49 protein-coding genes, 3 tRNA genes, 6 rRNA genes, 1 pseudogene and 1 riboswitch (2 of these 60 running past the window's edge) are annotated in these 57,671 nt (G+C 41.5%); of the genes and pseudogenes, 20 read left to right on the plus strand and 39 right to left on the minus strand.

All coding sequences use genetic code 11. The features are described from left to right. From L3V77_RS16615 to L3V77_RS16640, 6 genes are all read right to left on the minus strand, one after another. Positions 1 to 1,469 (minus strand): 16S ribosomal RNA (locus L3V77_RS16615) (it extends 84 nt beyond the left edge of the window). Positions 1,470 to 2,017: 548 nt separating this feature from the next. Beyond that, positions 2,018 to 2,133: ribosomal RNA gene (rrf, locus tag L3V77_RS16620) — 5S ribosomal RNA — on the minus strand. Between the two features lie 122 nt (positions 2,134 to 2,255). After that, a 23S ribosomal RNA gene (locus L3V77_RS16625) occupies positions 2,256 to 5,148 on the minus strand. Positions 5,149 to 5,532: 384 nt separating this feature from the next. Further along, a tRNA-Ala gene (locus L3V77_RS16630) sits at positions 5,533 to 5,608 on the minus strand. A gap of 126 nt (positions 5,609 to 5,734) precedes the next feature. Then, a tRNA-Ile gene (locus L3V77_RS16635) sits at positions 5,735 to 5,811 on the minus strand. A 139-nt stretch (positions 5,812 to 5,950) separates the two neighbouring features. After that, positions 5,951 to 7,503 (minus strand): 16S ribosomal RNA (locus tag L3V77_RS16640). The 16S, 23S and 5S rRNA genes sit together here with 2 tRNA genes alongside, the layout of an rRNA operon. Positions 7,504 to 8,173: 670 nt before the next feature. Between L3V77_RS16640 and L3V77_RS16645 the strand changes: the two genes are divergently transcribed. Beyond that, a complete protein-coding gene (locus L3V77_RS16645) occupies positions 8,174 to 8,626 on the plus strand; it encodes an RNA-binding protein (protein ID WP_275135104.1) in 453 nt (150 codons plus the stop codon). Here L3V77_RS16645 and murI read toward each other — a convergent pair. Together murI and L3V77_RS16655 are read right to left on the minus strand one after the other, a co-directional pair. Next, a complete protein-coding gene (murI, locus tag L3V77_RS16650; RefSeq protein ID WP_275135105.1) occupies positions 8,595 to 9,389 on the minus strand; it encodes a glutamate racemase in 795 nt (264 codons plus the stop codon). The two genes, L3V77_RS16645 and murI, sit on opposite strands and share 32 nt — an antisense overlap. Before the next feature lie 183 nt (positions 9,390 to 9,572). Further along, complete coding sequence (locus L3V77_RS16655; protein WP_275135106.1) at positions 9,573 to 11,438, minus strand: TonB-dependent receptor; 1,866 nt, start codon at positions 11,436 to 11,438, stop codon at positions 9,573 to 9,575. 35 nt (positions 11,439 to 11,473) lie between these two features. Continuing rightward, a riboswitch (cobalamin riboswitch) is annotated at positions 11,474 to 11,703 on the minus strand. Between the two features lie 130 nt (positions 11,704 to 11,833). Here L3V77_RS16655 and trmA point away from each other — a divergent pair. After that, on the plus strand, positions 11,834 to 12,943 hold the full coding sequence (gene trmA, locus L3V77_RS16660; protein ID WP_275135107.1) for a tRNA (uridine(54)-C5)-methyltransferase TrmA: 1,110 nt from the start codon (positions 11,834 to 11,836) through the stop codon (positions 12,941 to 12,943). Between the two features lie 49 nt (positions 12,944 to 12,992). Here trmA and L3V77_RS16665 read toward each other — a convergent pair whose 3' ends face one another. Beyond that, positions 12,993 to 13,364 carry a YijD family membrane protein gene (locus tag L3V77_RS16665; RefSeq protein WP_275135108.1) on the minus strand — a complete coding sequence of 124 codons (372 nt, stop codon included), beginning with the start codon at positions 13,362 to 13,364 and terminating at the stop codon, positions 12,993 to 12,995. Positions 13,365 to 13,366: 2 nt separating this feature from the next. Then, positions 13,367 to 13,990 carry an HTH-type transcriptional repressor FabR gene (fabR, locus tag L3V77_RS16670; protein ID WP_195704638.1) on the minus strand — a complete coding sequence of 208 codons (624 nt, stop codon included), beginning with the start codon at positions 13,988 to 13,990 and terminating at the stop codon, positions 13,367 to 13,369. Between the two features lie 223 nt (positions 13,991 to 14,213). On the opposite strand from fabR, the gene sthA reads away from it, so the two are divergent. Then, a complete protein-coding gene (gene sthA / locus L3V77_RS16675) occupies positions 14,214 to 15,614 on the plus strand; it encodes a Si-specific NAD(P)(+) transhydrogenase (protein ID WP_275135109.1) in 1,401 nt (466 codons plus the stop codon). Between the two features lie 64 nt (positions 15,615 to 15,678). On the opposite strand, the gene dinF is transcribed toward sthA, so the two are convergent. From dinF to L3V77_RS16695, 4 genes are all read right to left on the minus strand, one after another. After that, positions 15,679 to 17,031 (minus strand): MATE family efflux transporter DinF, encoded by a 1,353-nt coding sequence (gene dinF / locus L3V77_RS16680; RefSeq protein ID WP_275135110.1) that lies wholly within the window; start codon positions 17,029 to 17,031, stop codon positions 15,679 to 15,681. A gap of 60 nt (positions 17,032 to 17,091) precedes the next feature. Then, positions 17,092 to 17,922, minus strand: coding sequence for a class I SAM-dependent methyltransferase (locus L3V77_RS16685; protein ID WP_275135111.1), 831 nt, complete (start codon positions 17,920 to 17,922; stop codon positions 17,092 to 17,094). A gap of 59 nt (positions 17,923 to 17,981) precedes the next feature. Continuing rightward, positions 17,982 to 18,605 (minus strand): transcriptional repressor LexA, encoded by a 624-nt coding sequence (gene lexA, locus L3V77_RS16690; protein WP_195704642.1) that lies wholly within the window; start codon positions 18,603 to 18,605, stop codon positions 17,982 to 17,984. Between the two features lie 106 nt (positions 18,606 to 18,711). Then, on the minus strand, positions 18,712 to 19,173 hold the full coding sequence (locus L3V77_RS16695; RefSeq protein WP_275135112.1) for an Lrp/AsnC family transcriptional regulator: 462 nt from the start codon (positions 19,171 to 19,173) through the stop codon (positions 18,712 to 18,714). Between the two features lie 313 nt (positions 19,174 to 19,486). Between L3V77_RS16695 and L3V77_RS16700 the strand changes: the two genes are divergently transcribed. Both L3V77_RS16700 and plsB read left to right on the plus strand, forming a co-directional pair. Further along, positions 19,487 to 20,413, plus strand: coding sequence for a hypothetical protein (locus L3V77_RS16700; RefSeq protein WP_275135113.1), 927 nt, complete (start codon positions 19,487 to 19,489; stop codon positions 20,411 to 20,413). Between the two features lie 371 nt (positions 20,414 to 20,784). Beyond that, complete coding sequence (gene plsB, locus L3V77_RS16705; RefSeq protein ID WP_275135114.1) at positions 20,785 to 23,211, plus strand: glycerol-3-phosphate 1-O-acyltransferase PlsB; 2,427 nt, start codon at positions 20,785 to 20,787, stop codon at positions 23,209 to 23,211. A gap of 89 nt (positions 23,212 to 23,300) precedes the next feature. Here the strand turns inward: plsB and ubiA are convergent, their stop codons facing one another. Both ubiA and L3V77_RS16715 read right to left on the minus strand, forming a co-directional pair. Next, the gene (gene ubiA, locus L3V77_RS16710; protein WP_275135115.1) at positions 23,301 to 24,155 is read right to left on the minus strand and encodes a 4-hydroxybenzoate octaprenyltransferase; all 855 of its coding nucleotides are present in this window, start codon (positions 24,153 to 24,155) and stop codon (positions 23,301 to 23,303) included. Then, positions 24,156 to 24,695: a chorismate lyase gene (locus L3V77_RS16715; RefSeq protein WP_275135116.1), complete on the minus strand. Its 540-nt coding sequence runs from the start codon at positions 24,693 to 24,695 to the stop codon at positions 24,156 to 24,158. Between the two features lie 149 nt (positions 24,696 to 24,844). Here L3V77_RS16715 and L3V77_RS16720 point away from each other — a divergent pair, with 149 nt between their 5' ends. Further along, entirely contained in the window at positions 24,845 to 25,261 is a 417-nt protein-coding gene (locus tag L3V77_RS16720) for a flagellar basal body-associated protein FliL (protein ID WP_275135117.1), read from the plus strand. 74 nt (positions 25,262 to 25,335) lie between these two features. On the opposite strand, the gene glpG is transcribed toward L3V77_RS16720, so the two are convergent. The 6 genes from glpG to ftsY form a co-directional block, all read right to left on the minus strand. Then, on the minus strand, positions 25,336 to 26,175 hold the full coding sequence (gene glpG, locus L3V77_RS16725; RefSeq protein ID WP_275135118.1) for a rhomboid family intramembrane serine protease GlpG: 840 nt from the start codon (positions 26,173 to 26,175) through the stop codon (positions 25,336 to 25,338). Next, complete coding sequence (gene glpE, locus L3V77_RS16730; RefSeq protein ID WP_275135119.1) at positions 26,176 to 26,496, minus strand: thiosulfate sulfurtransferase GlpE; 321 nt, start codon at positions 26,494 to 26,496, stop codon at positions 26,176 to 26,178. A 500-nt stretch (positions 26,497 to 26,996) separates the two neighbouring features. Continuing rightward, complete coding sequence (gene rpoH / locus L3V77_RS16735) at positions 26,997 to 27,851, minus strand: RNA polymerase sigma factor RpoH (protein WP_195704651.1); 855 nt, start codon at positions 27,849 to 27,851, stop codon at positions 26,997 to 26,999. 186 nt (positions 27,852 to 28,037) lie between these two features. Then, a complete protein-coding gene (gene ftsX / locus L3V77_RS16740) occupies positions 28,038 to 28,982 on the minus strand; it encodes a permease-like cell division protein FtsX (RefSeq protein ID WP_275135120.1) in 945 nt (314 codons plus the stop codon). Then, positions 28,972 to 29,646, minus strand: coding sequence for a cell division ATP-binding protein FtsE (gene ftsE / locus L3V77_RS16745; RefSeq protein WP_275135121.1), 675 nt, complete (start codon positions 29,644 to 29,646; stop codon positions 28,972 to 28,974). Before ftsE ends, ftsX begins: the two co-directional genes overlap by 11 nt. Positions 29,647 to 29,712: 66 nt before the next feature. Further along, positions 29,713 to 31,032, minus strand: coding sequence for a signal recognition particle-docking protein FtsY (gene ftsY / locus L3V77_RS16750; RefSeq protein ID WP_275135122.1), 1,320 nt, complete (start codon positions 31,030 to 31,032; stop codon positions 29,713 to 29,715). A 162-nt stretch (positions 31,033 to 31,194) separates the two neighbouring features. On the opposite strand from ftsY, the gene rsmD reads away from it, so the two are divergent. Next, the gene (gene rsmD / locus L3V77_RS16755; protein WP_275135123.1) at positions 31,195 to 31,794 is read left to right on the plus strand and encodes a 16S rRNA (guanine(966)-N(2))-methyltransferase RsmD; all 600 of its coding nucleotides are present in this window, start codon (positions 31,195 to 31,197) and stop codon (positions 31,792 to 31,794) included. Beyond that, positions 31,791 to 32,057 carry a DUF1145 domain-containing protein gene (locus L3V77_RS16760; RefSeq protein ID WP_275135124.1) on the plus strand — a complete coding sequence of 89 codons (267 nt, stop codon included), beginning with the start codon at positions 31,791 to 31,793 and terminating at the stop codon, positions 32,055 to 32,057. The genes rsmD and L3V77_RS16760 overlap by 4 nt, the downstream gene beginning before the upstream one ends. Before the next feature lie 39 nt (positions 32,058 to 32,096). On the opposite strand, the gene L3V77_RS16765 is transcribed toward L3V77_RS16760, so the two are convergent. From L3V77_RS16765 to L3V77_RS16805, 9 genes are all read right to left on the minus strand, one after another. Continuing rightward, positions 32,097 to 32,681, minus strand: a complete 585-nt coding sequence (locus L3V77_RS16765) for a YhgN family NAAT transporter (protein WP_275135125.1) — start codon at positions 32,679 to 32,681, stop codon at positions 32,097 to 32,099. 58 nt (positions 32,682 to 32,739) lie between these two features. Then, entirely contained in the window at positions 32,740 to 32,970 is a 231-nt protein-coding gene (locus L3V77_RS16770) for a YecH family metal-binding protein (protein WP_275135126.1), read from the minus strand. A gap of 132 nt (positions 32,971 to 33,102) precedes the next feature. Next, the gene (locus L3V77_RS16775; RefSeq protein ID WP_275135127.1) at positions 33,103 to 33,726 is read right to left on the minus strand and encodes a lysoplasmalogenase; all 624 of its coding nucleotides are present in this window, start codon (positions 33,724 to 33,726) and stop codon (positions 33,103 to 33,105) included. Positions 33,727 to 33,876: 150 nt separating this feature from the next. After that, complete coding sequence (locus tag L3V77_RS16780) at positions 33,877 to 34,242, minus strand: DUF4145 domain-containing protein (RefSeq protein ID WP_275135128.1); 366 nt, start codon at positions 34,240 to 34,242, stop codon at positions 33,877 to 33,879. A gap of 204 nt (positions 34,243 to 34,446) precedes the next feature. Then, positions 34,447 to 35,460: an acyltransferase family protein gene (locus tag L3V77_RS16785; protein WP_275135129.1), complete on the minus strand. Its 1,014-nt coding sequence runs from the start codon at positions 35,458 to 35,460 to the stop codon at positions 34,447 to 34,449. Between the two features lie 145 nt (positions 35,461 to 35,605). After that, entirely contained in the window at positions 35,606 to 36,829 is a 1,224-nt protein-coding gene (gene arsJ / locus L3V77_RS16790) for an organoarsenical effux MFS transporter ArsJ (RefSeq protein ID WP_275135130.1), read from the minus strand. A gap of 130 nt (positions 36,830 to 36,959) precedes the next feature. After that, on the minus strand, positions 36,960 to 37,454 hold the full coding sequence (locus L3V77_RS16795) for a cyclin-dependent kinase inhibitor 3 family protein (RefSeq protein ID WP_275135131.1): 495 nt from the start codon (positions 37,452 to 37,454) through the stop codon (positions 36,960 to 36,962). Positions 37,455 to 37,466: 12 nt separating this feature from the next. Continuing rightward, entirely contained in the window at positions 37,467 to 38,468 is a 1,002-nt protein-coding gene (locus tag L3V77_RS16800; RefSeq protein ID WP_275135132.1) for an ArsJ-associated glyceraldehyde-3-phosphate dehydrogenase, read from the minus strand. A 36-nt stretch (positions 38,469 to 38,504) separates the two neighbouring features. Beyond that, on the minus strand, positions 38,505 to 38,843 hold the full coding sequence (locus L3V77_RS16805; protein WP_275135133.1) for a metalloregulator ArsR/SmtB family transcription factor: 339 nt from the start codon (positions 38,841 to 38,843) through the stop codon (positions 38,505 to 38,507). Positions 38,844 to 39,065: 222 nt separating this feature from the next. On the opposite strand from L3V77_RS16805, the gene L3V77_RS16810 reads away from it, so the two are divergent. From L3V77_RS16810 to L3V77_RS16825, 4 genes are all read left to right on the plus strand, one after another. Beyond that, entirely contained in the window at positions 39,066 to 40,037 is a 972-nt protein-coding gene (locus tag L3V77_RS16810) for an alpha/beta fold hydrolase (RefSeq protein WP_275135134.1), read from the plus strand. Between the two features lie 110 nt (positions 40,038 to 40,147). Further along, entirely contained in the window at positions 40,148 to 40,966 is an 819-nt protein-coding gene (locus L3V77_RS16815) for a Cof-type HAD-IIB family hydrolase (RefSeq protein WP_275135135.1), read from the plus strand. Between the two features lie 95 nt (positions 40,967 to 41,061). Continuing rightward, complete coding sequence (locus L3V77_RS16820; protein ID WP_275135136.1) at positions 41,062 to 42,090, plus strand: hypothetical protein; 1,029 nt, start codon at positions 41,062 to 41,064, stop codon at positions 42,088 to 42,090. 1 nt (position 42,091) lies between these two features. Then, entirely contained in the window at positions 42,092 to 42,700 is a 609-nt protein-coding gene (locus L3V77_RS16825; RefSeq protein WP_275135137.1) for a DTW domain-containing protein, read from the plus strand. Between the two features lie 73 nt (positions 42,701 to 42,773). Here L3V77_RS16825 and L3V77_RS16830 read toward each other — a convergent pair whose 3' ends face one another. From L3V77_RS16830 to hemC, 4 genes are read right to left on the minus strand one after another with little or no spacing between them, the layout of a single operon-like run. Then, positions 42,774 to 43,955 (minus strand): heme biosynthesis HemY N-terminal domain-containing protein, encoded by a 1,182-nt coding sequence (locus L3V77_RS16830; protein ID WP_275135138.1) that lies wholly within the window; start codon positions 43,953 to 43,955, stop codon positions 42,774 to 42,776. Then, on the minus strand, positions 43,952 to 45,229 hold the full coding sequence (locus tag L3V77_RS16835) for a uroporphyrinogen-III C-methyltransferase (protein ID WP_275135139.1): 1,278 nt from the start codon (positions 45,227 to 45,229) through the stop codon (positions 43,952 to 43,954). The genes L3V77_RS16830 and L3V77_RS16835 overlap by 4 nt, the downstream gene beginning before the upstream one ends. Further along, positions 45,219 to 45,977: a uroporphyrinogen-III synthase gene (locus L3V77_RS16840; RefSeq protein WP_275135140.1), complete on the minus strand. Its 759-nt coding sequence runs from the start codon at positions 45,975 to 45,977 to the stop codon at positions 45,219 to 45,221. Before L3V77_RS16840 ends, L3V77_RS16835 begins: the two co-directional genes overlap by 11 nt. A gap of 2 nt (positions 45,978 to 45,979) precedes the next feature. Then, entirely contained in the window at positions 45,980 to 46,918 is a 939-nt protein-coding gene (gene hemC / locus L3V77_RS16845; RefSeq protein WP_275135141.1) for a hydroxymethylbilane synthase, read from the minus strand. A gap of 355 nt (positions 46,919 to 47,273) precedes the next feature. Between hemC and L3V77_RS16850 the strand changes: the two genes are divergently transcribed. Continuing rightward, a complete protein-coding gene (locus L3V77_RS16850; RefSeq protein WP_275135142.1) occupies positions 47,274 to 49,808 on the plus strand; it encodes a class I adenylate cyclase in 2,535 nt (844 codons plus the stop codon). Between the two features lie 71 nt (positions 49,809 to 49,879). Here the strand turns inward: L3V77_RS16850 and cyaY are convergent, their stop codons facing one another. Next, positions 49,880 to 50,197, minus strand: a complete 318-nt coding sequence (cyaY, locus tag L3V77_RS16855; protein ID WP_275135143.1) for an iron donor protein CyaY — start codon at positions 50,195 to 50,197, stop codon at positions 49,880 to 49,882. Between cyaY and L3V77_RS16860 the strand changes: the two are divergent. From L3V77_RS16860 to L3V77_RS16890, 7 genes and pseudogenes are all read left to right on the plus strand, one after another. After that, positions 50,177 to 50,396: pseudogene (locus L3V77_RS16860) on the plus strand (lipoprotein). The gene cyaY and the pseudogene L3V77_RS16860 overlap by 21 nt on opposite strands. Before the next feature lie 20 nt (positions 50,397 to 50,416). Further along, entirely contained in the window at positions 50,417 to 51,670 is a 1,254-nt protein-coding gene (gene lysA, locus L3V77_RS16865; RefSeq protein ID WP_275135144.1) for a diaminopimelate decarboxylase, read from the plus strand. A 9-nt stretch (positions 51,671 to 51,679) separates the two neighbouring features. Then, positions 51,680 to 52,510: a diaminopimelate epimerase gene (dapF, locus tag L3V77_RS16870; protein ID WP_275135145.1), complete on the plus strand. Its 831-nt coding sequence runs from the start codon at positions 51,680 to 51,682 to the stop codon at positions 52,508 to 52,510. Between the two features lie 25 nt (positions 52,511 to 52,535). Continuing rightward, entirely contained in the window at positions 52,536 to 53,243 is a 708-nt protein-coding gene (locus L3V77_RS16875) for a DUF484 family protein (RefSeq protein ID WP_275135146.1), read from the plus strand. After that, positions 53,218 to 54,144 (plus strand): tyrosine recombinase XerC, encoded by a 927-nt coding sequence (gene xerC / locus L3V77_RS16880; RefSeq protein ID WP_275135147.1) that lies wholly within the window; start codon positions 53,218 to 53,220, stop codon positions 54,142 to 54,144. The genes L3V77_RS16875 and xerC overlap by 26 nt, the downstream gene beginning before the upstream one ends. Then, positions 54,144 to 54,860 (plus strand): 5-amino-6-(5-phospho-D-ribitylamino)uracil phosphatase YigB, encoded by a 717-nt coding sequence (yigB, locus tag L3V77_RS16885; protein ID WP_275136803.1) that lies wholly within the window; start codon positions 54,144 to 54,146, stop codon positions 54,858 to 54,860. Before xerC ends, yigB begins: the two co-directional genes overlap by 1 nt. Positions 54,861 to 55,043: 183 nt before the next feature. Further along, positions 55,044 to 56,018, plus strand: coding sequence for a sensor domain-containing diguanylate cyclase (locus tag L3V77_RS16890; protein WP_275135148.1), 975 nt, complete (start codon positions 55,044 to 55,046; stop codon positions 56,016 to 56,018). A 382-nt stretch (positions 56,019 to 56,400) separates the two neighbouring features. On the opposite strand, the gene L3V77_RS16895 is transcribed toward L3V77_RS16890, so the two are convergent. From L3V77_RS16895 to L3V77_RS16905, 3 genes are all read right to left on the minus strand, one after another. After that, positions 56,401 to 56,491, minus strand: a tRNA-Ser gene (locus L3V77_RS16895). Positions 56,492 to 56,582: 91 nt separating this feature from the next. Continuing rightward, positions 56,583 to 56,698 (minus strand): 5S ribosomal RNA (rrf, locus tag L3V77_RS16900). Between the two features lie 122 nt (positions 56,699 to 56,820). Further along, positions 56,821 to 57,671 (minus strand): 23S ribosomal RNA (locus tag L3V77_RS16905); it runs 2,042 nt beyond the window's last position.

Raw genomic sequence — 57,671 nt, forward strand, 5'->3', positions numbered from 1 at the left:
CCCCCCGAAGGTTAAACTACCTACTTCTTTTGCAGCCCACTCCCATGGTGTGACGGGCGGTGTGTACAAGGCCCGGGAACGTATTCACCGTAGCATTCTGATCTACGATTACTAGCGATTCCGACTTCATGGAGTCGAGTTGCAGACTCCAATCCGGACTACGACGCACTTTTTGGGATTCGCTCACTATTGCTAGCTGGCTGCCCTCTGTATGCGCCATTGTAGCACGTGTGTAGCCCTACTCGTAAGGGCCATGATGACTTGACGTCGTCCCCACCTTCCTCCGGTTTATCACCGGCAGTCTCCCCAAAGTTCCCGACATAACTCGCTGGCAATTAAGGATAAGGGTTGCGCTCGTTGCGGGACTTAACCCAACATTTCACAACACGAGCTGACGACAGCCATGCAGCACCTGTCTCAGAGCTCCCGAAGGCACGCCTGTGTCTCCACTGGCTTCTCTGGATGTCAAGAGTAGGTAAGGTTCTTCGCGTTGCATCGAATTAAACCACATGCTCCACCGCTTGTGCGGGCCCCCGTCAATTCATTTGAGTTTTAATCTTGCGACCGTACTCCCCAGGCGGTCTACTTAACGCGTTAGCTCCGAAAGCCACGGCTCAAGGCCACAACCTTCAAGTAGACATCGTTTACGGCGTGGACTACCAGGGTATCTAATCCTGTTTGCTCCCCACGCTTTCGCATCTGAGTGTCAGTATCTGTCCAGGGGGCCGCCTTCGCCACTGGTATTCCTTCAGATCTCTACGCATTTCACCGCTACACCTGAAATTCTACCCCCCTCTACAGTACTCTAGTTTGCCAGTTTCAAATGACCTTCCGGGGTTGAGCCCCGGGCTTTCACATCTGACTTAACAAACCACCTGCATGCGCTTTACGCCCAGTAATTCCGATTAACGCTCGCACCCTCCGTATTACCGCGGCTGCTGGCACGGAGTTAGCCGGTGCTTCTTCTGTAGCTAACGTCAAACAATAAGCGTATTAAACTTACTGTCTTCCTCACTACTGAAAGTACTTTACAACCCGAAGGCCTTCTTCATACACGCGGCATGGCTGCATCAGGCTTTCGCCCATTGTGCAATATTCCCCACTGCTGCCTCCCGTAGGAGTCTGGACCGTGTCTCAGTTCCAGTGTGGCTGATCATCCTCTCAGACCAGCTAGAGATCGTCGCCTTGGTGAGCCATTACCCCACCAACTAGCTAATCTCACTTAGGCTTATCCAATCGCGGAAGGCCCGAAGGTCCCCTCCTTTCCCCCGTAGGGCGTATGCGGTATTAGCTATCGTTTCCAATAGTTATCCCCCTCAACTGGGCAAATTCCTAAGCATTACTCACCCGTCCGCCGCTCGACGCCTATTAACGCTCCCGAAGGATTGTTAATTTCGTTTCCGCTCGACTTGCATGTGTTAAGCCTGCCGCCAGCGTTCAATCTGAGCCATGATCAAACTCTTCAATTTAAGTTCTTTTTGGCTCAATGAATACTGACTTTAAATTGCCTTTTACTTTAGATAACCAAAGGTTAAATAATAAAATGTTCTTTAAAGTTCTATCACTCCAACAGAGTGATATTTAAATAACTGTGTTCAACGTTAATTCGCTTTCACTTTTAAAAAAATAAAAACAAAGTAAGCATCAAATTAGGTCACTCAGTTCATTGAAACCGTTGTTGATTTCGTGCCCTAAAGCAGAGAATCATCTTCGATTGTCATCAACGAGTGCCCACACAGATTGATATAGGTTTAAATTGTTAAAGAGCGTTCTAACTATCGAATCTTTATCAGTTTCAATCAGTTAGGGATGCGTATTCTACGCGTCCTGACTGTAAAGTCAAGATACAATTTTCAATCTATTCATTAAAAACGGTATATTGACTTCACTCAACTTTGAGCGAAATAAATGCCCGTATGTAATACGGGCAATCATAGTCATCCTACATAAAGTCTTACTTGTGCGCTTTATCTAGTGCTGTTTTATCTTTCCTAAAAAAGATAAAAACGATGTTAAAACCTGGCGATGTCCTACTCTCACATGGGGAGACCCCACACTACCATCGGCGCTGTTGCGTTTCACTTCTGAGTTCGGCATGGGTTCAGGTGGGTCCACAACGCTATGGTCGCCAAGCAAATTTGGTCAAGCTTCCTATCACGATAGAAAACTCTAATAATCTGGATTACTGACTTAAATAAAAGTTTTCACACATTCAATGTTCTTACATTGAGTCCACAAAACCCCTTGGGTGTTGTATGGTTAAGCCTCACGGGCAATTAGTACAGGTTAGCTCAACGCCTCACAACGCTTACACACCCTGCCTATCAACGTTCTAGTCTCGAACAACCCTTTAGGACACGTAAAGTGCCAGGGAAGACTCATCTCAAGGCTCGCTTCGCGCTTAGATGCTTTCAGCGCTTATCGATTCCGAACTTAGCTACCGGGCAATGCCATTGGCATGACAACCCGAACACCAGTGGTTCGTCCACTCCGGTCCTCTCGTACTAGGAGCAGCCCCTTTCAATCTTCCAACGCCCACGGCAGATAGGGACCGAACTGTCTCACGACGTTCTAAACCCAGCTCGCGTACCACTTTAAATGGCGAACAGCCATACCCTTGGGACCGACTTCAGCCCCAGGATGTGATGAGCCGACATCGAGGTGCCAAACACCGCCGTCGATATGAACTCTTGGGCGGTATCAGCCTGTTATCCCCGGAGTACCTTTTATCCGTTGAGCGATGGCCCTTCCATTCAGAACCACCGGATCACTATGACCTGCTTTCGCACCTGCTCGAATTGTCATTCTCGCAGTCAAGCGGGCTTATGCCATTGCACTAACCACACGATGTCCAACCGTGTTTAGCCCACCTTCGTGCTCCTCCGTTACTCTTTGGGAGGAGACCGCCCCAGTCAAACTACCCACCAGGCACTGTCCGCAACCCCGATAAGGGGCCGACGTTAGAACATCAAGCATACAAGGGTGGTATTTCAAGGTCGACTCCACTCCATCTAGCGACGAAGTTTCAAAGTCTCCCACCTATCCTACACATGTAGGGTCAATGTTCAGTGCCAAGCTGTAGTAAAGGTTCACGGGGTCTTTCCGTCTAGCCGCGGGTACACTGCATCTTCACAGCGATTTCAATTTCACTGAGTCTCGGGTGGAGACAGCGTGGCCATCATTACGCCATTCGTGCAGGTCGGAACTTACCCGACAAGGAATTTCGCTACCTTAGGACCGTTATAGTTACGGCCGCCGTTTACCGGGGCTTCGATCAAGAGCTTCGTCCGAAGACTAACCCCATCAATTAACCTTCCGGCACCGGGCAGGCGTCACACCGTATACGTCATCTTACGATTTTGCACAGTGCTGTGTTTTTAATAAACAGTTGCAGCCACCTGGTATCTGCGACTCCCGATAGCTCCATCCGCAAGGGATTTCACCGTCAAGAGCGTACCTTCTCCCGAAGTTACGGTACCATTTTGCCTAGTTCCTTCACCCGAGTTCTCTCAAGCGCCTTGGTATTCTCTACCCGACCACCTGTGTCGGTTTGGGGTACGATTTCTTATAATCTGAAGCTTAGAGGCTTTTCCTGGAAGCATGGCATCAATGACTTCATCACCGTAGTGACTCGACATCGGGTCTCAGCCTAACAATTTCCCGGATTTACCTAAGAAATTAGCCTACACCCTTGAACCTGGACTACCATCGCCAGGCTCACCTAGCCTTCTCCGTCCCCCCATCGCAATTATAAGAAGTACGGGAATATTAACCCGTTTCCCATCGACTACGCCTTTCGGCCTCGCCTTAGGGGTCGACTTACCCTGCCCCGATTAACGTTGGACAGGAACCCTTGGTCTTCCGGCGTGGGAGTTTTTCACTCCCATTATCGTTACTCATGTCAGCATTCGCACTTCTGATACCTCCAGCAGACCTTACAGTCCACCTTCAACGGCTTACAGAACGCTCCCCTACCCAACATAATAAATTACATTGCCGCAGCTTCGGTGTATAGCTTAGCCCCGTTACATCTTCCGCGCAGGCCGACTCGACCAGTGAGCTATTACGCTTTCTTTAAATGATGGCTGCTTCTAAGCCAACATCCTGGCTGTCTGAGCCTTCCCACATCGTTTCCCACTTAGCTATACTTTGGGACCTTAGCTGGCGGTCTGGGTTGTTTCCCTCTCCACGACGGACGTTAGCACCCGCCGTGTGTCTCCCGGATAGTACTTACTGGTATTCGGAGTTTGCAAAGGGTTGGTAAGTCGGGATGACCCCCTAGCCTTAACAGTGCTCTACCCCCAGTAGTATTCGTCCGAGGCGCTACCTAAATAGCTTTCGGGGAGAACCAGCTATCTCCAGGTTTGATTGGCCTTTCACCCCTAGCCACAAGTCATCCGCTAATTTTTCAACATTAGTCGGTTCGGTCCTCCAGTTGATGTTACTCAACCTTCAACCTGCCCATGGCTAGATCACCTGGTTTCGGGTCTATACCTAGCAACTCGACGCCCAGTTAAGACTCGGTTTCCCTACGGCTCCCCTATACGGTTAACCTTGCTACTAAATATAAGTCGCTGACCCATTATACAAAAGGTACGCAGTCACAGGACGCAATGCCTGCTCCTACTGCTTGTACGTACACGGTTTCAGGTTCTATTTCACTCCCCTCACAGGGGTTCTTTTCGCCTTTCCCTCACGGTACTGGTTCACTATCGGTCAGTCAGTAGTATTTAGCCTTGGAGGATGGTCCCCCCATATTCAAACAGGATATCACGTGTCCCGCCTTACTCGTTTTCACTTAAAATGATGTGTCGGTTACAGGGCTATCACCTTGTATCGCGATACTTTCCAGAATCTTCACCTGCATCATTAAAAGCTTAAGGGCTAATCCAATTTCGCTCGCCGCTACTTTCGGAATCTCGGTTGATTTCTACTCCTCCGGGTACTTAGATGTTTCAGTTCCCCGGGTTTGCCTTATTAACCTATGTATTCAGTTAATAATACTAGCTTTTGCTAGTGGGTTTCCCCATTCGGAAATCGTAGACTCAAGTGGCTTTTACTGCCTTATCTACGCTTATCGCAAGTTAATACGTCCTTCATCGCCTCTGACTGCCAAGGCATCCACCGTGTACGCTTAGTCACTTAACCATACAACCCCAAAGGGTTTCGCTTACGCGAAATAACAACGAATTGTTATTGTATTAGCAACCAAGGTTTCTATCGTTGCCTCATTATTTGAATGAGCGAGACAACATTTTCGATTTTGCCGGACTCAAATATTAAACATCTAACCGAAGTTAGCTGTTTCCAAGAACACTTGAATGTGTGTTGGTTTGTTATCACCGAAGTGACAACAAGACCCTAGAGTTTCCTTTTAAAAAAAGGATCCAATAGGATTTGAGAACTTTTATTTTGATAAATAATAATCAATTATTTATCAGTCAGCTTTCCAAATTGTTAAAGAGCAAAGATTCATCAAATGAACCATTTTTAAATATTCTTTTCTCTATGCAGAGTAAAAACACTTAAAGATGGTGGAGCTATGCGGGATCGAACCGCAGACCTCCTGCGTGCAAGGCAGGCGCTCTCCCAGCTGAGCTATAACCCCATCAGTTGGGTGTTTTTTTGATAACTCATTAAACTAAACTGAGAAAATTCTTTTTATGCAAGGCAAGTTAGGAGGAGGCATAATAATAATATGCGACGACTGACTTAACGCGGCAGAAGAAGATTTTGGTGGGTCTGAGTGGACTTGAACCACCGACCTCCCGCTTATCAGGCGAGCGCTCTAACCAGCTGAGCTACAGACCCATTCTTGCTTTATGTTTTCTCTTAGTTGAACGAAGAAAAATCATGACGCAATAACAGAAGATATTTCTGAGTTATCATCTCTTTGCTTTTCTAAACCTATTTCAATCTGTGTGGACACTCATCATGCGCAATCATCGTTTAAGGAGGTGATCCAGCCCCAGGTTCCCCTAGGGCTACCTTGTTACGACTTCACCCCAGTCATGAACCACAAAGTGGTAAGCGTCCCCCCGAAGGTTAAACTACCTACTTCTTTTGCAGCCCACTCCCATGGTGTGACGGGCGGTGTGTACAAGGCCCGGGAACGTATTCACCGTAGCATTCTGATCTACGATTACTAGCGATTCCGACTTCATGGAGTCGAGTTGCAGACTCCAATCCGGACTACGACGCACTTTTTGGGATTCGCTCACTATTGCTAGCTGGCTGCCCTCTGTATGCGCCATTGTAGCACGTGTGTAGCCCTACTCGTAAGGGCCATGATGACTTGACGTCGTCCCCACCTTCCTCCGGTTTATCACCGGCAGTCTCCCCAAAGTTCCCGACATAACTCGCTGGCAATTAAGGATAAGGGTTGCGCTCGTTGCGGGACTTAACCCAACATTTCACAACACGAGCTGACGACAGCCATGCAGCACCTGTCTCAGAGCTCCCGAAGGCACGCCTGTGTCTCCACTGGCTTCTCTGGATGTCAAGAGTAGGTAAGGTTCTTCGCGTTGCATCGAATTAAACCACATGCTCCACCGCTTGTGCGGGCCCCCGTCAATTCATTTGAGTTTTAATCTTGCGACCGTACTCCCCAGGCGGTCTACTTAACGCGTTAGCTCCGAAAGCCACGGCTCAAGGCCACAACCTTCAAGTAGACATCGTTTACGGCGTGGACTACCAGGGTATCTAATCCTGTTTGCTCCCCACGCTTTCGCATCTGAGTGTCAGTATCTGTCCAGGGGGCCGCCTTCGCCACTGGTATTCCTTCAGATCTCTACGCATTTCACCGCTACACCTGAAATTCTACCCCCCTCTACAGTACTCTAGTTTGCCAGTTTCAAATGACCTTCCGGGGTTGAGCCCCGGGCTTTCACATCTGACTTAACAAACCACCTGCATGCGCTTTACGCCCAGTAATTCCGATTAACGCTCGCACCCTCCGTATTACCGCGGCTGCTGGCACGGAGTTAGCCGGTGCTTCTTCTGTAGCTAACGTCAAACAATAAGCGTATTAAACTTACTGTCTTCCTCACTACTGAAAGTACTTTACAACCCGAAGGCCTTCTTCATACACGCGGCATGGCTGCATCAGGCTTTCGCCCATTGTGCAATATTCCCCACTGCTGCCTCCCGTAGGAGTCTGGACCGTGTCTCAGTTCCAGTGTGGCTGATCATCCTCTCAGACCAGCTAGAGATCGTCGCCTTGGTGAGCCATTACCCCACCAACTAGCTAATCTCACTTAGGCTTATCCAATCGCGGAAGGCCCGAAGGTCCCCTCCTTTCCCCCGTAGGGCGTATGCGGTATTAGCTATCGTTTCCAATAGTTATCCCCCTCAACTGGGCAAATTCCTAAGCATTACTCACCCGTCCGCCGCTCGACGCCTATTAACGCTCCCGAAGGATTGTTAATTTCGTTTCCGCTCGACTTGCATGTGTTAAGCCTGCCGCCAGCGTTCAATCTGAGCCATGATCAAACTCTTCAATTTAAGTTCTTTTTGGCTCAATGAATACTGACTTTAAATTGCCTTTTACTTTAGATAACCAAAGGTTAAATAGTAAAGTGTTCTTTAAAGTTCTATCACTCCAACAGAGTGATATTTAAATAACTGTGTTCAACGTTAATTCACTTTCACTTTTAAAAAAGTAAAAACAAAATAAGCATCAAATTAGGTCACTCAGTTCATTGAAACCGTTGTTGATTTCGTGCCCTAAAGCAGAGAATCATCTTCGATTGTCATCAACGAGTGCCCACACAGATTGATATAGGTTTAAATTGTTAAAGAGCGTTCTAACTATCGAATCTTTATCAGTTCCAATCAGTTAGGGATGCGTATTCTACGCTTCCATTTTAATGAGTCAAGATCTTTTTGGATCCTTTTCTCATCACCATTTTTCACTGTACTTTCTGTTGCTGTACTCCGTGTTGGTGAGGGCGCATTATAGGGAGGTTTTTTTTTCTGGCAAGATCTTTTTTGATTTATTTTTCTGCTTGCTTAAAAAACGATCAAACAGATATTTATTGGATAAAATTTCAACATTTGAGCAGAGTCACATCAATAGGTTGGAAATTAAGCAGAGTTACCCGTAGTATTCAGGAAGCTATATTTGTTAGCTATATATCCCATTTTTTTTATCTACTAGACGTTGTATTCAAATATGAACTCTAAAAAATTTATCTTTTTAATAATCGCTCTCGCTGTACTTGGCGCTGCTATCTTTTCTCAATTAGCAGTTTCTCCCGCTATATCTTTTGTAATTGGTGTAGTTGCATCAGCATTTATCCTTAACCTTTCTTGTTCTACTTCTTCTTCTCCTGCGACACCAAAAGACAAACCATCTACAACAACACTGTATGTTGGTAATCTTCCATACAAAGCGAACGAAACCAATGTTCGTCAAGTATTTTCTGAACATGGCGAAGTATTTGCCGTACGCTTAATGAAAGACAAACGAACTGGTAAACGACGCGGTTTTGGCTTTGTTGTGGTTGGCAGTAACGATGTCGATAATGTTATTTCTGGATTAAACGATCATGATTATATGCAGCGTACTTTGAAAGTACGTATCGCCAATGATCCTAAACATCCTGAGTCGGAATCGTCTCAATAGTTTCAAAACCAAGTTTTTTGAACGTTATGTATAGTGCTTCTTCTTTTTTAGAAGAAGCACTATTGTAAGCAACCATTTCTCGCTTGCTCTTCATATCATGATTAAAATTGATTAACGAAACTACCCTTCTCGCAATAGCCGCTCCTGAATCAATAATTTGAACCTTATTCCCTAACACTTGTTTTATTTCATCTCTAAGCAAAGGGAAATGTGTACAACCTAAAACCGCTACGTCTATTTTTCCGATAAGTGGCTTCAATACACAAGCTAAAGATTCCATACAGACCGGTTTGCCTTTTAGTTTGTTCTCTGCCATATCGACTAATTCCGTCGATCCTAATAGCTTAATCGGAACAGAAGACAGATAATGTTTAATAAGGGTTTGAGTATACTCTCGCTTTACCGTTGCAGGTGTCGCGATAAGTCCGACTGCAATATTTGAAATAAGAGATGCTGGCTTTATTGCCGGTACAACACCAACAACAGGTATAGAAAATGATTCGCGTAATGAAGGAAGTACAATTGTACTTGCTGTATTGCATGCTATGACAATAACGTCAACCCGATGCCGCTGAGTAGCATAACGCACCATATCATTCACTCTTTCGATGAGCGTATCAGGGTCAAGCTCACCGTAGGGGTAACCTTTGTCATCAAATAGATAGATATAATTTGCGTTAGGAAGTTCTTTGCAAACTTCTTGATAAACTGACAATCCACCAACGCCAGAATCGAAGATCAGGATATTAGCTTGCTGTGGCAAAGTTAAAACCAGTCAGGTAAAGAAGAAAGATCTTACTTAATAGTTTCTATTTGGCAACAATAAAGTCAACTATCTAAGCGCTAGGATTTGTTATTGTTAATATCTCAATATATCTAAACATAGAAAACCCCCAATGCCAGTTAGTCCAACAATTGAGGGGTTTTCATAAAGCCGTTTTGCAATTTAGAACTGATAAGTTCCAGTAAAAAATGCAGTTCGGCCAGGTCCTTTGTAATAGTAATTATCGCCAGTCACGAAACTACTACTCCCATAACCTGTTTCATAATCAGTATCAAAAGCATTATTTACCCGCAATCCTAATTTAAGAGAACTCGTCGCCAAATATCCTATACCTAAATCAACAACAGTATAAGCATCAAGTTCCTTGTCAGAATTGTCTGCTCTTTCTCCCGTATATAACGCCGACACACTCAGATCGAAGTTTTCATAAAAATACATCATATTCCAAGCAAATTTATTTTCAGGGATACGAACTAATGCATCTCCTGTACTTTTATCTTCTGAATCCATCCATTCAGCAACAAGTTCATGGTTGATTGGCCCCGTATAGAAATCAATTGCGACTTCAATGCCTTCTATTGTCGCATCATTAACATTTGAAGGTGTCCATTTTCCGCTTCCATTCTCTTGAGCCCAATTTATAAGGTTTTCGATTTCTGTTTTATATGCCGTAATGCTCCAGTTTAACACTTCGTAGTTGCCTCGAAGACCAACCTCCGCGGACTCCGACTCTTCCGGTTTTAAATTTGGGTTACCTTTATCATAAGCAGATTCAGGCCAATACAAGTCGTTAAATGTTGGCGCTTTAAATGCACTACCAATAGAAGATACTATTTGAAGTGATTTCGAGATTTGATACCCTGCTGCCGCATTCCAAGTTGTCTTTCCACCAAATGCGCTATCATCATCATGTCTTAAACTCAGTTCTAAGCTTAGTGGATCAAATACAAAACTAGAGGTCAAGAATGCCGCTTTGTTTTCTTTATCTAGTTTTTCGTAATTATCCGTATTTGAGCCTCCTCTATCAGCGCTCTCTTTGTAATAATCTAATCCTGCATTAAGAACGATATTATTAAGAGCCAAATAGGTATTTACCCAGGAAACACCATTACGACGAGAAGTTATTGTCCCTTTCGCATTTTGTCCTTCAGCATCACCCGTTGCTTGATAACTCTTACCTAAAAAAAACTGTAGATTAGAAAGGTAATTCTTTTTTTCATATGTAACACCACTGGACAAACTATAGAACTCATCATCTTGTTGATTTTTCGAACCGTCATATTGACCTGCGTATTCGAAATCTGACGATTTGTCATATCCACTAAACATCAAAGACCATTCATCATTTAGTTGGTGATTAATATGACCGAATGCTGTTTGGGCTGAATAACCAAACTTTTCACCATCCGCGGCCAATTCATATATTTTGTAACCATCGCTTTGTTCTTTGTTTACTACAAAAGAACCTTGAGTATTTTCTGAAATATTACCTGATGACCGCCAACCAACTTGGCCATGATCTTCGCTACCATAACCTACTCTCAACTCATGGGTTTCTTCTGAAGATATAGTGCTTATCGCAATCACTCCGCCAATAGCATCAGATCCATAAACAGAAGCCCGTGGGCCTCTCACTATCTCAATACTCTGAATAGCAAAAGCGGGGATTAGTCCGATGGATGCTCCCCCCAACGTTGGCGAATTAACTCTAACGCCATCAACTAAAACGAGGGCATGCTTAGATTTCGTTCCACGGATATATATAGAAGAGGCATTGCCTTTGTTCCCTAGCGTATTAACCGTAATTCCAGGAACGCTTTTCAGTAACTCTAAAGCAGTGGTAGCTTGCGTCGCTTCTATACGCTCTCTATCAATAACCGTTATTGAAGCCAGAGCGGAACTCTCCGCTTGTTCAAAACGGTTGGCTGTAACAACGACAGTTTCGATATCAGAAGAAGATTGTGCAAAAGAGAGTGGTGATGCAGAAACTAGCGATGCCACTGCGGCCGCTATTATTGATTTGTTCATTAATAATCCTGTTCGCGTAAGTCCTAGCAAATGAGAAAGTTCATTTACTTGCTGGCAGGTATTCGGACTTAGGAGCATGACCTATGATAATATTAGTTGGTCGCCTAGCATCTCACTTCCCACTCATCATTGGATGTAGCAGTGTGTGGTTTTCACCGTAGATGTTCGTTCTCTTTTACCGCTGCGCGTCAGTTCTGGATTTTCACCAGATTCCCATTTCAGGCAATTTATAGTTTCAATTGCCACCAGCTCTGGAACGGATACTAATTATCAATATATCTCTTGTCTAGTGGAAAAAATTACGTTTCTACATGAAACTTATTCATATCAGTACTGGACAACCAAGCCGGATTGAATAAAATCTGCGCTCCTTGTGTAAAGTTAAAGGCATATCTATGGCAAACCTGGAAATAAACTCTAATCGCTACCACGAACAGCTGAAAGAGAAGGCGAATCGTCTCAACGAAATGTTTGTTGAATATGATGTACCTGAGTTGGAAATATTTGAATCTCCTGAGCAAAATTATCGTATGAGAGCCGAATTTCGCGTTTGGCACGAAGGTGAAGCTCTTTATTACATAATGTTTAATCAAGGAACTCGTGAGAAAATTCGCGTTGATCAATTCCCTGCGGCCAGCAACGTAATTAACGAGTTGATGCCACTCCTTATAGATACGATCAAAAACAACGATGACCTTCGGAAAAAACTGTTTCAAGTTGATTTTCTGTCAACCTTAAATGGCGAAGTGCTTATTTCTCTTCTTTATCACCGTCAGCTTGATGATAAATGGACTGAAGAGGCAAAAGCATTGAGGGTATTGCTTAATAATAGAGGCTTCAATCTTAATATTATCGGACGAGCAAGAAAAATGAAAATAGTGCTCGAGCGTGATTATGTGATTGAAAAATTAAATGTTCATGGCCGTACCTATATCTATCAACAAGTAGAAAATAGCTTTACTCAACCGAACGGTATTGTTGCTCAGAAAATGCTGGAGTGGGCGGTAGACTGTACGAAAGAAAGCAGTGGTGATTTATTAGAGCTCTATTGTGGGAACGGTAACTTTTCATTAGCCCTCGCTCAAAATTTTGAACGCGTACTCGCAACCGAAGTCGCTATGCCATCAGTAGTTTCAGCTCAATACAATATCACGGCAAATAAGATAGATAATGTCCAAATTATCCGTATGTCCGCTGAGGAGTTTACCGAAGCGATGGAAGGTAAACGGGAGTTTCGACGTTTAAAACAAGCGAATATTGACCTAACTAGTTACAACTGCAACACTATTTTTGTCGATCCACCAAGATCTGGCATGGACGAAGACACTTGTAGAATGGTTCAAGGTTATGAACGAATTTTATATATCTCTTGCAGCCCTGAAACGCTCAAAGAAAATCTCGAATTATTGTCTACAACTCACAAAATTATCAGATTCGCTCTATTTGACCAATTTCCTTACACCCACCATATGGAAGCTGGTGTTCTTTTAGAAAGGCGCAAATAAAGTAAATTAAAAAACGAGCATATCGCTCGTTTTTTAAATACCTAACTAGCTACTCACCCTTAGCGATGAAACCTAGTTTTTTCCCTACCCATAACAGTAACAACAACGTTACTATAATGGCGAAAAAATTCGATCCCGCCCCCGGATACTGAGCTTTTATAAATGCTGAGTAACCAAAAGCACCTACAAAAAAACAAGCCAAACCAACCAATGGGAGTTCTTCTGAAACGGGGTTACGTAAATAATTTTGATAAAGCATTTGTACTGATAGTACCAGTGCTATCAGTGGGAAAATGGAGAAAGCGACCTCGGTTACCGTCAACACAGAAAGTAATGCATTGCTGCACATACCCACAATTACCGCTAAAAGTAGCGTTTTTCTAGCAGAGTCACTTTTCGTTGGATTAGATTCATTCGACATAGTTATATCCTATTGTTTTGTCTTTCTCGCTCTTTTCTGTACCAATAAGCACCTTTGGCGGTCATTCTTAATTGCATCACTAACCTTTCAGTTAGTTCTTCTCTTTCATCTTTACTTAAATCCAACGCTTCTGCGCCGGAGCTAAATACCAAGATCACCGATGCTTCCGCCTGAATAGAAGCTTCCTCTCTATCCATTCCTGTGCTTATCAAATATTCGGTCATTTCAGCCACGAAATGTTGCATCTCTCTTGCCACTGCGGCTCTAAATTCAGCCGATGTACCTGAGCGTTCACGCAATAACAATCGAAACACGTTAGGGCTACTATCAATAAATTCCATAAAGGTTTCTACTGAAGTTCGAATAACACTGCCTTCTTTGGCAATTCGCTGCCTTGCTTGCCTCATAAGTTGCCTTAGGAGTAACCCGCCTTCATCAACCAAGGTTAATCCTAATTCATCCATATCTTTGAAATGACGATAGAATGAGGTTGGCGCAATACCTGCTTCCCTCGCGACTTCTCTTAAACTCAAATTTGAGAAACTGCGATCGGCTCTAAGCTGATTGAATGCTGCATCAATTAATGATCGGCGTGTTTTTTCTTTTTGTAGCGCACGAATTCCCATAGGGGGTTATTTTTACCAATAAAGCCAATTAACGTCTAATTACTATAACGCGAATTCGGACCAGTGAGAAATACACATTGTAAAAGCACAACTAACATCCATTAGATTTGCATAAGTCCGTGATCATTACCACTCTATAGTGTGATGACCATTTACCTATGGTGATAACAAGTTAAAATCTCGCTACAGCAATGTTAACAAAAATCATGGAAGGCGAATCAATATGGCTCGAAAAACTCACTTTGATGTGATCGTAATCGGTAGTGGTCCTGGAGGTGAAGGGGCAGCAATGGGATTAACCAAAGCAGGGTTAAATGTCGCCATAATTGAAAAGGAGCCAAGTGTTGGTGGCGGATGTACGCACTGGGGGACGATTCCTTCGAAAGCATTGAGACACGCAGTAAGCCGAATCATCGAATTTAATAGTAATCCACTGTTTCATCGCAATGTAAATAACGTGCATGCCTCTTTTGCCGATATTCTTAGCCATGCGAAAACCGTTATTGATAAGCAAACACGCCTTCGTCAAGGTTTTTATGATCGCAACCAATGTGACCTTATTTTTGGTAAAGCTCATTTTGTAGATAAAAATCAGGTTGCTGTAAAACAGGCTGACGGGAGCCTAGAATATTATACTGCGGACAAATTTGTCATCGCGACAGGTTCCAGACCTTACCAGCCCGAAGACGTTGACTTTAATCATCCTCGTATTTACGACAGCGACTCAATTCTTTCTTTAGGACATACTCCAAGAAACATCATTATTTACGGTGCAGGTGTCATCGGCTGCGAATACGCTTCCATCTTTCGCGGGTTAGATGTAAAAACCGATCTCATCAACACACGAGATCGCTTACTCTCATTTTTAGATAATGAAACTTCTGATGCTCTTTCATATCATTTTTGGAATAGTGGCGTTGTCATCCGAAATGACGAGACATATGAGAAAGTCGAAGCCACTGATGACGGTGTAATTATACACTTACAATCAGGGAAAAAAATGCGTGCAGACTGTTTGCTCTACGCCAATGGTCGAACGGGTAATACCGACAAACTAAACCTCGAATCAGCTGGATTGACTGCTGACGCCAGAGGGTCTCTAAGCGTCAATAAAAAATATCAAACAAAAGTAGAGCATATTTATGCCGTCGGAGATGTTATTGGATACCCTAGCTTAGCTAGTGCTGCATACGATCAAGGTCGATTTGTGGCACAGAACATTGTGAAAGGAAAAGCCGATACCCACTTAATAGAAGATATCCCTACTGGGATATACACCATACCGGAAATTAGTTCTGTGGGTAAAACAGAACAAGAACTCACTGCTGCGAAGGTTCCATATGAAGTCGGACGCTCTTCGTTTAAACACCTCGCTCGAGCTCAGATCGCCGGAAAAGATATTGGCAGCCTAAAAATTCTCTTTCATAGAGAAACCAAGGAGATATTGGGTATTCACTGTTTCGGGGAGCGCGCTGCGGAAATTATTCATATCGGGCAGGCTATAATGGAGCAAAAAGGAAAGGCGAATAACATCGAATATTTCGTCAATACGACCTTTAATTACCCCACAATGGCAGAAGCTTACCGAGTAGCGGCTTTAAACGGACTTAATCGTCTGTTTTAAAATAAAAGACTATACGCGGTAGTCATTATGTTCAGGCTGAGAATACCTCAGCCTGAACGAACTCTCAGAGAAAAACACCTCTTCTCCACTGCAAAACAAAAACAAACCCTAAACTTACACCACGTATGACCATAAAACTTATCATCGCCGCCCATAAGGCGTGATTACCAAAACCGCTCATCAAACCGAAGACCGAAAAAAAGGTACAAGTGGCAATAAACATGCTATTTCTCATCTCCTTGCCTTTTGTCGCACCGATAAAAATACCATCTAAAACAAAACACCACATAGCACACAATGGCATAGCAATTAACCAAGGGAGGTACACACTGGCAATCTTATTAACACGTTCAATATCAGTGATCATGGAGATTAAGTTGTTACCAAAGAGATAAAAAACGCACCCTAGAAAGAAACAAATGACGAAACTCCAAATAAACGTAACCATTATCGACTCTTTCAACGCCTCTCTATTTTTCGCGCCTATCGCTTTGCCCACCATGGCTTCAATGGCATAAGCAAACCCATCCATACCATAAGATATAATCATCAGAAAACTCATCAATACTGCATTAGCTGCGACGACATCATCACCATAGCTTGCTCCTTGAAAGGTCATGAAGCTAAAGGCACCCTGTAGGCATAGCGAACGTAGAAAAATATCTCGATTGAGTTTGACGAACCGTGATAGTCCACTCGTTAACCTTATGTTTTTTTTTCGTACTATTGATGAGATAGTAGGCAACTGAAAGTCTTTCCACGTCTTAACAATAAAACCCAAACCAATAACTAAGCTTGTGTATTCTGCAATAACAGAAGCAAGAGCGGCCCCTTCTACTCCCCAATTGAATCCAACCACAAAAAGAAAGTCTAAAGCAATATTGGTTACGTTGGCGAAAATCACCATCCACATGGGTGCTCGTGAGTTTTGGGTGCCTAACAACCAACCAAGCATGACATAATTAACAAGAGAAGCTGGTGCGCTCCACGCTCTAATAACAAAATAGGCCTCCCCGTAGTGCTTAACCTCATTACTCGCACGACTAAAATCGAAAATAATATCAGCCACCACTCGATGAAAAAGCAGAAATATTATTGCGAATGCAAAGGCCATAATCAAACCTTGAAGCAGAACCAAAACTAGTTGTTCTTTTTTCTCTCCACCTAGAGCTTGGGCGGTTAACCCAGTTGTCGACATTCTTAAAAAACCTAACAACCAGAACGTCACGCTGATCATCGTCCCACCCAAGGCGACACCACCTAAATACCATGAATGTTCTAAATGACCGATCACAGCGGCATCAACCAACCCCAGCAATGGAACAGTGATATTTGAAAGAACCATCGGAATAGCAAGAAGAAGTACTTGTTTGTGGATCGATTTATTCTGAAGCGTAGATAAAAAAGAATTAGACACATAAACCTCACTAAGTTGCTAGGAAGTGTAACTTAGTGATTCACTCATTGTCCCGTTAAATTACCAAGATAACTCAACGACAATCGGAGTAAGCCTATGTCTTAATGTTGGAAATGCAGCAATGGCACGTTGCCAAACTTTCCACCGTCCACAATTGTCATCAAATGGGGAGAATAATTTAATATATTTGCACCAAGGCAACCATTGCAACAGCTTTTCTGTTGGTTTATTAAAACCATGAGAATAGTTTTGGCTTCCTAATCTTTGCCCATAGCGAGTCGACGCTTTGTCACCGGCTACAACAATACAAGCATGGCATTGATTAAAATATCGACTCATATTTTGGACAAACTGAGCCACATCAGATTCTGAACGCGATAACAGCGCTTGTTCACAAACGATAATAACGGGCACATTGTTCGGTATAGATAAGGTTTGTACCCAATTAAAGCTATCGACGGAGCCATTGATTAATTTGTATCTATCACTTGGATGAAATAACTTTTCCCTCCAAAGCAAGTGCTCAGAAATGTCCAGCTCTACCCAGTGACACAAGCCATTATCTAATCGATAAAATCGAGTATCTAATCCTCCACCTATATTTAATACCCAAGCGTTAGGATGATCTTTTAAAAAAGCACCGACTCTTTCGTCGCAAAGCTTGGTAATCGTCGCATGCAATAGTTGTTTCTGAGCAATATCACCAGAAAGGCATTCTGAAGAAAGCTGACAGTATCGACAGGCATTAGCCGCTATAGGATCATAGACCAAACCATCATTAACCAGACTTTCTCGACTTCTTAACCACATGGGTTGTAGTAAGTGAACTGGCACATCATAGTGAGGCTTATTATTGATATTGGTTGAGGCTTTTATATATTGAACATTCATTATCATCTCTCCCGAATCAAAGATGATAATGATTATTATTTAGATTATCAAGTTATAAATTACATCCAGTCCGTATTTCGAATAATACCGACAGCAACACCTTCTATAGCTAAATGCTGTGATTCTAGATCGACTTTAATTGGAGAGAAATCTTCATTTTCTGCATGAAGCAATACTGTTGACCCTTTCCTTTCAAGCCGTTTAACTGTGACGTCATCATCGACACGAGCCACAACAACTTGACCATCTCTGACGTCTTGTGTTTTGTGTACCGCCAACAAATCACCATCCATGATGCCTATGTCTTTCATACTTTCACCTTGAACGCGAAGTAAAAAATCGGCTTGAGGTCGAAACATCGTAGGATCAACTTTATAGTTCGCTTCAACATGCTCTTGCGCCAAAATAGGTTCGCCAGCCGCGACTTGCCCTATTAATGGCAATCCTAAATCATCATTTACAGCATCACTTTGAAGCAAAACTCGAATCCCCCTAGATGCGCCAGGGATAATCTCAATAGCTTGCTTTTTAGCAAGGGCTTTTAAATGCTCTTCTGCGGCATTAGCAGAACGGAAACCCAACTCTCTAGCGATTTCTGCTCGTGTTGGGGGCATACCAGAATCTTCAATTTTGTCTCTAATCAGATCTAATACTTGTTGTTGACGAGGGGTTAACGGCTTCATAAGTCACCTGTTTTTTTATACAGTTAACTGTGAGTATATCCAGTATTTATTCGTTTGCAACGGAAAGGTGTCATTTTTTAACCAATGACCCATTGTTCATCTCTGTTTAGTCAATTATCAATTGCGTTTCATACTTGGCACGATTCATTGAGATCATCGTTTTGAACGTTTTAATATTTTCATTACTAAAGAAAATCGTCTCTTTTAGCCTCTCGTAAGTACGTAAGTCCGCCACATCAATAATCAGTACAAAATCCACCTCACCGGTCACCTGATAACACTCTTTCACTTCAGGTACACCTTGGAGTTGTTTTATAAAATTTTGATTAATCTGCTTTTTATCCCTCTCCATACATACCTCAACAACAATGTGTAATGGATTACCTAATTTTTCTGGGTTCAGAATGGCAACCTTTCGACTAATTACACCTTCTGTTGTTAGTCGCTGTACTCGCTTCAGACATGCAGGAGGAGACAATGCCACCCTTTCAGCAAGATCAACATTGGTAATAGAGCAGTCGATCTGCAATTCTCGCAAAATAGCTTTATCTGTCCGATCAAGAAACACTATTAACCTCACTCACCCATTATCAGAATAAAATACATTTATGGCTCTAAATTACAGCAATAATTTTTCAAATCTACTCTAAACTAATTAACTTGTAGAAGAATGATGCAGGTAAATAGATAATTATTGCCCTAATCCATCTAAAACTCATAAATGAACGTCGGTTTTTTGTTCTTATCAAGATGAGTTTATAAAGTAACTGCGTGTTACTTTATAAAAATTTAATGCAATAGAGGTAATAAAAGCCCTACCGGTGGATGTCGTTTGTCCCAAATTCAAGTTACTTATAAACGCATTAAAAGGATAATGTTTCATGTGGAACAATACGTTCATCATCCATATATCAAATCAGATTAAAGAGATCGTCCGAGTCTATCTGGTTTTAGTCAAGGTAATGCTTCCGGCTGTCATTATCGTAAAACTGTTAGACTTAGTTGGCGCCACAGATCTGCTTGCTTACTGTCTTTCTCCTGCAATGGACATTGTAGGGTTACCGCAAGAAATGGGCTTGGTATGGGCCGTCGCCTTATTAACCAATATATATACCGCTATGGTGGTGTTCTACTCAATTGCAGCTAATAATGCAATTTCTGTCGCGGACATTTCGGTGCTAGGAGTCATGATATTAATTGCTCATGGACTACCTGTAGAGGGCGCTATAGCCAAGTCATTAGGTATTCGATGGAGAGTCACATTACTTGTAAGAGTGGGAGGAGCATTATTATTAGGGTCAATATTGAACCTCTTATATTCAACTCTGCAATGGAAACAAGAACCAATTGCTTTATCTTGGGCACCAACTACGAGTCATTCGTTTGGATGGATTCAGTGGAGTATTGAACAAGCACAACTTTTTGCTTCTATCTTTGTCATTCTAACCGCCCTAATCATAATGCTGCGAATTCTACGCTTACTTGGAATTGAGGCACTATTACACAAATTACTATCACCATTATTAAGAGGACTCACGTTAGGTAAAGAGGCCGCCAACATTACAATTATTGGAATGACACTGGGAATTTCGTTCGGTGCAGGATTACTCATCGATGAAGTTAAAAAAGGGCACATTAGCAAACGGGATACTGCACTTGTCATGGGTTTCCTTGGGTTATGTCACAGCATAATTGAAGACACGCTGTTGATACTATTGCTCGGCGCTGACGTATACGCCATTCTTTGGGGAAGGCTTGTTTTCGCTATCTGCATCGTTGCTATTTGGGGACGAATGTATAAGCAATAAAATACAAGGTTAAGTAAACTGGAGCAATAGTCGAAAATAGCGGCAACCCAAAAAGCTTCTTCGCTTTTAAACACTGCGGGTATGCCTTGTGTAGAATAGGAACCGACTTTAGCAATGCGTTTGAATCCCCTTTTTTTGTAATTCATTTATTGTTACCTGCTGTTATAATTAGCCAACATATCAACTGTAACAAAAATGATAGAACAAATTGATTTAGACATGAAAGCTTAGACTAGTTTCTGGTATTCTTTCGGCGCAAAACTATCTTCATCGAGATCCCCCATAAAACTTCGATTTTCATCAGAGTTTTGGGATGAGTTCGAACCCTTGAACATAGTGCATTTTTGATAACTCTTGAGGCGATAAACCTAATGTCATCTGGACGTATAATTCCACGCTCACTTTTAAAGCTCCCTCTCTCTTTATTAGTAAAGAGTACCGCTATTCCTACTGAGCCAATTAAAGATTTAGACATCGATTTGGATAAACCTATCGTCTACGCACTCCCATTTCGTTCCAATGTTGACCTTTTTACATTGAGAAGAAAAGCATTAGAAATCGGTTTACCTGATCCTCTTTTGCCACTGAAGATAAACGGGAAAGAGTTAGGTCGATATGTCTATATTAGTTCGAGGCCAACAATACTCAAAAATGACAAGCACATACCAAGTGCTTCCATTGCTCTATTTAGCGATTTATTGACGTTGCATGGAGAAGATTCAGAGTTAGATGTTCAGGTTATTCCTGCGACCGTTTTATGGGGAAGAAAACCGGGTAAAGAAGCTGATCTAAGACCTTATTTGCGCGCAATGAATGGCCCACAAAAAGCCGCAGCGGTCATTGTTTCTGGTCGTGATTGCCAAGTGAGGTTTAGTCCCGTTGTTTCGCTTCGTTATATGGCAGATGTACATGGTACAGATGAATCGATAGCGCATAAACTCGCTCGAGTAGCACGAACCCACTTCTCAAGACAAAAGCTAGCCGCTATTGGGCCTAAACTCCCTAATCGCGAGCAATTATTTACTCGGCTACTCGATTCAGAAGTGATCCAAAAAGCTATCGAGAATGAAGCCAGCAGTAAAAATATCAGTCTCGAAAAGGCGCGGAAAGAAGCGCACTCGATACTCGATGAAATTGCCGCTAATTTCTCATATTCTCTGATTAAGAACGGAGAGAGGATACTGGGTTGGTTATGGAATAAGCTTTATAAAGGGCTTAACATTAGCAACGCCACGACGGTACGTCGATTGGCACAAGATGGGCATGAAATAGTTTACGTCCCGTGTCATCGAAGCCATATGGACTATTTATTACTCTCTTACGTTCTTTACCATGAAGGGATGGTTCCTCCTCATATTGCGGCAGGCATTAACCTTAACTTCTTCCCCGCAGGCTATATATTCCGTCGTGGCGGTGCCTTTTTTATTCGTCGCAGCTTCAAAGGAAATAAACTCTACTCCACTATATTCCGTGAATACCTCTCTGAGTTATTTACTAAAGGCTACTCGGTTGAGTATTTCAGTGAAGGTGGTCGTTCTCGTACAGGTAGACTACTGCCAGCAAAAACAGGCATGCTAGCCATGACTATCCAAACTATGTTACGAGAACAGAGCCGCCCTGTCACCCTAGTCCCAGTCTACATTGGCTATGAACATGTAATGGAAGTATCCACTTACGCGAAAGAGTTACGTGGAAAACGCAAAGAAAAAGAGAACGCAGGACAGGTACTTAAAACGATACGTAAGCTTCGTAATTTTGGTCAAGGTTATGTAAACTTTGGCGAACCAATCCCTCTAAACCAGTTCCTTAACGAAGAAGTTCCGGAATGGAAACAAGATATCAATCCTCTTGATCCACCTAGACCTAAATGGTTGACGCCAACAGTCAATAAACTCGCTGTTAAGATGATGACTCATATCAACGATGCTGCAGCAGCAAATGCATTAACGCTATGCGCAACCGCTCTGCTTGCATCTCGTCAGCGCGCCCTATCAAAAGATACATTGGTCGTGCAGATTGACTCGTATTTATCCCTACTTAAGAATGTCCCATACTCAAATACATTTACCATGCCAGACAAAACCGCAACAGAGTTAGTTGAGCATGCGATTTCATTGGATAAATTCGTAATCGAAACCGACACTATGGGTGATATTGTTTCCCTAGATCGCAATCAATCCATCTTGATGACTTACTACCGTAATAACATTATTCACCTATTCGCAATACCATCATTAATTTCACACTTGGTTGTTCGTCATGAAAGTATATCCGTAAAATACATTAAGTCTGTAGTACACCAACTTTATCCTTTCTTGAAAAAAGAGTTGTTTTTGAATTATGATCAATCAAATATTGATCAAACGGTCGAAAGCATCTTAGATGAACTGGTAAGGCAAAAACTGGTTTGCCGTACAGAAGATAATATCTCTATCGACCAACCTAGAATTCAATCATTGATGTTGCTTGCCCGTACTATCGCAGAGACACTGCAACGCTATGCCATTTCAATCAATCTTCTAGGGGCTAATCCAGAACTTGAAAAACCTGATCTAGAGAAGAAATGCCAGGAAGTTGCTCAACGTCTCGGTAGATTGCACGGTATCAATGCTCCAGAGTTTTTTGATAAAGGGGTATTTACTTCGTTATTTACAACATTGAAAGAACAACAATATATTGACGTGGATGGCAACTGTAATCTAGAGAACACTCAACATTTAGCTGATATGTTATCGGCGTTATTACCAACGGAAGTAAAGCTAACTATCCAAGAAAACCTATATAGTGAAGTAAAATAACCGTCATTTGAATAGCGTCATAACGAAAAAAGGTTCTGTCAATACAGAACCTTTTTCATCAAAACCATTTATTTGACGTCTTGGGTAGATTATAGATAACTAAGAAAAATCGACAAAGCCATAACTAATCCAACATTATTGTTATTTAAAAATGCCTTAAAACAGAGATTTCGTTCTCTCTTTTTAATCAAATTTTGTTGATACACAAACAATCCAGCCGACACTAGTATTCCCCAGTAAAAAACGGTACTTAGGTTCAGCCAGTTACCTAAAATCATAAACAATGCAAGCGTTAACAACTGCAATAAGCCAATAATAATTTTATCAAAACGACCAAACAAAATCGCGGTTGATTTTACCCCTATCCGCAAGTCATCATCTCTATCAACCATGGCATACTGAGTATCGTAAGCCATGGTCCATAACACATTAATGACAAATAATAACCATAAAGGAGACGTAAGTTCATTCGCTTGCGCAGCCCAAGCCATTGGTATCGCCCAACTGAATGCTAACCCTAGGAACAATTGAGGCAGATGAGTAAAACGCTTCATAAAAGGATAAATGAACGCCAATACGATACCGAAGAATGACAGCTTAACGGTGAGAGGATTCATAGTAAGTACAAGAAAAAAAGAAGATAACGCTAATATTAGAAATAAAACAATGGCTTCAAATGGTTTCACTTTCCCTGAAGGAAGAGGCCGTTGTTCTGTCCTTTGAACTCGTCCGTCAATTTTTCTATCTGCGAAATCATTGATAACACATCCAGCAGAGCGCATAAACAACACTCCAAAAACAAATACGATAACAACGTCTAATCTAGGATTACCTTCCGAAGCAAGTAACAAAGCCCATATGGTTGGCCACAGCAGTAATAATGAACCAATTGGTTTATCCATACGCATTAGTTGCCAGTAAGCTCTCGCTTTTACTAAGCTCATCTAAACCGTCTCCGTAAGATACACCGGTGAATCGGGAAGAAAAAGTTCTGCAACTAACATAGGTTTTTTATTCATCCATAAACGTGATCGTCTAGCAATAAGTCGCTGGTTAGGGAGGTTAACCCAGCCAAGTTGCAAGGCATCTCTACTCACACCCCCCACACTAAATACTGTTAATCCAAGTGGAATAGTACCCTGTTGAACTAAGTTATGTGGCTGTTCGTCCAAAGAAGCTTCAGGTATCAAAGTTCGACCAATGACCCATTCTTGCTCATCACCTAAAAGCATGACTTCTCTGAGTAAGCAACCAGTATCACTAAGAAGTTCTTTTTCTTCAATTGTGACCTCTCTAGCTGAAATCATCTCATTAAAAAGCATCTTAACCGTTAAGTTTTCACACTTTTCTTCAAAACGACGTGACAATGAGCCTCTTTCCAACAACCAATGTAGAGAAACACTCGAAGATAGTTCAAACTTGTCAATGTCTTGCCAATCAACTTTTTTGAGCGCAGCAATGTACAACGAAATCAGCTCAGTCATAGGTATATTTAATTAGTTCTAGTAATATAAGCAATTTATACTTGGTGTTTAGGCTAAAAAAGCCGCAGAATACAAACTTGTCTAGGTGCTACATTGTAGCAGACTAAGACGCCACGATAATCCGATAAAAAAAGAAAGATCTCATAAATATGCTTAAACAATATATTGTTTTAATAATTTTCGCTCTAACCAGTACTTTTTCAGTCACAACATATGCGGACGAAGAAGAGCAAAACAATGGGCCCACATTCGCCTATTATACACTGGCGCCCGATCTCACTACCAACGTATACACAAAAGGCAACAAACTGGCCTATCTGCAAGTCCGAGTCGATTTAATGGTCGCGGATAGCTCTTATGTTGTTGAACTAGAAAGACACGAACCTTTAATTCGAGATACTATCGTTGCATACATTGGTGAACAAACTGAAGATCAAGTAAAAACCCTTGCTGGAAGAGAAGAACTCAGAAAGCAACTCAAAGAAAATCTAAACAATTTGCTCATTGCCGAAACGGGTAAAACCCTCATAACAGATTTATTGTTTACTAAATTCCTCTTTCAATAATTCTGCTCTGATTTACCAAGCAATGGCATTTAAAGGCCATTGCTACGATAGACATTTTTTGCAATATACGATCATCAGCCATTTGTCTTTTTTGTCATCTGGCTATCAATCCAAGCAAGTAATAAACCAGACGCTAAACCAACCAAGTGAGCGGTATTAGCAATAGCCATATAAGGCTGCACATACCCTAGCACCAACCAAACAAGCATAAATATAACGATAGGTTTCGGTAAGCTCACCCCTTTCTCAGGCGATATGACACCTAACAACCATGAATATCCCATTAGCGCATACACCACTCCTGACAGTCCACCAAAGTTGGCACCTTCAACCCAATATTGACCCGCTCCCGACAGAGCCGATGATAATATAAAGATCTGCAATAATTTAATCGTACCAAGCCGCTTTTCTATATCTCCACCTAATTGCCACCACCACAGGAGATTAAAAGCAATATGGGTAACAGAGAAATGAATAAGTGCATGCGAAACCCAGCGCCAAATTTGCCACTTCTGTCCATCAAAAGCTGGAAAATGTGTTATTGAAAAAATTGAATTACCAAACCCTATTTGAAAAAGGATAAATAACGTAATAGAGACAGACATAATCAAAAGCGTAAAAGGTCCTGCTTTTGCTTTGACCATAGCCAGTATGCTGGGAGTCTGATATTTAAACTTTCTCGTTCTAGAGCCCGCGAGGTCCCACGATGCAGCTTGATACTTACTATCATTCGGATTCGCTAGGAAATGAGACAACTCCGATTCAGCTTCTAGTTTATCAATGTCGTCTTTAAGCCAAAGAGCAAATTGTCCCCCCCCCTCTGGCATCATATCGAGTTCTATTTTCCTTGATGCCATATAATCAATAAAAGCTTGAGCCGTTCTAGGGTTTTTGAGTGTGATTAGCTTAATCATTTAACCTCTCTGTATTGGCAAGTCAGCCATATGCCATGCTGTAAATCCGCCATCAACGCTATACACTTCTTCATAACCTTGATTCACTAAATATTGTGCGGCACCTTGACTGCTGACTCCGTGGTAGCACATAACAAGAATAGGGTGATCAAATTCAACCTCTTCCAGAAAGGCAACCATTGTATCGTTTGTTAAATGGCGAGCTGTTTCGGCATGGGAAGTAGTAAAAGAACCAGCATCTCGTATATCGAAAAGTGCTGCGCTTCTGTCGCTAATTAACTTCTTTGCTCCAACGGCATTTATCTTCTTAAAACTACTCATTGAGCTAACCTTCCCTGATGTTATTTTTGTCACTAGATTGTATACCAAGTGTTATTGGCACCCAAGTGACATAGCTTCTAACAAGAAATAAAAATTCTGTCGTTCTTCTGTCAAAATTATCTGAATAAGAGAATAAAAATTGCATTATTTTTTATCCACCGATGATCAATATTTCACCATCTGTGGATAAATCTGTGAATTACGTTGATAAAGTATCTCTTAATAAAAAGATCCACAACATGTAGTAGTGATCCTTATTTTTCTGTGTGTATCAAATAAACTATCCCCAATGGATATTCCCTCTTAATCCTAGTCTATCCGCTACTTCCTGACAGTTAATGAAAGTTTTCCTCACAGACTTATACACAGGTAAATTTCAATTTTGATCAAGCATATCGATCAATTTCGATCAGGCATAAAAAAACCGAGATCTCAACGATCTCGGCTCTAAAAAATTTTGGCGCTCTCAAAGTACTTTAAGTAGTGACAACGCTTTCTTATTAAAACTCGCCAACCGCCAGTTTTAACTTCTTCATTGCATTTTTTTCGAGTTGACGAATTCTCTCTGCAGAAACACTGTAGACTTCGGCTAGCTCTTGCAACGTTGATTTCTTATCATCTAACCAACGAGAACGGACGATATGTTGACTTCGTTCATCTAGCGTTGCCAAGGCATGAGTTAAGCGCGTATTAGTATGCGTTTCCCAATTATCAGCTTCAACATTATCTGCAACATCAGAATGTTTATCTTCTAGATAAAGTACGGGAGCTGAGTAACTTCCTGAATCGTCATCTTCATTCTGCAATTCAAAAGCAGCATCTTGTGCCGCTAGACGAGATTCCATCTCGCGTACTTCCGAAGGTGCAACACCTAATTCGCGAGCAACCGTTTCTACTTCACCGTTATTAAACCAACCTAAACGCTTTTTAGATTTACGTAAATTGAAAAAAAGTTTACGTTGAGCTTTGGTTGTAGCAATTTTAACAATACGCCAGTTTCTCAAAACGTACTCATGAATCTCAGCTTTTATCCAATGGACGGCAAAAGAGACAAGACGAACACCCACTTCAGGATTAAAGCGCTTCACTGCTTTCATTAAGCCGATATTACCTTCCTGAACCAAATCAGCCATCGGTAAACCGTAACCAGAATAACCTCGGGCAACATGAACGACGAATCGAAGGTGTGAAAGTATAAGACCTTTCGCAGCATCAATTTCACCTTTGTAATGCAATCGTTCTGCCAGATCACGCTCTTCTTCAGGTTTTAGCATAGGGTAGCTGTTTGCTGAACGAATATAACTGTCTAAGCTATCTTGCGTAACTAAAGCCATTGAATACTTTTGGTTTGCCATTCAATTCCTCATTCTTTTTACATTGAGCAATATTTTTACTCTAAACCCATCAATATTGAACTTAATCAAAGAAAATTTCAATAAGGGGACGGTAATTATCCATAGATACAATCACTATACAAGAGCGATTTACAAATATTTACTGTTTTAACCTGCTGTTTTAATCTTTTTTAAGACAAGAAAAGCCTACACAGGTTCAATATCTTTTAAGTGTTTCCGTGCGGATAGTTTTGCTGCTATAAAGCCTAAGAAAACACCGAGCATTAATAGCAACAATGACTCATCCCAGTTCAAGCCTATCAAGTGAAATTGGCTGTCATATAACATAGAAAGCTTTTCTACAGCTCCATTTAACAGTATCGTAATAATTGCCGTCAAAAACCAAGCGCTTACGGCTCCAATTAAGCCAAACCACATACCAGAATACAGGTAGGGTCTTAAGATAAAACTGTCTGTTGCTCCGATCAGCTTCATCACTTGAATTTCTTCTTTATGCGCCAAAATCGTAAACCGCAATGTGTTGCCAACAATTAAAAATACAGCCCCTAGCATTAAGGTCGCTAAAGTAACAACAACTGTTGTTGCCAGATTCTTCATTGCATCTAAGCGAGCAAGCCAATCTTCATCCAATCTTACATCGGTAATACCCTGCTCATCTCTTAGCGCTATTGCGATATCTCTGATGCTCGCATCATTTTGCTCAGATGGTTGTATAACGAGCACTGCCGGTAACGAATAATCACTTAGTAATGAAATAGCTTGTTCAAATCCAGAATACTCACTTAAATCACTAAGACCTTGTTGAGAAGAAATATATTGCACACTTTCTACATTTTCCCAACTTTCTACCCGATCCTTAAGTACCATGATTCTCGCTTCTGCGATGTCTTCTTGTATATAGGCACTTACTTGTGACGGACTCGCAACCTCTTCTGCAACTTTAGCAATATTTTTACCCACAAGATAAACACTCGCAGGCAAAGACAGCGCCATCGCGATCACGGCTAGAGTCAATATGTTACCTAACGGTCTTAGCCACAAACTCATAAATGAGCTTTTAGCTTGTCTTATATGCATGTTCAAAAAACCGACACGATCGACTTTGTTTTTGCTGCGAGCATTATTGGCCATAGCCTTCGACCTCACTTAAAAAACCTTGATTCAACTCAAATCGTCGATACTGAGGCCTGCTGCCGACAAGACCAACATCATGAGTAGCGACAAGAATAGAGACACCTGCTCGATTAAACTCTTCCAGCAACATCATGGTTCGATTAGACAGTTCAGGATCTAGATTACCAGTCGGTTCATCAGCCAGTACTAAAGTGGGTCTATTCACAACCGCTCTTGCGATACCCACTCTTTGTTGCTCACCACCTGATAGTTGACTCGGCAAACACTTCGCTTTATCTAACAACCCTATTTTATCTAACGCTGCGGAGACTCTGCGTTTAATATCATTTTCTGTCGCAGACTCTATACGCATTGGCAATGCCACATTATCAAATACAGTCCGATCCATTAACAAACGGTGATCTTGAAAAACGATACCAATATTACGTCTTAAAAGAGGAATATCGTTATTCGATATCTTTGTAATATCGTGTCCGTTGAATTGAATAGTGCCATCAGAAGGACGTTCCATAGCACAAATCAGCTTCAGTAATGTACTTTTGCCAGCGCCAGAATGCCCACCAAGAAATGCCATTTCACCTTGTCTAAGATGAAAATCCACTTTTTGTAATGCTTGGCGACCACCTCGATAAGCTTTACTAACTTGCTGAAATCTTATCACTTACTCTTCCTCTAACTATTCAATTCATTCCATTTAAGCGCTTGCTACTGCACAATACCTTAATCATTATTCTTCGCGACTAAATAGCGCTTCAATAAAGTTTTCAGATTCAAACGGGCGAAGATCATCAATACCTTCCCCAACACCAATGTAGCGAATCGGGATATTAAACTGATCAGCGATGGCGAAAATAACCCCGCCTTTCGCGGTTCCATCAAGTTTTGTCAGAGTGATGCCAGTAACAGGGGCGACATCGCTAAATAATTTGGCTTGGCTAATCGCATTTTGGCCAGTGCCTGCATCGAGAGTTAACATTATTTCATGCGGTGCAGAGTCATCGACTTTTTTCATTACCCGTACAATTTTACGCAGCTCTTCCATCAAATGACCCTTGTTTTGAAGTCGACCTGCAGTATCCGCGATGACAACATCTACACCACGAGCTTTCGCTGCTTCTATAGCATCATAAATGACGGATGCACTGTCCGCACCAGTATGTTGAGCAATAACCGGGACATTATTTCTTTCACCCCAAACTTGTAACTGTTCCACCGCAGCGGCTCGGAATGTATCTCCTGCAGCAAGCATGACTTTTTTCCCATCAGCTTGGAATTGTTTTGCCAATTTACCTATTGTCGTAGTTTTACCCACGCCATTCACGCCAACCATTAGTATCACGTAAGGAGTGTGCTTAGTATCGATGACTAATGGCTGCTCTACATGTGACAGTATTTCGGCCATTTCTTCTTTAAGTAAACCGTAGAGCGCTTCGCCATCTTTTAACTCTCTGCGAGATGCCTTTTCTGTCAGGTTACCGATAATCTTTAAGGTTGTATCCATCCCTACATCGGCGATTAAAAGTTGCTCTTCAAGCTCTTCAAAAAGCTCATCGTCTATCGATTTTCCTTTAAACAGACCAAAAAAACCTGCACCGATGTTTTGTTTTGTTCTGGCTAAGCTACGCTTTAACCTTGAAAAGAAACCTTCTGTTGGTTTCTCTTGTTCAACAATGACTTTCTTTGTACCACTTTCGACAGGCGCATCTACAAGATCGACTGAGGCGGGTTCCGCTGTTGATTCAATCAATACCGTTGTATCAATTGGCGATTCTACAAGCGTCTCCCCCCCACTTTCAACGTCGATAGTTGTATTGATTTCATCATCTAAGCCGTCTGTATTAACTGACGGAGTATCATTAGCTTGTGAGGCATCGGCAATAATATCTTCGCTTTCATTGCTCGCTAGCTCAGTGTCAATAGTGGCATTTTCTTCTTGCTTCTCTGGCTGAAGCCCTTCAATTTGCTTATTTCCACCTTCTTGGTTTTTTCCTTCATCTTCGCCAAAACCAAGCCATGAAAATAGTCCGCGCTTTTTCTTATCCGTCATCGAGAGGAGTCCTAGATCTAACAACTAATTCTAATTTAATGCCCTGCAAAATTATTTGAGCAGAGAAAAATGACAAAGTACTGAAAATTTTCTGTTTTGATTGGTACACTTTGACATTATATAACGAGATATAGTAACACTTTATTAGCGGTCAAAAAATCTATGGTAAGAAGTCAAACTAAAAACAATTTACAAAAAAAGCAATCAGAAGGCTCAATACGCATTATTGCTGGTCTTTGGCGAGGTAGAAAACTACCTGTATGCAATGCTGAAGGGCTAAGACCTACGACCGATCGCGTAAAAGAGACGCTGTTTAATTGGATTGCTCAAGATGTGCCTCATGCCAAATGTTTGGATCTATTTGCAGGCTCTGGTGGATTAGGCTTTGAAGCCGCCTCACGTCAAGCAAAGCAGGTTGTGATGATCGAACTCAACGTTCAGGCACATAAACAGTTAAGCCAAAATATCACGACATTAAAAACAGATTCTATTGATGCAATCCACTCGGATAGCCTTTCCTACCTAGAAAAGCAGGGGATGCCTTTTGATATCGTCTTTATCGATCCTCCCTTTAGAAAAGGATTGCTAGAAAAGAGCTTAAAATTATTAGAAGAAAATAATTGGCTTGCAGAAAATGCTATGATTTATATTGAAACAGAAAAAGAACTCACGCTTACTGGCGTACCAGACAATTGGTCTCTCTATCGAGAAAAAAAAGCGGGCCAAGTAAGTTACCGATTATTTGAAAGGAATATAGAATGAAAGTCCTGATATTTTTAGCTAAAGCTTCTATCGCATTTGTTTGGTTTGTTCTTCTCTTCAATATTTTCATGCCATTTCCAGGTAAGGCGGCCATTGCACTCTATATTATGACTGGATTCTTGTTCATGATGCACGCGGTTCAAATGCTGATATTTATCGGAGCTTTTGGTGACAAAATAGAAATCAGTGGATGGGAGAAATGGTCAATTTTAATATTTGGTATATTTTCCCTGCTCGATATAAGGCGTAAACACATGATGTAAAAAAGAGCGCTTAAGCGCTCTTTTTTACATCATGCTTCTTTAACCTATAAAGTCTTTAATACCATCTAGGAACATCTGGGTAGAGATCATAACTAATAACAACCCCATCAGTCTTTCTACCGCTTTTAGACCCTTTTCTCCCAATAACTTATGGAAAAAATTGATGAACATAAGTACGAAGAAGCTTGCCCCCCAGGCGATAAGTAACGCTGCGGCCCAATCCCAAATACGATCAGGTTCTTGACTCGACAATAATAGCAGCAAAGCCATCACAGACGGGCCAGCAATCATTGGGATAGCCATTGGTACAATATATGGCTCTTCACCTGCTGCAAGACCTGTCACACCGCCTGGTTGTGGAAAAATCATCCTAATTGCAATGATAAAGAGAATGACACCACCAGAAATACTTAAGGTCTCAGGATTTATATGCAGGAAATTAAGTATGTTTTGACCACCGAATAAAAAAGCAAGCAGAATAACCAACGCAACGCAAAGCTCACGGATTAATATAATTCGTCGTCTTTTCGGTTCAATATGTTTAAGAATGGACAAGAAGACCGGTAAGTTACCTAAAGGGTCCATAATTAAAAACAACATGGTTGCTGCTGAAAGTATATCCATTGTTAATTTTATCTCCGCGCTATATTGGTGACACAGCTACAACGGTATTGAGAGTGTGTTATTCGCACTTATTCGTCGCATTAATGCTGTATTTCCCATCAACTGTGGCTATTTTTTCTCTTTCGATAAAGAAATCAAAAAGTTCATCAAAGTTCAGACCTTCACTCAGGCAAGTATGAAACTGGACATCGTCCCCGTACTCATTTGTGAGCAGGTTCTTTACTTCATCTCGAGTGAGAAATTTTTCTGACAACATATCTAATATTTTGTGCCCATGAATATTATTCATTTTTTACCCTTAACTTGAGATCGCTAAGAATACACCAAAAGAATGATATTCTTAATCACTCTATAGTAGATGAATCCAAAGCAGATAACTTTAAAACTAAAGTGAAATAGAAAATGTCATTCAACCAATTGATTAAGCAATAACAGAAGCGACAGTCAGTGAATGAGCGATAAAAAAGCCACTCGTGGCCCATAGATCAGAATTTGGGAAAGGATGGCGATAGATATTAACCGCACTAACTAGAGTCGCAGCAACAAAAACAAAACAAGCAAGGCAAGCATACAAATTTGCCATATTGGTATTGTTCATCCAGACAGCACAGGACACCCATGACATCTGGACCAAGACCAAACCCATAATAGATACAGGAAAAATAATCGTATCCAGCTTTGGGAGCAAAAGTAAGATGAGAATAATACTACCGGCAAATAGCAGAGACGGTAGCCACCACGTAATATCACCATGCAACAGAGACCAAAATCCCTTACTGTAAAATAGAAATGACAAAATTAACGCGATAAAGCTTGCTCTGGTACTTATTTTGGGTAGAGCACTGAACGTATCAGCAATGACAGCTAGAGAAAGGCCAATCGCCATCCATATGAATTGAGGCTCTTCACGACCAGTTGTTACCAAAATAGCCATTAATAATAGTAAAGTTATCGGTTTCAATATCTTAGACAGATTTTTATTCTCGCTATTCGCCGTCGAAATATGAATTAACCCAGATAGCCCAACCATCAGCCAACCCCACATACGCTTTCCTCATTTCATTTAAGTCGGCTAGTTTAGGAAAAATGAAATTTTAATCCAGTATTAATGACCAATATATGAAAATAACCATCACGATGTAATGAGGTTGTTATTAAAGTGTTTTGCACATGTAATTTTACACGTAAGGGCGGGTTATAAGTGTTCAACAAGCTTGTCCCAGTGAACAAGATAGAATCCTAGTGCCGCGAGCGTAAACAACGTCATGACCAAAATGGCCGCTCGCCAAATGAAACGGTTCGCTCTTGGAGTAAGTTCTTTTTCGCAAGCGTCACAGGTAGCGAAGTAAGATTTTCTGTTATCCAACGTAAAGTCTTCTTCATGAACTATTTTGTTCCGAATAGTGGCAACATACCTCAATTTACTTATCACATCGTGAGGTAATCGATCCTCACAACTGGTGATTAATTGATGTAATCCTTTTCCATCAGCATGATATTGCACCCGCAACAACTTCTCAATACGGCGAGTACGCTTAACAACTTCCTCAATATTCGACATATTGTTCTCCTAATAACCTTCTAACTGAAGACTCATTACCAGTATAAATAGTTCCCGAAAAAACAGTGCATCACCATGCTCTATCTTAGATAAATAATGTGAGCTCGACACGATAATTTACAATCACTTACATCCGAAAGAAAACATTCAAGCTCAACAGTAGGCATTTCAATAGCCGTAAATATCGTCGAGATACCGATGCAATTACGGTAGTAGCCACGATGTTCTATTACTTTTTGACAATATCCAACTAACAAAGAGCGCGCCGCTACCGCTAAGTAATATCCATAACGGGATAACCCACATAGGATGCCCCTGAAACCACCCAAACTCTTTCATTGGCCATAAAAAAATAGGGTGAAGAATATATATCCCCAGAGAATTTTGACTAATAAACCCAACAACTTTTCTCGTACTTTGCCTTAAGCCTTCACCAAAATAACGACAAAGCATAAACACCATTGAGGCAGCAAAAACTGTATTTATAGTCTTATAGGATAACCACCTACCAAAGGTATATTTGTCTTGCGCAATACTCTCTGTAGCAACCATCCAAACACTACTAAATAGCCCTATAGCACCGAGAATAACAAAAAACGTCACCATTCCCTTTGTTAATGGTACCTTTTTGTAAAGAACATAACCAAGCAATAGATAACCGGAATACAACCATAATTGGTGGCTCCACGGACCATCGATTCGGAACAGAAACAAGGCTGTTGCGAGTATCCACACAGATAAGAAAGCAAAAATCGCTAGGTCATCCGTTTTTTGAACCAGAATCTGAAAAAAGGGAATGACAAAATAAAGAGGAATAAAGTAGTAAAAAAAACCAAGATGGTAATACGTTTCTTTGTGGAGAATGTTTCTCAACGTGTCGAATGTCACACCAGAATCATAACCATCTGCAGACCACCCTGATAAATAAGCGTAAAAAAGAGACCAGATAATAAATGGAATCAAAACTTTACCAAGGCGACGACTGACATAATATTTCGCATTAAACGGCCGTGTGTCGTTCAGCATCAACGCACCAGTAATCATAATAAATACTGGGACAGCCCAACGACTGAAACCGTTCACCGTAATCGCAACAAACCATTCATTAATCGGAATAGTGCCTAATTCATGTCGATAAGGTGCGAGAACGTGAATAGCAATAACCGCAATCGCGGCCATACAACGAAGTAGATCGAAGAAAAAAACTCTTTTTTCCATTGGTTTTCCAGATTACGGTCAAAAATAAAAGAATGAGTACTATGATAACCTAAGTATCATTTGACCATATTACATAAGAAAAGCTTAAGGAATAGTCAGGAAGGTGTAAAAAACGCTCGCAGTTTTATGTGAGCGCCTAATTTACTTAGTTGGTCGCTATCGATTTTACCGATTTAGGTAGGTAAATAGAGATAAAGGTTGTTATTGCTAAGAAAGCAAATGAGACCCATAGACATGCAGCTAAGCCCGCTAATTGGAAAACCCAACCAGATAGTATCGTTCCAATCAACCGTCCCATAGCGTTAGCCATATAATAGAACCCAACATCCAGTGAGACACCATCGCCTTTCGCATAACTAACAATCAGATAAGAATGCAGTGATGAATTCACTGCAAAAACAGCACCAAATACCATCAGGCCAACCACAATGACAAGTTCAGGTTGCCAGTCCATTTGAACAGCATAGGCCACTAACCCCGTTATAATGGCAAGTAACGCAGCCCACATTATTGCAGCAGAACCATCTGGCACCTTACCTTGTGCTTTTCCTGTAATTTTAGGCGCGATGCTCTGTACAAACCCATAAGCAATTACCCAAAGCGCTAAAAATCCACCAACCCACAAATGATCCCAACCAAACGTTGATCCTAAATACACGGGTAACGCCACGACAAACCAAACATCACGAGCGCCAAATAAAAACATACGCGCCGCAGAGAGGATATTGACACTTCGCGATTTAGAAAAAATTTCTTTGAATTTAGGCTTAATCTTTGCCTTCCCTATGTCACTTTCTAAAGCAAATAGGCTTCCCATAAGCACGAAAGAAAGCACCCCAGCCATAAGCAATACCGAAGACTGAAATCCAATAAAAGACAACAAAAGTCCGCCGATAAAGAAACCAGCACCTTTCAACGCATTTTTAGAGCCGGTTAAAATTGCTACCCATTTGTAAAGCGCCCCTTGCTGATCATCTGGAACTAGCGTCTTAATAGCGCTTTTGGCACTCATCTTATTCAAATCTTTAGCGATGCCTGAAACCGCCTGCGCCGCCATGACCCAAGGAATAGTAAGCCATGTACTTGGTACCGCTAACATTACCAAGGCACCAACCTGCATTGCTAACCCCACATTCATTGTTCGGTTTAAACCTAAACGCGCCCCTAACCAACCGCCAACTAAATTGGTTATTACACCAAAGAACTCATAAAACAAAAAGAGGGATGCTATCGCAAGTGTGCTGTACCCAAGATCGTGAAAATAGAGTACCACCAACATACGAAGTGCGCCGTCTGTGATGGTAAAGTTCCAATAATTGAACGTAACCAACATATATTGACGAACACTTTTGTTCAAATTTGAAAACATAAGTTAATTCACTGTTTATACAGACATAAACCATTGCTTAAGAAACTATGTTACGTCTGAATTGAAGCAAGGAGAGCTTTAGGATCATAGCAACCCAAAAGCTCTGTGCACGGGCTAATCAAAGTTTGAATTATTTACTAACTTGATTAATGTACTCAATCTGAAGAGGTTTAGTAAAAGCGCCTGGACGAAGCGCTTGCACCTCCGATTTGATCCTATTCAGATCCCAATCAAGCTCTAGCAATATATGCGCGGCGAGTAAGCCTGTACGACCAGAACCTCCCATACAATGCAATGCTACGTTTCCACCCTGCTTTAATACTTCATGCACCTGAGGACTAATTACCTCCCAACGAGCATCGAATTGCTCATCAGGCGCTTCATCGTCCTTAATTGGTTGATGGAACCAAGACATGCCTAATTGCTTCGCTAATCTTGGTAATTCAGCTACTCCCGCTTTTTCCATCTCCTCGAACTCCAAAGCTGTCACTATCGCCTGTACACCTGAGGATTTTAGTTCTTTAAGCGATGTTTCTAAATCCACCTCTTTTGTTCCCGGGCAAGGCGTTAGAATAAGCGCGACATCATTGTCCGTTACGTTAAGCTGCCAAGTTGGATGTGTCATTTTATAAATACCTTATGCTAAGCCGACTTTACGAACTAACTCTGACGTACGGGTTGCGTAACCCATTTCGTTGTCGTACCAAGCATAAATCTTGACCATACGAGTTCCGACAACCATGGTAGACAAAGCATCAACAATCGTTGAGCGTGGATCACCTTTATAGTCAATAGAAACCAACGGACGTTCTTCAAATCCAAGAATACCTTGTAAGTCTCCCTCAGAGGCTTCTTTTAGTAGAGCGTTAACTTCTTCAACTGTCGTATCGCGCTTCACATCGAAAATAATATCGGTCAAAGACGCATTGGCCAGAGGAACGCGAACGGCATGACCATTAATTTTTCCTTTAAGTTCTGGGAAGATTTCAACGATAGCGGTTGCAGAGCCCGTTGTGGTTGGGATCAAACTCATACCACACGCACGAGCACGGCGAAGGTCTTTGTGAGGTGCATCCAAAATGGTTTGAGTATTGGTTAAATTATGGATTGTAGTAAAGGAAGATTGTTCAATGCCAAGCTTCTCGTGGATGACTTTTACCACAGGTGCTATACAGTTTGTAGTACACGACGCTGCAGTGACAATTTTATGCGCATCTGGGTCAAATATGTGTTCATTTACTCCTACAACAATATTGGCAACACCTTCTTCTTTTACTGGTGCTGACACGACAACGCGTTTAACCCCCTGAGCCAGGTACTTGTTTAAAAGAGCAACTTTACGATGAACACCCGTCGCTTCAATGACAACATCACAACCCGACCAATCTACTTCATTAATATCTTGCTGCTGACTCGTAGCAACTCTTTTGCCATTAATCACCATTTCAGAGCCATCCACTCTCACTTCGTGATGCCAGCGTCCCTGAATCGAGTCAAATTCCAATAGGTGCGCTAAAGTAGCCGTATCACCCGCAATATCATTAATATGTACAAACTCCATTTCTGGCCAGTCATAGGCAGCGCGTAAGGCTAAGCGACCAATTCGACCAAAACCGTTAATTCCTACTTTAATCGTCATAAGTAATTTCCTTGTAAATAATCTTATATAACCGTATCAGCATCTATTTGGACGGCTCTTCATCGCATTCAAACGTTCAATGTCAGCTTTGTATTGCTCTATTAAACAATTAGATTGTTTCAATCCTTCAATCACTTTCTCTAACCATCGAGGTAATTCAGCGGCAACACGGTAATACACCCAGTGTCCTTTCCGTTCATCCTGTAAAATCCCAGACTGGCGCAATTGAGCTAAATGGCGGGATATTTTAGGCTGACTCTCCCCAAGTGCCTGAGTCAGTTCACAGACACACAGCTCTCCTTCTCTTGCAATCAATAGCAAGCAACGGACTCTAGTCTCATCTGATAACATTTTAAAAAACTGATTAGGCAACATAATTTAAACCAAACATATGGATATACGTATATATTATACTTACATAATTTCAGATCAATGATCAATGTGAATTGTCATCAAATCTTCATATAAGAAATGCTTATTCACACAGCAGAAAACACAGCATTAGCTATCCCAATTTAATATGGGCAATATGAGTGATATGCTTACATCATTCATTCTTTATACCCGCACCTTAAGTGACAAAAATATTAGGTAATTATGATCACGGTAAATCCAATCCAAGAATCAGACTATCCAGATATTATGCACGGTAAAATCAATAATTTCTGGCAAAAAAGAAAGGAAGGCTTTGTTTTAGGAAAAGGCCAAAAGAACCTGTACTGGGTGTCCGTTACTTCGACTAATCACACTAAAGCCATTGTGGTTGCGAATGGTCGTGTGGAATCAGCATGGAAATACCAAGAACTTCTTTATCACTTTTTCCAATTAGGTTACGACGTATACTCGTTTGATCATCGCGGGCAGGGTTTATCCGACCGACTAACCGAAGATCGACAAATTGGACATGTGGCCTCCTTCTCACATTATGTCGAAGACATGGCCGAACTGGTTAATCGCTTTGAACTTGGGAAATATGACCAGCGATTTCTCATCGCACATTCCATGGGAGGCGCGATTTCTACCCGATATTTACAGTGCTACCCCAACCATGGTTTTGATCGCATAGCACTCAGTGCCCCCATGTTTGGCGTTAATATGTCGCCGCTCTTGAAACCCATTGCACCATATTGGGCATGCCTTGTTAGCCTTGTTAGTACTAAACCTGATTATCTAACCAAAAACAGGGAGTATCGAGCGAAACCATTTGAGCTCAACCCACTGACATCCAGCAAAGTAAGATACAAGTGGTTTAGGGATCTTTACGAAGATATGCCTCAGCTCAAAATTGGAGGACCTAGTGCTCATTGGATTTGGCAAGCATTATCCGGAGCAGCAGCATGCATTAAAAATGCTAGGAAGTTGGGTATCCCAACACTACTTATTCAGGCTGAGCAGGATGATATCGTCAGTAACCAAGCCCAATTAGAATTTATAGCGTCGCTGAGCATAACTAACAAAGCTTCAAAATTAGAGATAAGTAAGGGCAGCAGACACGAAATTTTATTTGAGAATGATAAAATAAGAGATGAAGCACTATCGATGATCCATCGTTTTTTTGAACAAGACTGATAAAATGAAAATAGGGAAAAGAAGATTAACAATTTTACCCTCTTTTTCATCTCTATTTTACCCTAAACTACCTGCCGCTAGAGTCAAATAATTAATTAATAGAGAGTTGTATGAACCGACTAAACGATACACAGTTTCAAATTGTCGCCTCTGATCTAGATGGCACCCTTCTCGCTCCCGATCACCAATTAAGTGACTTCAGTAAAAAAACACTCCAAGAGCTGCATTCAAAAGGTTTTACCTTCGTTTTTGCAACAGGCCGTCACCATGTGGATGTCGCTCAAATTCGTGAGCAAGCAGGTATACCAGCCTTCATGATCACGTCAAATGGCGCTCGTGTACACAATCAAAATGACGAGTTAATGTACAGCAAGAACGTAGATGAAGAACTTGTTCAGCCCATTGCTGATATCATCAAAAAAGATCCAAAAATTCGCATACATGTCTATCAAAATGACCATTGGCTAACCAACAGAGAAGATGACGACATCAAGAAATTTCATAAAGATTCGGGGTTTCAGTACACGCTTCTAGATGCAGACAATATGCCCACGACAGGTATTGCCAAACTTTTCTTTGTTTACCCAGATCACGAATACTTAACCCAGTTTGAAGATGAACTGAATGCAAAATTTAAGGGTCGAGTGAATATTGCCTTTTCGACGCCTACCTGTTTAGAAGTGATGGCAGATGGTGTATCCAAGGGGGCTGCATTAGAAGCGATTGCTCATTCAATAGGATCCACGCTTGAAAATTGTATCGCTTTTGGCGATGGAATGAATGATGTTGAAATGCTATCGATGGCCGGCAAAGGCCTTGTGATGGAAACTTCTCACGAAAAGGTAAAACAAGCATTGCCCAATAATGAGATTATCGGTTCCCATAAAGATCACGCCGTTGCCCAGTATCTGAATGAGCACTTGTTTTAATTCAATGTCTTATATTTGATTAAAGGTAGCAATTTCGCTACCTTTTTTAATAGTTATGACATAATGATTGAAACGTAGTTAGATGGATTTACTTTATGAAATTATTACCTATTTCAATATTACTGGTATTCGTTGGTCTCATTCAGGCTTGCTCTTCCTCATCGGAAACATCCGTTCCTTCACAAAAGAATAAAACGCAGATTTCTCTTAGCGGGGAGGCCGAGACGCCTAAAGCGCCTACGTTTATTATGAGAGGAATCCTCACCGTCGGTCATGAAACTCGAAGTTTCATTCCTTGCGGCAGTAACCAGCAATATTGGGTAGATATGGGAACTGAATCATTTAATGAAGCCATGGGGCTTAGCCGTGAAGCATATCAGCCTATGTATGCAGAAATGATCGGTCACCTTGAAGGGACATCTGACACCGGATTCGATCACGACTTTTCGGCTCGATTCGTCGTTTCAGGAATTAATTTCATCACAACAGAAAATACCAAGCGTTGTGATCAACCATTTCGCTCAACAAAAGCTTTTGGCAACGAGCCATACTGGTCAATGGAGTTTAGCGATGATAAAACACGTTACCAGCAATTTGGCGCTGATGAGAGAGGGTTTTCACTCTCATCTACTCGTTTAACCCCGACAGAACGTAAATATCATTTTGGACAGGGGCAACTTACTATTACGAAAGCAATGTGTAATGACTCGATGAGCGACAGTATCTATGGCTGGAGCGCGACGTTTAATGATAAAAATGAAGAAAAACAAGGTTGCGCAACCTTGGCGAACAAAGATGCCACATTAAAATGGGTCAACCGCTATGTTGCAACAAGTACTAAATCAACTGGATTTAGTATTGAACTAAAATTATCTTCTGATCATACGGCTACAACCACTTATTCCTACGCGGTTGGCTTACCAATCCAAGAATCTGGTTATTGGCAGCAATTGAATGATGAGCAGGTTCAAGTGGTGACGACACACCATCAAGGACAGCGGATAGTCGCTGAGCGCCTATTTACACTGCAAGGCAACCAGATAGTAGCTACGCACGAAAAAGTGAATGGCAATGTGTACCCTATCGCAAATGGTGGCTTAACACTTTATAGAGACAAGCCATAGAATGTCCCAAATAGAATCACAATTAAAACCGTGCCTAAATTGCGGTTTTAAGTTTAATTGCCTATGCGAAGAGACTCCGCACCTTGAAAGCAAGGTTAACATAGCATTATTAATGCATCCCAACGAGATAAGGCGTGAAACGAATACAGGTAAATTGGTTTCAAAAAGCTTGCCTGAAACACTCAGGTTTACGTGGGATAGAGTCACACCACCACAAGAACTAATCGAGCTTATCAGCAGCAATAACTTTAAACCGATACTGCTATTCCCCAGCGATAAAAGTACTATTCTTGACGATCGAATCATCAATATAAACGAGAAACCACCTCTGTTTATCATCTTAGATTCAACATGGCAGGAAGCAAATAAAATGATACGAAAGAGCCCATGGTTGCAGACCCTAACAATGATGAAGTTATCGGGAATAGTAAGTTCAAACTACTCATTACGACGTAATCAAGATAGTGGTCACTTATGTACATGTGAAACAGCATGTGAATTATTGAGGTTATCTAATGAATCAAAAAATGCTGATAAATTAGATGCCTTTTTTCACTACTATTTGGCGATATTTAAAGCCGACAAAAGCGGTCACAAGCATATTACCTAATCGGCAATATGTGAATATAAAAAAACCAGCTTACGCTGGTTTTTTTATATCGTTATTTCGCGCTAAATTGTCTTTATTTGGCACTGATCAACGTCAACGCCTGTCTCGAAACATCATTTGCCGCATGAGTAAGATCTTGTTTTTCCAGAACCGTCGCTAAGGCAGAATAATCCGATACATCCGCTCTAATCGAAAGCGCTTTTTCTAGATGTTGCTGCGCTTCAATCCACTTTTCATTCGTCATATACACTCTAGCTATTACGCTATGGGCAACGGCATCTTCTGAATTTTTCTTGATAAGCCCTTGCAACATCACAATGGCGGGATAATTATCGGCTAAATTCATGGTTGGTATTAGCTGGATTAAAGCATCGTTATGCTGCTTCTTGAGTGACTCCACGACCAAGCTATAGGCTTCAGAATCCGCTTGTCGCTCTATCAATTGCATTGCTAAACATACAACGATTTCTTCATCATGGCGAGCCTTACGAGGAAAGCTATTCCAAAGTGCAATCGCACCTTCGGAGCCTTTCGATTGAGCAACCTCTATGATCAGACCACATTGAGCCTGTTTAGAAAGCTTAGACTGTTCTTCCGAATCAATAAGCTTAGCCTTAACTAGCCTAGGTAAGATTTCTAATAAAAGCGCCCAATGTTCTAGGTTAATATAAGTAATCTTAAGCAGATTCAGTACCATCGAATTTGAAGCATGAGCGCTTTCTAAGTTAGATAAGGTAATAAATGATTGCTCAAAATTTCGTTCACGAACCTGTTGGCGAGCCTTAGTTAACTCGACCGCTAATGTAGAGTTATCTTGCTGCTGCGCTAACTGTAAATATTTGTCCCGTTTGTTGTCATCACCCATCTCTTGAGCCGCTTCTGACGCGATTAAATAACACAGTAATGGCATATCATGATGGTTCGCCCAACGAATTACTTTTTTCTCCGCCGCTTGCCAGTCACCTTCTAGCAGCTTCACAATACCTTCGTTCGTATTTCGACGAGCTCGCTTAAGCTTACGAACACTGAACCAGTTCCATGTAGTACTGCTCATATTCAACATTTTTTTGATCAAGTATTCCAAACCAAATAGTGCCGCTAAAATACCAATAACAAAAATAACTAACGTTGTCACACTCATTTCTATCGTTGTGTCAGCAATGGAAATCAGAACATAGCCTTGTTGCCCAGCAAACTGGGTACCGACAAAAAGCCCTATTCCAAGTGTCGCAAAGAGGAAAATCATTCGAATCATTGTTTGTCCTCCATGGTCATACTGGTAACTTGACGACGAAGACGCTCGTTAATAACATCTTGAAGTGCTTTTTGCGACACGAGTTTAATAGGATACTTAACCTCGATATTTTGACCAGAAAGCTGCTGAATAGACTTGTTAAACTGCACTACTGCAGGATCATCTAGTTTAAAAAACTGCATCGTCCATTCATCTGCAGTTTTCAATGAGCTTTGATAGATTGCTTGATTCTCATTGTAAACAGCACGAATTGCTGTCTCAATTTTACCTTTCACATTTTCTTTCAAGTAATAATGCTGTTTCGGTGCGAGAAGCGGGATTACATTGCCTTCACGGGTACGGAAGGTAATAAACTGTTTAGAAAAATCCGTTAATGAGGTCAATAAATTGTCTTGCCAGTCATAAATATCCGTTGATACCTTCTTGCTCTCTACAATAGGCACTTCCGGTAAAATCGCATTCGCTAACGGTAAAGTATCAATTTGTTGTTGCAGGCTAATTAGCCTCAATACCAATCCATCTTTATCAATTAATGGAACTGATTTAAGCGTGGTAATATCTTTTGCCATTTCTTTACGTAATGGCATTAAACTCGGGTCATTGAGCAGAGAGATTCGTTGATCAGCACTCTCCATCAATTGAGTCGCACTCACCACATCTTTTTCTAAAAATAGCTTTCTTCCCGCTAGTTTCACTAAGTAGTCAGATTCCGCTAAAAGCCAATCGTTTGGTCTTCTACCCGCTACATCGGCTAGAGCAACTTGTAGACTTTTGATACTTTCGTGCTGCTGAGTAATCGCTGTATCTGCTTTGTTGTATGCTTCATCTGCTTTTGCCGCGGCTAACGCTTCTGTTGAAGAGAGTCGCTGCTCAATCTGATTACTCATACTATTTATTTGCGCTTCTAGTTGAGCAAGTTGGGATTGATGTTGAACATTCTGCTGATTGAATACAAAAGCAGCACCACCAGCAAATAAAATAGAAATAACGATGGCCAAAGTGCCAAGCTTAACGCCTCGTTTGCCTTGTTTTTCTTCAAATTGAACCGGATCGATTAGAACATTACCTTCGTCACTTTTTACAGGCTGATCGTCAAAAGTCCTTTTTGAAGAGGTAGAGTCGACACCGCCCTGTGCTTTCTTACCCTCGTCCAAGGTTTCAGAAGAGGTTTCCGACTTCTTTTTTACTTTTACAGACGTGTCTTTCAACGCCGTATCATTTGACTGAAGTTCGTTGTTTTCAGGTTCTGTTTGCCCGTTTTTTTTATTTGTCATGTACTTGTCCTGTTGTGCATTGCTGTTGAATAACAGCGACTAAATCGGGGTTGGATGCACTACCCGAAACCGCTACTTCATGAAACCCAAGCCTTCGAGCTAACGTTGCAATTCTATTGCTTGGCACGATAAGCTTTTGCTCAAAAAGCCAATTATGCTCATTATTGGGGATCATGTTGAAGAAATAGTCCAACTGTTCTCCACTCGTCAATACTATATGGTCAACGTTATTTTTTTTCCAATTCTTAACACTAGAGTGTCCGTCAAATGGAAGCGTTTGACGTTGGTATACTTCACAATACTCAACTCTAGCGCCTCTTTTAAGTAATTCATCGCGAATTAATTCCCTTCCACCATTGCCTCTCAATATTGTCACTTTGGTATTGATAAGCGTTGATAGCACAGGTAGTTTCAATAAATGCTCACTATCGCTCACTTGCGGATAGTGTACTTTCTGAGCGGTAACTTCGCTGAGTTTATCAGCCGTTTTTTGACCAATGGCAAAATAACAAGTGGAATCGGGCCATGTTTGCATTTCAGATTGCAATACTCTGCTAGCCCATTCAACCGCGGGTTTACTTACCGCAATAACCAAATCAGAATTTTTTAATACCTTGTGGAGGCGATAACTGTCCTTACCCTTGGAAAATTGAATCAAAGGCTGATAAATAACTTGGATACCACAAGAAGAAAGCGCATCACAAAGCGCTTCTCCGTCTGGGCTAGGCCTAGTTATTAATACGACCATACTTATTCGTGGTCGCTATACAGCTTTTCTAAAATTTCTTTTGCTCCGTCAGCGAGAAGCTGATTGGCAAGCTCGACACCTAAGGTTTCTCCATCTTTACGGTTTCCGCGGATCTCTCCTCGAACCATTTTGCTACCGTCTGGCTCTCCAACTAAGGCGCGTAACCAAATCTGATCACCGTCTAAAAGAGAGTAACTACCAATAGGTACCTGACAACCACCTTCCAAAGTTAGATTCATCGCGCGTTCACAACGCACTCTATCAGCTGTATCTGCGTGATTTAATGGTTCCAAAAGCTTCAATATACGCTCATCATCAACTCGACATTCAATTCCTACGGCACCTTGACCAACCGCTGGTAAGGATTGCTCTGGTTCGATATAACTTCTAATTCGTTCTTTTAACTCAAGGCGCTTTAGTCCCGCAGCAGCAAGAATAATTGCATCGTAATCGCCGGCATCGAGTTTACCTAACCGGGTTCCTACGTTGCCGCGTAATTCTTTGATAACAAGATCTGGGCGAGCTTCCATAAGCTGACATTGACGGCGTAAACTACAGGTGCCGACAATCGAACCTAGCGGCAATTCATCAATAGACCCATAAGTATTTGAGACGAACGCATCTCTCGGGTCTTCTCTCTTACAAATAGTGACCAGACCTAAACCTTCAGGAAAACCTACTGGTACATCTTTCATTGAGTGGACAGCAAGATCGGCGCGTCCTTCTAACATAGCAACTTCTAACTCTTTAACAAAAAGGCCTTTTCCGCCAATTTTTGCTAATGGGGAATCAAGAATGATGTCACCCTTAGTCACCATGGTAACCAACTCGACTTCTAGACCAGGGTGAGCGGCTTGCAAGGCATCTCTAACAAAATAGGCTTGCCATAAAGCCAGGGGGCTCTTACGAGTAGCGATTCTTACCGGAGTGTTATCTGTCATGGAAATTCCGAATATTTACTTTTTGATTGACTATAATTTTATTATCCTACCATCCAATCTAAGTCACATATATCGATTGTTATAAGGTCTGATAAATTGTGCTTGTTTCTTGCTTAAATGACAAAAAATATGTGATGTTTATCTCAATAAAAGTTACACTTATATTAGTGCTCTCTATATTACTACACTCTCGATTGAGGGTTAAAATGAATGACGAGCAAGCAGATTGGAAATAAGCATATTAATTGTAATTTCTTTACCTCGCTTGCTAAAAGTGTTAAATTGATCACGTTTTGTAGCGTACATAGAATAAAAACTAAACAGAACTAGAATTTATCAGACCAAGGAATACACCTTGCAGGCTTATATCCAAACAATAATCAGTAGAATTGACTCTCTGAATCAGCAGCGCATCGAGCGCGCGTTGGCGATTATGGATCAAAAAGGCAAGCAAGTTTTCAATCTTATTCCTACCCTTCTTCATTACAACCATCCCGCTATTCCTGGCTATTATGACAAACCCGTCCCATACGGTGTCCATTCTTTAGAAGAAAACGATATTCAGACACAGTTTATCGCGCAAATTTCAGCTACCCAATCAGAGCCTATAGTGCCTGATAACGAGGCTCATATATTAGGGCTATACACCATGGGCAGCACATCTTCTATCGGTCAAAGCACATCAAGTGACCTCGATATATGGGTTTGTGTGTCACCAGAAATGGGGGATGATGAACGCTCTCATCTTGGCAATAAATGCTTGCTGATTACTGAGTGGGCTAAAGGCTACGGTATCGAGGCCAATTTTTTCTTGATGGATGAGGAACGCTTCAGAAGCAACCATTCCGAAGAGATGACTGGCGATAACTGCGGTTCCTCTCAACACTTATTATTACTTGATGAATTCTATCGTTCTGCTGTTCGGTTAGCCGGTCAACGCCTTTTATGGCAAATCGTACCTCCCGAGATGGAGGAATGTTATCAAGAGTACGTTGACCAACTGTGTAAGACAGGGCATATCAATTGCTATGATTGGATCGACTTTGGTGAGCTTAATCGAATTCCTGCGGAAGAATATTTTGGTTCGAACTTATGGCAGTTATATAAAAGTATCGATTCCCCTTACAAATCAGTATTAAAGGCCATTCTTTTAGAAGCCTATTCTTGGGAATACCCAAATACTCAACTCTTGAGTGTCGATAGCAAACGTCGATTTTTTGCGTATGAACCTGATTTATATAGCATGGATTCCTATTATCTCATGCTCGATAAAGTCACTACTTATCTAGAACGTATTCAAGATTACACTCGTCTCGACTTAGTTCGTCGTTGTTTCTACCTTAAAACCCATGAAAAACTTTCTCGTACCCCAGGTGCAGGCTCTGTAGAGTGGCGTCGTCAAATTCTGGGTAAAATGACTAAGAGTTGGAATTGGGATCATAACGTCATTGCTGAATTAGATGACCGTCGTAACTGGAAAGTAGAGCAGGTAAAAGTTGTCCATGATGGATTACTTGACGCTCTAATGCTGAGCTATCGTAACCTAATACAGTTTGCTAGACGCAACGATATAACGTCCGCTATCAGCCCTCAAGACATTAGCATATTAGCAAGAAAGCTCTACGCCGCCTTTGAAGTTCTTCCCGGGAAAGTAACGTTACTTAACCCACAGATTTCACCGGACCTTCATGAACCCGATCTAAGTTTTATTCAGGTACAAAAAGGACGTACAAACCCGTCTGGGTGGTATCTCTATAAGCAACCTCTTATTGCGAATAAACTGATTGGTTCCAAAAGTCTTGAGCACAACGAATATTTAAGTAAATTGGTAGCATGGTCATTTTTTAATGGATTAATTACGGAATCTACTCGACTAAATTCGGTAGTGAAAGATGCACAGCTTGATATAGACAAGTTCTATCAAATGGTCAGTGATTTACGCAATACTTTTTCTTTACGTAAACGCCGGCCTTCTATGCAGGCTTTGGGCAGTCCATGTGAAATCAGTCAAATGGCAATGTTCATCAACTTCGAAAATGATCCGAGCGCTCAACATATTCCACGTTCACTTAAAGTTGACGTAAAGAACGTAGACATATTTAGTTTTGGTGAAGAAGCCATAAGCTTAGTTGGCAGCGTTGACTTGGTATATCGTAACTCTTGGCATGAAGTTAGAACCATGCACTTTACCGGTGATGCCGCCATATTAGATGCATTAAAAACCATCCTGGGCAAAATGCACCAAGATGCCGTTCCACCAGAGTCGGTTGATGTTTTCTGCTATAGCAAAAACTTAAGAGGCGTCATTCGTAATACTGTTTACCAATTACTTGCCGAATGTATTGATATGCGTTTGAAGCCAGTAGAAGAACAAACAAATCGAAAATTCAAAGCGATCAAAGTCGCAAATCAAATGTTTGGTCTATTCTTCGAAAGAAGAGGGGTATCAGTTCAGAAATTAGAAAACTCGGTAGATTTTTATCGCAGCATATCAACCAATAAGTTAAACGGCTCTCCGTTGTCTATGCTTGATAAAGAACGAGACTATCATTTACCACCAGTCGTCGATAGTTTTGCGAGTGAAGGCTTGGTTCAGTTCTTTTTCGAAGATACCGCTGATGGTTTCAACATCTATGTTTTAGATGAAGAAAACTCTTTAGAGGTTTACCACCAGTTTAACGGCAGTAAAGATGACATGATAAATAACGTTAATCGTTTCTATACCTCTAGTCATGGTACTGAGAGCGAAGACCTCTGTTTAATTAACTTCAACCTTCCACAGTATTATCAAATTATTCATCCTAAAGATGACACTAGCAATAGCTACGTTGCACCGTACCGCAATGATAATTGCGTTCAATCAAAGCCATCTAAAGCGGTTAATGCCTAAGAATTATGTAACACTCCTCACTCACTCCCATTAAATAAGGAATGAATGATTCGCATTATTAGAAAATGTCTTTATTCATCCCAGTCAATATCTTCACCTGCGTGCTTACCACATTCATTTTTCACAAATGAGAAAAACTCAGAACCTGTTTTTGAACAGATCCATTTGTCATCGATGTACGAAAAATGAAAACCACCTGATTTTGATGCCAACCAGATCTCTTTCATTGGCTCTTGCTTATTAATAACTATTTGACTTCTATCACTAAATTCTAAATTCATTACATTTCCAATGATTTCAAAATCGATATCCGCACCGGAATCATCAATAGTCTCTTCCAATTGATTAAACACTTCATCGACGATTTGATGATATTCAGTATCATTCATCCTGCTCTATCCTATTGCTTTTCTTATTAGTAGTGCGATTATAGAGGGCATTGAATCAATAATCACGAATTGCACCATGAAAAAAATTATCGCGGGACTCTGCTTGTTATCAACATTAAGTTTAGCTGGTTGTGGAAATACAGGATCACTCTATATGCCAGAAGATGCGCCACAAGAAAGTGAACAAACGCAATCGTAATTTGTTAAGGAAAGAATACATTGGATTATTTTAATTATCAGGATGATGGCCAACTATGGGCTGAAGAAGTTTCACTGCAAGCTTTAGAACAACAATTTGGCACCCCATTATACATTTATTCCCGAGCGACGTTAGAACGGCACTGGAATGCGTTTGATAAATCTGTAGGCGAACATCCTCACCTTGTCTGCTACGCAGTTAAGGCGAATGGTAATTTGGGTGTGCTAAACGCATTAGCGCGCTTGGGATCTGGCTTTGATATTGTTTCTGGTGGTGAACTAGAGCGCGTGTTAACTGCAGGTGGCGATCCTGCCAAAATCGTCTTCTCTGGCGTTGGAAAAACGGTTGAAGAGATGAGAAGAGCGCTTGAGTTAAGTATCAAGTGCTTCAATGTAGAATCTGAACCTGAATTAGAGAGGCTAAACGCTGTTGCCGCTGAAATGGGCGTGATTGCACCAATCTCTCTTAGAATTAATCCAGATGTCGACGCGAAAACGCATCCTTACATTTCTACCGGTCTACGAGATAATAAATTTGGTATTGCATTTGATCGCGCATCAGAAGTGTATCGATTCGCAGACAGCCTACCAAATCTCAATGTACAAGGTATAGATTGCCACATTGGCTCTCAACTCACGGATATAGAACCATTCATTGATGCGACAGACCGACTATTGGCACTGATCGATCAACTGATTGCCGATAATATTCATATCGAGCATTTAGACGTTGGTGGAGGTCTTGGGGTTGTATACAAAGATGAATTACCACCACAACCATCTGATTATGCAAAAGCGTTGTTAGCTCGCCTGACTAACCATCCAGATATTGAATTGATTTTTGAGCCGGGGCGCGCAATTGCTGCGAACGCAGGTATTCTCCTGACAAAAGTCGAATACTTAAAGCACACTGAATTCAAAAACTTTGCGGTAGTTGATGCAGCCATGAACGACTTAATGCGTCCTGCGCTATACTCAGCATGGCAAGATATAGTGCCGGTATCACCTAGAAAAGGGGAAGCAATAGCATACGATATAGTCGGCCCTATTTGCGAGACTGGTGATTTTTTAGGTAAAGACCGAGACCTATTAATACAGCAGGGCGATCTGTTGGCGATAAGATCTGCAGGTGCATATGGCTTCTCAATGTCTTCAAATTATAACGCTCGTCGACGAGCTGCGGAAGTAATGGTCGACGGGGATAAAGTACATCTAGTTCGTAAACGTGAAGAGTATATTGACCTTTGGCGTGATGAACACATTTTACCGGAGTAGCTAGAAAGTATGCATTTCCATTTCTCTAAAATGCACGGTCTGGGCAACGACTTTATGGTCGTAGATTGCATTACGCAGAATATTTTCTTTTCCCCAGATCTCATCCGTCGTTTGGCGAATCGAAACACCGGTGTTGGCTTCGACCAATTACTCGTCGTTGAAGCGCCTTATGATCCTGAATCCGATTTTCACTACCGCATTTTTAATGCTGACGGTAGTGAAGTAGAACAGTGTGGTAACGGTGCACGATGCTTTGCACGATTTGTTCGAATGAAAGGTCTAACCAATAAATTCAATATTAACGTGAGCACCAAAAAAGGTAAAATGGTGCTGAATATTGAAGAGGATGACTTTGTTACTGTGAATATGGGCGAACCAATATTTGAACCTAACAAAATTCCATTCAAAGCTAAACAAGCTGAGAAAACCTACATCATTCGGGTCAATGAGCAGACGCTATTTTGTGGTGCGGTAAGCATGGGGAATCCTCATGTCGTGACACCAGTTGATGATATTCAAACAGCTGATATTGAAACACTCGGTCCTCTACTTGAATCATACGAGCGCTTTCCTGAGAGAGTGAATGCTGGCTTTATGCAAATTATAGATAGAGGTGAGATAAACCTTAGAGTCTATGAAAGAGGGGCTGGAGAGACCTTAGCTTGTGGTAGCGGTGCTTGTGCTGCGGTGGCCGTCGGTATATATCAAGAATCCTTAGACGAAGAAGTAAAGGTCCATCTTCCTGGTGGTGATCTTGTCATTAAGTGGAAAGGACCGGGACATCCTCTTTATATGACCGGACCTGCTATCCATGTATTTGATGGTCAATTAACGTGCTAAATAGCAATATGACAGAGGAAAAAATTTGTCTTTAAGCGAAGCAGATGCGATGACCGCTGAGGTTGTTGCTCAATATTTACGTGACCATCCTGACTTTTTCAGGGAAAGACAAGAGCTCACTGAGCTGATGTCACTTCCTGTACATCAAGAAGGCACGGTCTCGTTGGTTGAAATAAAGCTAAGAAGGCAGAGAGAGAAAATCGCTGACCTCGAGGAAGAGATCACCGAATTAATGTCAATGGCAGCTAACAACGGCCAACATTTTCATCAGTTTATGAGCCTTCAGGAAACCATTCTCAAGTGTCATACTTTGTCTCAGGTTGTTGATGCCATTAATCAGTTTTCAAAAGCACTCTCTCTTACGGCTTATTTAAAATTGTTACATTGTGATAACCTCAAACACCATATTAATATGGAGAACTGGCAACGATTTTCGACCAATCATTTCAATGGTAAGACAGCTTACCTTGGTAGACTAAAAAAAGCAGATCGTGATCTATTGTTTAACCATGATCGCTGCCCTGAACTAGGTTCATTTGCCATATTACCTTTAGAAAAATCGAAGCCACTTGGTGTCATCGCCTTTTCTAGTAGTGATGGTGGTCACTTCCAACCTAGTATGGACACTCTATTTTTGCGTCATCTTGCAACGGTCATTTCTCATCTAGTTTCTACTCTTGAATGGGAAAATAATGGGCTAACCAACAATGTCCTTAACCACACGTCTGCCTGAACAACTTATTGAGCCTCTTGAACGCTTCTATCAATATTTAAGAAGTGAGAAAGGGCTCAGTTTGCATACTCAAAACAATTACAAAAAACAACTACAAATTGTCACAGAGCAACTATTTGAACTCGGTTTGCAAGATTGGCAACAAGTTGATGCCGCGTGGGTTCGTCAAGTTGCTAGTAAAGGTATGCGCCAAGGAATGAAGTCGAGCAGTCTTGCTACACGCCTCTCTTCTCTACGGAGTTTTTTTGATTTCTTAGTCTTACGTGGTGAACTTAACGCCAATCCAGCGAGAGGTGTTGCCGCACCAAAACGACAAAAAACGTTACCAAAAAATCTCGATGTGGATCAAGTTGATCTGTTATTAGCCGTAGATGAAACCGACCCATTGTCTGTTCGTGACAGAGCTATGATGGAACTGATGTATGGAACAGGCATCCGTCTTGCTGAATTGATTAACTTGGATATAAGAGACATCAGCAACGGTAACGGAGAGATTCGAGTCATAGGAAAGGGCGATAAAGAACGTAAAGTCCCATTTTCCGGGTACGCTAAACAATGGGTAAATAAGTGGCTCGCGCTTCGCCCAATGTTATTAAAGCAAGATGAATCCGCGTTATTTATTTCGAAATTAGGTGGGCGTATATCATCTAGAAACGTCCAAAAACGAATGGCGCAATGGGGATTAAAGCAGGGTGTGTCTAGCCATATTAGCCCGCATAAACTGCGTCACTCATTTGCCACTCATATACTAGAGTCAAGTGGCAACTTGCGTGCCGTTCAAGAACTGCTTGGACATGAGAACATTTCTACGACTCAAGTTTACACTCACCTAAATTTTCAACACCTAGCTCAAGAGTATGACAAAGCGCACCCTAGAGCTTTCAAGAAAAAAGAGAAATGATGAAGGTATATCGACGTTTAAATTCAATAAAAGCACTTAGTTTTGATCTAGATGATACGTTATATGACAATCATCCAGTAATACGTAAAGTAGAAAGTGAAATGGCCATTTGGCTGCATCAGTACCATCCAATCTCAGCTCAACTATCGTTGCAGCAATGGAAGGAATTAAAACTTCAATTAGCTGAGACTTGCCCAGAACTTAAGCATGACATGACTCTCTGGCGGAAAACACAGATCGAACAGGGTTTAAAGCAATTGGGTTACGATAACCTAAAAGCTGAAAAAGCATCAGAAGATGGAATAGAGCACGCTTTATGGTTGCGTAATCAGGTCGATGTCCCCTTTGAATCACATCAAACACTGCAAGCATTGAAAGAAAAGTTCCCATTAATAGCCATCACTAATGGCAATGTTGATGTGCATCAGATAGGCCTGAGCCAGTATTTCGATTTGGTGTTAAAAGCGGGACCAGATGGACGTTCAAAGCCTTACCCAGACATGTTTTTGACTGCGAGAGACCACCTAGGCCTCCCTCAAGAACAAATTTTGCACGTTGGTGACCATCTAATTTCGGATGTCAGTGGAGCTAAAAAATGTGGCTTCTCAACATGCTGGATTAACACGTCAATGAATCCTATTGCGGAACACCACCAAGCAAGAGTTCTTCCTGATATAGAGATTGAAAATGTGAGTGAACTTCTGTATTTAGTATAGCGATCTTATCGATCTCAAGACATAAATACCTAAATCCAATTTCTACAATCCTGCATCGTAAATACACTTACTTTGTTGTTCTATTGCTTCAATCAAAGAATTTGAACAAAAAGAACGGTTTCTTATTACTTTGATAGTTTTTATAGCTAGTATAAATAGAGAATTACATAAAGAGCCTGAATAATGGAAAAAACAGAACCGCACTATCTAGAAAAAGAGCTGCAAAAAACACTAGCGCAAGATCCTGCTATATTCCAGTTCTTGCAAACCAGCTGTCTTGATGGTGTATTTTTCTGGGATTTAGAGAACCAAGAACATAAATGGATGAGCGACAACTTCTGGAAGGTGTTGGGCTATGACCCAACCAGTAAACAACATTTACTCTCGGACTGGTGTGAAGTCATCAATCAAGAAGATATGGAGCAAGCATTAAACAATTTTAAACTTCATTGTGAGAACCCAGCTCATCCGTATAATCAAATTGTCAGATATAAACATAAAGATGGTTCAACCGTATGGGTAAGATGTCGAGGGTTCGCTCTAAGGGATAAAAATGGTAAAGCGATACGTATTCTTGGCGCTCACACCGATGTCACACAGTTAAAAGAAACGGAAGAAGATTTAAAACGCAGAAATGAAGAACTAAAAAATCTCGCTAGGCATGACCCTCATACTTCTCTATACAATCGATTTGCCTTCGCGGAGATCTTTGAGCAACAACTTTTAATCGCGGCTAGAGAACATATGCCAATATCTTTAGCGATGGTCGACGTAGATAATTTTAAAGTAATTAACGACGCTCTCGGCCACCTTGAAGGAGATAAAATCCTTTTAGATGTCTCCAATACACTGCGAAAGGTAGCCAGAGACAGTGACATCATAGGTCGATTTGGTGGTGATGAATTTATCGTGCTCATGTTCAATTCCAATCATAGAGAGGCACAACTCGCAGCTGAAAGATTACGGATGGGCGTTGAGGAATGTGTTACAACCAACTCTGGTCCAGTAACCATAAGTGTTGGTGTTTCTACGTTTGGTGAGAAGAGCATCGCTGGAATCGATCTTACTCCCTCAGAGATCTACGAAAAAATGCTGGGTACCGCCGACAAAGCCCTATTCCGAGCGAAAGATAATGGTAGAAACCAAATCTGTTATTAATGTAATAAGCCTCAATGTGTATGACCTAACACTTACCCAAAGATATAGTAGTGACTTTAACGCCTGTTATTGCCACTACGTCTCTTCATTTCTATAGGAATAGATTTCCTTCAACCTTAATCATATCTATCCATCAAAAACCTCTTAAGACACTTTAACTGCTTTTTCAGTGCTACATAAAGGAAACTACCTTATAAGCTATCCAAAAGCATGACAGGGGCAATACAGGAGCGTGTAGCATTATATATCTGCGTAGAGACGGTTATGCATACGATGGCAAGTATTCATAACATAGTCATCACAAGTTTATCGGATAGAAATGTATTCTCGAGGAATTTATGACATAAAAAAAGCCCCAGTCTTTCGACTAGGGCTTAGATAGTGGCGGAGGGATAGAGATTTGAACTCTAGAAGGGCTACAAACCCTTGCCGGTTTTCAAGACCGGTGCTTTCGACCACTCAGCCATCCCTCCGAAATTTTGTTAATAATCAAAGTCTTATAACATTTAGCTTTGACTAGTTTTTGCCTTTATCTTTCCTAAAAAAGATAAAAACGATGTTAAAACCTGGCGATGTCCTACTCTCACATGGGGAGACCCCACACTACCATCGGCGCTGTTGCGTTTCACTTCTGAGTTCGGCATGGGTTCAGGTGGGTCCACAACGCTATGGTCGCCAAGCAAATTTGGTCAAGCTTCCTATCACGATAGAAAACTTTAATAATCTGGATTACTGACTTAAATAAAAGTTTTCACACATTCAATGTTCTTACATTGAGTCCACAAAACCCCTTGGGTGTTGTATGGTTAAGCCTCACGGGCAATTAGTACAGGTTAGCTCAACGCCTCACAACGCTTACACACCCTGCCTATCAACGTTCTAGTCTCGAACAACCCTTTAGGACACGTAAAGTGCCAGGGAAGACTCATCTCAAGGCTCGCTTCGCGCTTAGATGCTTTCAGCGCTTATCGATTCCGAACTTAGCTACCGGGCAATGCCATTGGCATGACAACCCGAACACCAGTGGTTCGTCCACTCCGGTCCTCTCGTACTAGGAGCAGCCCCTTTCAATCTTCCAACGCCCACGGCAGATAGGGACCGAACTGTCTCACGACGTTCTAAACCCAGCTCGCGTACCACTTTAAATGGCGAACAGCCATACCCTTGGGACCGACTTCAGCCCCAGGATGTGATGAGCCGACATCGAGGTGCCAAACACCGCCGTCGATATGAACTCTTGGGCGGTATCAGCCTGTTATCCCCGGAGTACCTTTTATCCGTTGAGCGATGGCCCTTCCATTCAGAACCACCGGATCACTATGACCTGCTTTCGCACCTGCTCGAATTGTCATTCTCGCAGTCAAGCGGGCTTATGCCATTGCACTAACCACACGATGTCCAACCGTGTTTAGCCCACCTTCGTGCTCCTCCGTTACTCTTTGGGAGGAGACCGCCCCAGTCAAACTACCCACCAGGCACTGTCCGCAACCCCGATAAGGGGCCGACGTTAGAACATCAAGCATACAAGGGTGGTATTTCAAGGTCGACTCCACTCCATCTAGCGACGAAGTTTCAAAGTCTCCCACCTATCCTACACATGTAGGGTCAATGTTCAGTGCCAAGCTGTAGTAAAGGTTCACGGGGTCTTTCCGT

It is taken from the genome of Vibrio sp. DW001 (assembly GCF_029016285.1).
Taxonomy (GTDB): domain Bacteria; phylum Pseudomonadota; class Gammaproteobacteria; order Enterobacterales; family Vibrionaceae; genus Vibrio.

Coding starts and splice junctions, on each gene's coding strand:
- L3V77_RS16645 (WP_275135104.1), top strand. CDS start 8,174: ATGAACTCTAAAAAATTTATCTTTTTAATAATCGCTCTCGCTGTACTT.
- L3V77_RS16655 (WP_275135106.1), bottom strand. CDS start 11,438: ATGAACAAATCAATAATAGCGGCCGCAGTGGCATCGCTAGTTTCTGCA.
- trmA (WP_275135107.1), top strand. CDS start 11,834: ATGGCAAACCTGGAAATAAACTCTAATCGCTACCACGAACAGCTGAAA.
- L3V77_RS16665 (WP_275135108.1), bottom strand. CDS start 13,364: ATGTCGAATGAATCTAATCCAACGAAAAGTGACTCTGCTAGAAAAACG.
- fabR (WP_195704638.1), bottom strand. CDS start 13,990: ATGGGAATTCGTGCGCTACAAAAAGAAAAAACACGCCGATCATTAATT.
- sthA (WP_275135109.1), top strand. CDS start 14,214: ATGGCTCGAAAAACTCACTTTGATGTGATCGTAATCGGTAGTGGTCCT.
- L3V77_RS16685 (WP_275135111.1), bottom strand. CDS start 17,922: ATGAATGTTCAATATATAAAAGCCTCAACCAATATCAATAATAAGCCT.
- lexA (WP_195704642.1), bottom strand. CDS start 18,605: ATGAAGCCGTTAACCCCTCGTCAACAACAAGTATTAGATCTGATTAGA.
- L3V77_RS16700 (WP_275135113.1), top strand. CDS start 19,487: ATGTGGAACAATACGTTCATCATCCATATATCAAATCAGATTAAAGAG.
- plsB (WP_275135114.1), top strand. CDS start 20,785: ATGTCATCTGGACGTATAATTCCACGCTCACTTTTAAAGCTCCCTCTC.
- ubiA (WP_275135115.1), bottom strand. CDS start 24,155: ATGAGCTTAGTAAAAGCGAGAGCTTACTGGCAACTAATGCGTATGGAT.
- L3V77_RS16715 (WP_275135116.1), bottom strand. CDS start 24,695: ATGACTGAGCTGATTTCGTTGTACATTGCTGCGCTCAAAAAAGTTGAT.
- L3V77_RS16720 (WP_275135117.1), top strand. CDS start 24,845: ATGCTTAAACAATATATTGTTTTAATAATTTTCGCTCTAACCAGTACT.
- glpG (WP_275135118.1), bottom strand. CDS start 26,175: ATGATTAAGCTAATCACACTCAAAAACCCTAGAACGGCTCAAGCTTTT.
- glpE (WP_275135119.1), bottom strand. CDS start 26,496: ATGAGTAGTTTTAAGAAGATAAATGCCGTTGGAGCAAAGAAGTTAATT.
- rpoH (WP_195704651.1), bottom strand. CDS start 27,851: ATGGCAAACCAAAAGTATTCAATGGCTTTAGTTACGCAAGATAGCTTA.
- ftsX (WP_275135120.1), bottom strand. CDS start 28,982: ATGGCCAATAATGCTCGCAGCAAAAACAAAGTCGATCGTGTCGGTTTT.
- ftsY (WP_275135122.1), bottom strand. CDS start 31,032: ATGACGGATAAGAAAAAGCGCGGACTATTTTCATGGCTTGGTTTTGGC.
- rsmD (WP_275135123.1), top strand. CDS start 31,195: ATGGTAAGAAGTCAAACTAAAAACAATTTACAAAAAAAGCAATCAGAA.
- L3V77_RS16760 (WP_275135124.1), top strand. CDS start 31,791: ATGAAAGTCCTGATATTTTTAGCTAAAGCTTCTATCGCATTTGTTTGG.
- L3V77_RS16765 (WP_275135125.1), bottom strand. CDS start 32,681: ATGGATATACTTTCAGCAGCAACCATGTTGTTTTTAATTATGGACCCT.
- L3V77_RS16770 (WP_275135126.1), bottom strand. CDS start 32,970: ATGAATAATATTCATGGGCACAAAATATTAGATATGTTGTCAGAAAAA.
- L3V77_RS16775 (WP_275135127.1), bottom strand. CDS start 33,726: ATGTGGGGTTGGCTGATGGTTGGGCTATCTGGGTTAATTCATATTTCG.
- L3V77_RS16780 (WP_275135128.1), bottom strand. CDS start 34,242: ATGTCGAATATTGAGGAAGTTGTTAAGCGTACTCGCCGTATTGAGAAG.
- L3V77_RS16785 (WP_275135129.1), bottom strand. CDS start 35,460: ATGGAAAAAAGAGTTTTTTTCTTCGATCTACTTCGTTGTATGGCCGCG.
- arsJ (WP_275135130.1), bottom strand. CDS start 36,829: ATGTTTTCAAATTTGAACAAAAGTGTTCGTCAATATATGTTGGTTACG.
- L3V77_RS16795 (WP_275135131.1), bottom strand. CDS start 37,454: ATGACACATCCAACTTGGCAGCTTAACGTAACGGACAATGATGTCGCG.
- L3V77_RS16800 (WP_275135132.1), bottom strand. CDS start 38,468: ATGACGATTAAAGTAGGAATTAACGGTTTTGGTCGAATTGGTCGCTTA.
- L3V77_RS16805 (WP_275135133.1), bottom strand. CDS start 38,843: ATGTTGCCTAATCAGTTTTTTAAAATGTTATCAGATGAGACTAGAGTC.
- L3V77_RS16810 (WP_275135134.1), top strand. CDS start 39,066: ATGATCACGGTAAATCCAATCCAAGAATCAGACTATCCAGATATTATG.
- L3V77_RS16815 (WP_275135135.1), top strand. CDS start 40,148: ATGAACCGACTAAACGATACACAGTTTCAAATTGTCGCCTCTGATCTA.
- L3V77_RS16820 (WP_275135136.1), top strand. CDS start 41,062: ATGAAATTATTACCTATTTCAATATTACTGGTATTCGTTGGTCTCATT.
- L3V77_RS16825 (WP_275135137.1), top strand. CDS start 42,092: ATGTCCCAAATAGAATCACAATTAAAACCGTGCCTAAATTGCGGTTTT.
- L3V77_RS16830 (WP_275135138.1), bottom strand. CDS start 43,955: ATGATTCGAATGATTTTCCTCTTTGCGACACTTGGAATAGGGCTTTTT.
- L3V77_RS16835 (WP_275135139.1), bottom strand. CDS start 45,229: ATGACAAATAAAAAAAACGGGCAAACAGAACCTGAAAACAACGAACTT.
- L3V77_RS16840 (WP_275135140.1), bottom strand. CDS start 45,977: ATGGTCGTATTAATAACTAGGCCTAGCCCAGACGGAGAAGCGCTTTGT.
- hemC (WP_275135141.1), bottom strand. CDS start 46,918: ATGACAGATAACACTCCGGTAAGAATCGCTACTCGTAAGAGCCCCCTG.
- cyaY (WP_275135143.1), bottom strand. CDS start 50,197: ATGAATGATACTGAATATCATCAAATCGTCGATGAAGTGTTTAATCAA.
- dapF (WP_275135145.1), top strand. CDS start 51,680: ATGCATTTCCATTTCTCTAAAATGCACGGTCTGGGCAACGACTTTATG.
- xerC (WP_275135147.1), top strand. CDS start 53,218: ATGTCCTTAACCACACGTCTGCCTGAACAACTTATTGAGCCTCTTGAA.
- yigB (WP_275136803.1), top strand. CDS start 54,144: ATGAAGGTATATCGACGTTTAAATTCAATAAAAGCACTTAGTTTTGAT.
- L3V77_RS16890 (WP_275135148.1), top strand. CDS start 55,044: ATGGAAAAAACAGAACCGCACTATCTAGAAAAAGAGCTGCAAAAAACA.